The sequence below is a fragment of the Enhydrobacter aerosaccus genome, assembly GCF_900167455.1.
Lineage (GTDB): Bacteria > Pseudomonadota > Alphaproteobacteria > Reyranellales > Reyranellaceae > Reyranella > Reyranella aerosaccus.
This window is the reverse complement of the sequence record NZ_FUWJ01000005.1, coordinates 1-55,248: the sequence shown is the minus strand read 5'-3', so window position 1 is coordinate 55,248 and position 55,248 is coordinate 1. Positions and strand designations below refer to the sequence as shown.

The 55,248-nt window shown below is 63.5% G+C and carries 55 protein-coding genes and 3 tRNA genes (1 of these 58 only partly in view); 33 read left to right on the top strand and 25 right to left on the bottom strand.

The annotated features are described in order from the left end of the window. A protein-coding gene (locus B5D62_RS18970; RefSeq protein ID WP_085935509.1) for a 2OG-Fe dioxygenase family protein crosses the window boundary here: on the bottom strand, positions 1-224 show its beginning. Its footprint begins 526 nt before the window's first position; 224 of the gene's 750 nt are visible here — the first part of the coding sequence; its start codon is at positions 222-224; its stop codon lies beyond the left edge, outside the window. A gap of 117 nt (positions 225-341) precedes the next feature. Between B5D62_RS18970 and B5D62_RS18965 the strand changes: the two genes are divergently transcribed. The 5 genes from B5D62_RS18965 to B5D62_RS18945 all read left to right on the top strand — a co-directional run bounded on the left by B5D62_RS18965 (position 342) and on the right by B5D62_RS18945 (position 4,070). After that, positions 342-1,271, top strand: a complete 930-nt coding sequence (locus B5D62_RS18965) for an ABC transporter substrate-binding protein (RefSeq protein WP_085935508.1) — start codon at positions 342-344, stop codon at positions 1,269-1,271. Continuing rightward, positions 1,271-2,032: an ABC transporter permease gene (locus B5D62_RS18960; RefSeq protein ID WP_085935507.1), complete on the top strand. Its 762-nt coding sequence runs from the start codon at positions 1,271-1,273 to the stop codon at positions 2,030-2,032. The genes B5D62_RS18965 and B5D62_RS18960 overlap by 1 nt, the downstream gene beginning before the upstream one ends. Further along, positions 2,029-2,790 (top strand): ABC transporter ATP-binding protein, encoded by a 762-nt coding sequence (locus tag B5D62_RS18955; RefSeq protein WP_085935506.1) that lies wholly within the window; start codon positions 2,029-2,031, stop codon positions 2,788-2,790. The genes B5D62_RS18960 and B5D62_RS18955 overlap by 4 nt, the downstream gene beginning before the upstream one ends. 22 nt (positions 2,791-2,812) lie before the next feature. Further along, positions 2,813-3,694 (top strand): alpha/beta fold hydrolase, encoded by an 882-nt coding sequence (locus B5D62_RS18950; RefSeq protein ID WP_085935505.1) that lies wholly within the window; start codon positions 2,813-2,815, stop codon positions 3,692-3,694. A 127-nt stretch (positions 3,695-3,821) separates the two neighbouring features. Next, positions 3,822-4,070: a hypothetical protein gene (locus B5D62_RS18945; protein ID WP_085935504.1), complete on the top strand. Its 249-nt coding sequence runs from the start codon at positions 3,822-3,824 to the stop codon at positions 4,068-4,070. 69 nt (positions 4,071-4,139) lie between these two features. Here B5D62_RS18945 and B5D62_RS18940 read toward each other — a convergent pair whose 3' ends face one another. The 10 genes from B5D62_RS18940 to B5D62_RS18895 form a co-directional block, all read right to left on the bottom strand. After that, entirely contained in the window at positions 4,140-5,129 is a 990-nt protein-coding gene (locus B5D62_RS18940) for an ABC transporter substrate-binding protein (protein ID WP_085935503.1), read from the bottom strand. 404 nt (positions 5,130-5,533) lie between these two features. Further along, positions 5,534-6,292, bottom strand: a complete 759-nt coding sequence (locus B5D62_RS18935; RefSeq protein WP_085935502.1) for an SDR family oxidoreductase — start codon at positions 6,290-6,292, stop codon at positions 5,534-5,536. Beyond that, a complete protein-coding gene (locus B5D62_RS18930) occupies positions 6,279-7,118 on the bottom strand; it encodes an SDR family oxidoreductase (protein WP_231714868.1) in 840 nt (279 codons plus the stop codon). The genes B5D62_RS18935 and B5D62_RS18930 overlap by 14 nt, the downstream gene beginning before the upstream one ends. 39 nt (positions 7,119-7,157) lie before the next feature. Next, a complete protein-coding gene (locus B5D62_RS18925; protein WP_085935501.1) occupies positions 7,158-8,357 on the bottom strand; it encodes an ABC transporter substrate-binding protein in 1,200 nt (399 codons plus the stop codon). A 186-nt stretch (positions 8,358-8,543) separates the two neighbouring features. Further along, the gene (locus tag B5D62_RS18920; protein ID WP_218191148.1) at positions 8,544-9,749 is read right to left on the bottom strand and encodes an ABC transporter substrate-binding protein; all 1,206 of its coding nucleotides are present in this window, start codon (positions 9,747-9,749) and stop codon (positions 8,544-8,546) included. 30 nt (positions 9,750-9,779) lie between these two features. Beyond that, positions 9,780-11,624, bottom strand: a complete 1,845-nt coding sequence (locus B5D62_RS18915) for an AMP-dependent synthetase/ligase (protein WP_085935500.1) — start codon at positions 11,622-11,624, stop codon at positions 9,780-9,782. A 19-nt stretch (positions 11,625-11,643) separates the two neighbouring features. Further along, the gene (locus tag B5D62_RS18910; protein WP_085935499.1) at positions 11,644-12,420 is read right to left on the bottom strand and encodes an ABC transporter ATP-binding protein; all 777 of its coding nucleotides are present in this window, start codon (positions 12,418-12,420) and stop codon (positions 11,644-11,646) included. Positions 12,421-12,426: 6 nt separating this feature from the next. After that, positions 12,427-13,185, bottom strand: coding sequence for an ABC transporter ATP-binding protein (locus tag B5D62_RS18905; protein WP_085935498.1), 759 nt, complete (start codon positions 13,183-13,185; stop codon positions 12,427-12,429). Beyond that, positions 13,182-14,333: a branched-chain amino acid ABC transporter permease gene (locus B5D62_RS18900; RefSeq protein WP_085935497.1), complete on the bottom strand. Its 1,152-nt coding sequence runs from the start codon at positions 14,331-14,333 to the stop codon at positions 13,182-13,184. The genes B5D62_RS18905 and B5D62_RS18900 overlap by 4 nt, the downstream gene beginning before the upstream one ends. Before the next feature lie 4 nt (positions 14,334-14,337). Next, complete coding sequence (locus tag B5D62_RS18895; RefSeq protein WP_085935496.1) at positions 14,338-15,213, bottom strand: branched-chain amino acid ABC transporter permease; 876 nt, start codon at positions 15,211-15,213, stop codon at positions 14,338-14,340. Positions 15,214-15,378: 165 nt separating this feature from the next. Between B5D62_RS18895 and B5D62_RS18890 the strand changes: the two genes are divergently transcribed. From B5D62_RS18890 to B5D62_RS18860, 7 genes are all read left to right on the top strand, one after another. Continuing rightward, entirely contained in the window at positions 15,379-16,548 is a 1,170-nt protein-coding gene (locus tag B5D62_RS18890; protein ID WP_085935495.1) for an acyl-CoA dehydrogenase family protein, read from the top strand. A gap of 390 nt (positions 16,549-16,938) precedes the next feature. Then, the gene (locus B5D62_RS18885) at positions 16,939-17,442 is read left to right on the top strand and encodes a PaaI family thioesterase (protein ID WP_085935494.1); all 504 of its coding nucleotides are present in this window, start codon (positions 16,939-16,941) and stop codon (positions 17,440-17,442) included. Then, positions 17,439-17,900, top strand: a complete 462-nt coding sequence (locus tag B5D62_RS18880) for a PaaI family thioesterase (protein WP_085935493.1) — start codon at positions 17,439-17,441, stop codon at positions 17,898-17,900. The genes B5D62_RS18885 and B5D62_RS18880 overlap by 4 nt, the downstream gene beginning before the upstream one ends. A gap of 214 nt (positions 17,901-18,114) precedes the next feature. Then, positions 18,115-18,843: a transglutaminase-like domain-containing protein gene (locus B5D62_RS18875; RefSeq protein WP_085935492.1), complete on the top strand. Its 729-nt coding sequence runs from the start codon at positions 18,115-18,117 to the stop codon at positions 18,841-18,843. Next, the gene (locus tag B5D62_RS18870) at positions 18,840-20,054 is read left to right on the top strand and encodes a multidrug effflux MFS transporter (protein ID WP_085935491.1); all 1,215 of its coding nucleotides are present in this window, start codon (positions 18,840-18,842) and stop codon (positions 20,052-20,054) included. Before B5D62_RS18875 ends, B5D62_RS18870 begins: the two co-directional genes overlap by 4 nt. Before the next feature lie 20 nt (positions 20,055-20,074). After that, complete coding sequence (locus tag B5D62_RS18865; protein WP_139373966.1) at positions 20,075-20,998, top strand: SDR family NAD(P)-dependent oxidoreductase; 924 nt, start codon at positions 20,075-20,077, stop codon at positions 20,996-20,998. A 70-nt stretch (positions 20,999-21,068) separates the two neighbouring features. Next, the gene (locus B5D62_RS18860; RefSeq protein WP_085935490.1) at positions 21,069-22,226 is read left to right on the top strand and encodes a M20 family metallopeptidase; all 1,158 of its coding nucleotides are present in this window, start codon (positions 21,069-21,071) and stop codon (positions 22,224-22,226) included. Positions 22,227-22,304: 78 nt separating this feature from the next. Here the strand turns inward: B5D62_RS18860 and B5D62_RS18855 are convergent, their stop codons facing one another. Both B5D62_RS18855 and B5D62_RS18850 read right to left on the bottom strand, forming a co-directional pair. After that, positions 22,305-22,916, bottom strand: coding sequence for an NAD(P)-dependent oxidoreductase (locus B5D62_RS18855; RefSeq protein ID WP_085935489.1), 612 nt, complete (start codon positions 22,914-22,916; stop codon positions 22,305-22,307). Further along, positions 22,913-23,812: an alpha/beta fold hydrolase gene (locus B5D62_RS18850; RefSeq protein ID WP_085935488.1), complete on the bottom strand. Its 900-nt coding sequence runs from the start codon at positions 23,810-23,812 to the stop codon at positions 22,913-22,915. The genes B5D62_RS18855 and B5D62_RS18850 overlap by 4 nt, the downstream gene beginning before the upstream one ends. 82 nt (positions 23,813-23,894) lie before the next feature. Here B5D62_RS18850 and B5D62_RS18845 point away from each other — a divergent pair, with 82 nt between their 5' ends. After that, positions 23,895-24,866 (top strand): fatty acid desaturase family protein, encoded by a 972-nt coding sequence (locus B5D62_RS18845; protein WP_218191146.1) that lies wholly within the window; start codon positions 23,895-23,897, stop codon positions 24,864-24,866. A gap of 74 nt (positions 24,867-24,940) precedes the next feature. Here the strand turns inward: B5D62_RS18845 and B5D62_RS18840 are convergent, their stop codons facing one another. The 3 genes from B5D62_RS18840 to B5D62_RS18830 all read right to left on the bottom strand — a co-directional run bounded on the left by B5D62_RS18840 (position 24,941) and on the right by B5D62_RS18830 (position 27,502). Then, on the bottom strand, positions 24,941-25,501 hold the full coding sequence (locus B5D62_RS18840; protein WP_085935487.1) for a hypothetical protein: 561 nt from the start codon (positions 25,499-25,501) through the stop codon (positions 24,941-24,943). A 97-nt stretch (positions 25,502-25,598) separates the two neighbouring features. Continuing rightward, positions 25,599-26,900 (bottom strand): aspartate aminotransferase family protein, encoded by a 1,302-nt coding sequence (locus B5D62_RS18835; protein WP_085935486.1) that lies wholly within the window; start codon positions 26,898-26,900, stop codon positions 25,599-25,601. Further along, entirely contained in the window at positions 26,897-27,502 is a 606-nt protein-coding gene (locus B5D62_RS18830) for a 2-hydroxychromene-2-carboxylate isomerase (protein ID WP_085935485.1), read from the bottom strand. The genes B5D62_RS18835 and B5D62_RS18830 overlap by 4 nt, the downstream gene beginning before the upstream one ends. Before the next feature lie 62 nt (positions 27,503-27,564). Between B5D62_RS18830 and B5D62_RS18825 the strand changes: the two genes are divergently transcribed. The 4 genes from B5D62_RS18825 to B5D62_RS18810 all read left to right on the top strand — a co-directional run bounded on the left by B5D62_RS18825 (position 27,565) and on the right by B5D62_RS18810 (position 31,398). Beyond that, positions 27,565-28,359, top strand: a complete 795-nt coding sequence (locus B5D62_RS18825; RefSeq protein WP_085935484.1) for a glutamine amidotransferase-related protein — start codon at positions 27,565-27,567, stop codon at positions 28,357-28,359. A gap of 73 nt (positions 28,360-28,432) precedes the next feature. Next, positions 28,433-29,392 carry an SPFH domain-containing protein gene (locus B5D62_RS18820; RefSeq protein ID WP_085935483.1) on the top strand — a complete coding sequence of 320 codons (960 nt, stop codon included), beginning with the start codon at positions 28,433-28,435 and terminating at the stop codon, positions 29,390-29,392. Between the two features lie 6 nt (positions 29,393-29,398). After that, positions 29,399-29,833: an NfeD family protein gene (locus tag B5D62_RS18815; protein WP_085935482.1), complete on the top strand. Its 435-nt coding sequence runs from the start codon at positions 29,399-29,401 to the stop codon at positions 29,831-29,833. 347 nt (positions 29,834-30,180) lie between these two features. Beyond that, the gene (locus B5D62_RS18810; protein ID WP_085935481.1) at positions 30,181-31,398 is read left to right on the top strand and encodes an MFS transporter; all 1,218 of its coding nucleotides are present in this window, start codon (positions 30,181-30,183) and stop codon (positions 31,396-31,398) included. 12 nt (positions 31,399-31,410) lie between these two features. Here the strand turns inward: B5D62_RS18810 and B5D62_RS18805 are convergent, their stop codons facing one another. Next, the gene (locus B5D62_RS18805; protein ID WP_085935480.1) at positions 31,411-31,788 is read right to left on the bottom strand and encodes a rhodanese-like domain-containing protein; all 378 of its coding nucleotides are present in this window, start codon (positions 31,786-31,788) and stop codon (positions 31,411-31,413) included. Positions 31,789-31,881: 93 nt separating this feature from the next. Continuing rightward, positions 31,882-32,820, bottom strand: coding sequence for an acetamidase/formamidase family protein (locus B5D62_RS18800; protein WP_085935479.1), 939 nt, complete (start codon positions 32,818-32,820; stop codon positions 31,882-31,884). A 100-nt stretch (positions 32,821-32,920) separates the two neighbouring features. On the opposite strand from B5D62_RS18800, the gene B5D62_RS18795 reads away from it, so the two are divergent. Both B5D62_RS18795 and B5D62_RS18790 read left to right on the top strand, forming a co-directional pair. Beyond that, the gene (locus tag B5D62_RS18795; RefSeq protein WP_085935478.1) at positions 32,921-33,595 is read left to right on the top strand and encodes a hypothetical protein; all 675 of its coding nucleotides are present in this window, start codon (positions 32,921-32,923) and stop codon (positions 33,593-33,595) included. Continuing rightward, on the top strand, positions 33,592-34,458 hold the full coding sequence (locus B5D62_RS18790) for a 23S rRNA (adenine(2030)-N(6))-methyltransferase RlmJ (protein ID WP_085935477.1): 867 nt from the start codon (positions 33,592-33,594) through the stop codon (positions 34,456-34,458). Before B5D62_RS18795 ends, B5D62_RS18790 begins: the two co-directional genes overlap by 4 nt. On the opposite strand, the gene B5D62_RS18785 is transcribed toward B5D62_RS18790, so the two are convergent. Further along, entirely contained in the window at positions 34,400-35,638 is a 1,239-nt protein-coding gene (locus tag B5D62_RS18785; RefSeq protein WP_139373965.1) for an MFS transporter, read from the bottom strand. The genes B5D62_RS18790 and B5D62_RS18785 overlap by 59 nt on opposite strands. Further along, positions 35,635-36,456, bottom strand: a complete 822-nt coding sequence (locus tag B5D62_RS18780; RefSeq protein WP_139373964.1) for a polyphosphate kinase 2 family protein — start codon at positions 36,454-36,456, stop codon at positions 35,635-35,637. Before B5D62_RS18780 ends, B5D62_RS18785 begins: the two co-directional genes overlap by 4 nt. A gap of 250 nt (positions 36,457-36,706) precedes the next feature. Between B5D62_RS18780 and B5D62_RS18775 the strand changes: the two genes are divergently transcribed. From B5D62_RS18775 to B5D62_RS18760, 4 genes are read left to right on the top strand one after another with little or no spacing between them, the layout of a single operon-like run. Next, a complete protein-coding gene (locus B5D62_RS18775; protein ID WP_170921018.1) occupies positions 36,707-37,681 on the top strand; it encodes an MlaE family ABC transporter permease in 975 nt (324 codons plus the stop codon). Beyond that, a complete protein-coding gene (locus B5D62_RS18770; protein ID WP_085935475.1) occupies positions 37,681-38,502 on the top strand; it encodes an ABC transporter ATP-binding protein in 822 nt (273 codons plus the stop codon). The genes B5D62_RS18775 and B5D62_RS18770 overlap by 1 nt, the downstream gene beginning before the upstream one ends. After that, the gene (locus B5D62_RS18765; protein ID WP_170921017.1) at positions 38,492-39,526 is read left to right on the top strand and encodes an MlaD family protein; all 1,035 of its coding nucleotides are present in this window, start codon (positions 38,492-38,494) and stop codon (positions 39,524-39,526) included. Before B5D62_RS18770 ends, B5D62_RS18765 begins: the two co-directional genes overlap by 11 nt. Further along, positions 39,523-40,257 (top strand): ABC-type transport auxiliary lipoprotein family protein, encoded by a 735-nt coding sequence (locus B5D62_RS18760; protein WP_085935473.1) that lies wholly within the window; start codon positions 39,523-39,525, stop codon positions 40,255-40,257. The genes B5D62_RS18765 and B5D62_RS18760 overlap by 4 nt, the downstream gene beginning before the upstream one ends. Before the next feature lie 18 nt (positions 40,258-40,275). Here the strand turns inward: B5D62_RS18760 and B5D62_RS18755 are convergent, their stop codons facing one another. Beyond that, positions 40,276-41,340 carry a phosphotransferase gene (locus B5D62_RS18755; RefSeq protein WP_085935472.1) on the bottom strand — a complete coding sequence of 355 codons (1,065 nt, stop codon included), beginning with the start codon at positions 41,338-41,340 and terminating at the stop codon, positions 40,276-40,278. Positions 41,341-41,485: 145 nt separating this feature from the next. On the opposite strand from B5D62_RS18755, the gene B5D62_RS18750 reads away from it, so the two are divergent. Then, on the top strand, positions 41,486-42,418 hold the full coding sequence (locus tag B5D62_RS18750; RefSeq protein ID WP_085935471.1) for a tellurite resistance TerB family protein: 933 nt from the start codon (positions 41,486-41,488) through the stop codon (positions 42,416-42,418). A gap of 54 nt (positions 42,419-42,472) precedes the next feature. Here B5D62_RS18750 and B5D62_RS18745 read toward each other — a convergent pair whose 3' ends face one another. Continuing rightward, positions 42,473-44,032 carry a fatty acid--CoA ligase gene (locus tag B5D62_RS18745; protein WP_085935470.1) on the bottom strand — a complete coding sequence of 520 codons (1,560 nt, stop codon included), beginning with the start codon at positions 44,030-44,032 and terminating at the stop codon, positions 42,473-42,475. Between the two features lie 111 nt (positions 44,033-44,143). On the opposite strand from B5D62_RS18745, the gene B5D62_RS18740 reads away from it, so the two are divergent. Further along, positions 44,144-45,115 carry a UDP-glucuronic acid decarboxylase family protein gene (locus tag B5D62_RS18740; protein WP_085935469.1) on the top strand — a complete coding sequence of 324 codons (972 nt, stop codon included), beginning with the start codon at positions 44,144-44,146 and terminating at the stop codon, positions 45,113-45,115. Positions 45,116-45,160: 45 nt separating this feature from the next. On the opposite strand, the gene B5D62_RS18735 is transcribed toward B5D62_RS18740, so the two are convergent. Beyond that, on the bottom strand, positions 45,161-46,183 hold the full coding sequence (locus tag B5D62_RS18735) for an NAD-dependent epimerase/dehydratase family protein (RefSeq protein ID WP_085935468.1): 1,023 nt from the start codon (positions 46,181-46,183) through the stop codon (positions 45,161-45,163). 301 nt (positions 46,184-46,484) lie between these two features. Here B5D62_RS18735 and B5D62_RS18730 point away from each other — a divergent pair, with 301 nt between their 5' ends. From B5D62_RS18730 to B5D62_RS18710, 5 genes are all read left to right on the top strand, one after another. Then, a complete protein-coding gene (locus B5D62_RS18730; protein WP_085935467.1) occupies positions 46,485-48,239 on the top strand; it encodes a carbamoyltransferase family protein in 1,755 nt (584 codons plus the stop codon). Beyond that, positions 48,236-48,697, top strand: a complete 462-nt coding sequence (locus B5D62_RS18725; RefSeq protein WP_085935466.1) for a (2Fe-2S)-binding protein — start codon at positions 48,236-48,238, stop codon at positions 48,695-48,697. The genes B5D62_RS18730 and B5D62_RS18725 overlap by 4 nt, the downstream gene beginning before the upstream one ends. A gap of 227 nt (positions 48,698-48,924) precedes the next feature. Further along, a complete protein-coding gene (locus tag B5D62_RS18720; protein ID WP_231714879.1) occupies positions 48,925-50,934 on the top strand; it encodes a xanthine dehydrogenase family protein molybdopterin-binding subunit in 2,010 nt (669 codons plus the stop codon). A 38-nt stretch (positions 50,935-50,972) separates the two neighbouring features. Further along, positions 50,973-51,968, top strand: a complete 996-nt coding sequence (gene galE, locus B5D62_RS18715) for a UDP-glucose 4-epimerase GalE (RefSeq protein ID WP_085935464.1) — start codon at positions 50,973-50,975, stop codon at positions 51,966-51,968. Positions 51,969-51,976: 8 nt separating this feature from the next. After that, complete coding sequence (locus tag B5D62_RS18710; protein ID WP_085935463.1) at positions 51,977-52,774, top strand: glycosyltransferase family 2 protein; 798 nt, start codon at positions 51,977-51,979, stop codon at positions 52,772-52,774. Here the strand turns inward: B5D62_RS18710 and B5D62_RS18705 are convergent. Together B5D62_RS18705 and rlmB are read right to left on the bottom strand one after the other, a co-directional pair. Continuing rightward, positions 52,762-52,836, bottom strand: a tRNA-Thr gene (locus tag B5D62_RS18705). The genes B5D62_RS18710 and B5D62_RS18705 overlap by 13 nt on opposite strands. Before the next feature lie 37 nt (positions 52,837-52,873). Beyond that, a complete protein-coding gene (gene rlmB, locus B5D62_RS18700) occupies positions 52,874-53,644 on the bottom strand; it encodes a 23S rRNA (guanosine(2251)-2'-O)-methyltransferase RlmB (RefSeq protein WP_085935462.1) in 771 nt (256 codons plus the stop codon). A gap of 147 nt (positions 53,645-53,791) precedes the next feature. On the opposite strand from rlmB, the gene B5D62_RS18695 reads away from it, so the two are divergent. The 3 genes from B5D62_RS18695 to tuf form a co-directional block, all read left to right on the top strand. After that, positions 53,792-53,878 (top strand) — tRNA-Tyr (locus B5D62_RS18695). A gap of 36 nt (positions 53,879-53,914) precedes the next feature. Beyond that, a tRNA-Gly gene (locus B5D62_RS18690) sits at positions 53,915-53,988 on the top strand. 70 nt (positions 53,989-54,058) lie between these two features. Continuing rightward, positions 54,059-55,248, top strand: a 1,190-nt coding sequence (gene tuf, locus B5D62_RS18685) for an elongation factor Tu (protein ID WP_085935461.1), incomplete at its 3' end; no start/stop codon positions are given.

Below are 55,248 nucleotides of genomic sequence, written 5' to 3'. Positions count from 1 at the left end.
GCGAAGACCCCGAAGCGGCGCCGACGATAGCGGCCGCCATCGCCCATGTAGGTGTCGAGGCCGAGGTCGTTCCAGCTGTCGGCGAAGGCCGCCCAGTCGGCCAAGGTGCCAAAGCGCCCCAGCGCGGCGCGCATGTCCGAGGCCTCGACGAAGGCATAGCCGGCGCGGGCCAGCGCGTTGCGAATGCCTGTGGCGTTTTGCAGTCCGGTACCGATCTCGCTCATGAAACCCACCCTAGCACCACCGTGCCCAATTCGGCAGGCGGTGCGCATGAAGCTTTCTAGGGATTGGCGCGCGCCTTGCATTCAATCAACGCCGAGCCTCCTGGGGAGATACATCGCATGTTACGCCGCCGTTTGATCGTCGCCGCCGCTGCTTCTTTGGCGGCACCCGCCATCGTTTCGCGCAGTTCGCTTGGGCAGAATCTGCGCAAGGTGAAGATGGGGACTGCCTTCACCACCACGACCAATGCCGCCTTCCTGATGCCGGACCTCCTGAAGCCGGAGGGCATCGATCTCGAACTGGTGATGTTCCCGTCGCTGGTGCAGCGCATGCAGGCTGTCGCCTCGGGCGACGTCGATATCGGCAATGGCGGACTCTCAGCCACCATGCAGGTCGCCACCAAGGGCTTCCCGATGCAGGTCCTGGCCAATGGCTGCGACGGCGGCTGGATGGTGTTGGCCCAACCCTCGATCTCGAGCTTCAAGGATCTGGTCGGCAAGAAGATCGCGGTGCAGAACGGTTCGATCGGTCTCGTCTCGCTCAACTGGAAGCTCAAGCAAGAAGGGGTCTTCGGCAAGGTCGACCTCGCCTTCATGGACAACCAGGACCAGCCGGTGCCCTTGATGCGCGGGGACGTCGCCGCGATCTGCTGTTTCGAGCCCTATGCCGCGCTGGCCGAGATCAACGGCTGGGGCAAGCGGCTGTGGGTGCCGTACGATTCCCCGATGGGCAAGACCAACCTCGGCTTCGTCGCCTCGGAGAAATTCACCAAGGCCGACCCCGACCTGACCAAGAAGATGGTTCAGGCGCATGTGAAGGCGACGCAGAAGATGGCGTCGGATCCCTCGATCGCCATCGAGACGACGATCAAGCAGTTCAAGATGACCAAGGAGGTGGCCGAGCTTTCGACCAAGAACCTGTTCTTCAGCGCCGAGTCGGGTGCCCCGTTCGTCAACGGCCTGAAGGCGCTGGCCAAAATGATGGTCGACGACAAGATGCTCGACAAGGAGCCCGACTGGGGCAGCTTCCTCAACCTCGGCTACGTCTGATGCAGTTGCGTCGTGCGCTGGGGCTCATGCCCCTGGCGCTGCTTCTCATCGCCTGGGAAGTCGCCGTTCAGTTGAAGGTGTATCCCCCGGTCCTGCTGCCGTCGCCGGAGAAGGTGGCGCTGGTGTTCGTCAACGATACCGCGACGGTGCTGGACCATGCCTTGTCCAGCGTCGGCCGCGTGCTCGTCGGCATCGGCCTGTCGTTCCTGGTCGCGGTCCCGCTCGGTCTCATGATCGGCCGCTACCGCCTGCTCGACATGCTGACGGACTGGTCGATCCAGATCTTCCGGTCGGTGCCGCCGATTTCCCTGATCCCGCTGGCGATCCTGTTCCTCGGTATCGGGGACAAGCCGGCGATCGCGTTGATCTTCCTGTCCGGCCTGTGGCCGCTCTTGATCAACACCATCTTCGGCGTGCGCGGCATCGAGCGGACGCTGATCAAGGTGGCGCGGGCGGCGCGAGCCGGCGAGTTCCTGGTGATGAAGGACATCATCCTTCCGGCCTCGCTGCCGGCCATCTTCACGGGCCTGCGGCTCGCGGTCGGAGCCGGCTGGCTGACCGTGGTCACGGCCGAGATGATCGCCGTCAAGTCGGGGCTAGGCTACATGATCCTCAATGCCCAGCTTACCTTCCGGTCCGATCTCATCTTCGCCGGCATCATCGTGATCGGTGCCATCGGCCTGCTGGCCGATCAACTGGTGCGCCTGGCGCGCAGTCGTGCTTGCCGCTGGCAGGAGGGCCTGACGGCCACCAACGAATGAACCGATTCATCGAATGCGTGAATGTCGGGAAGATCTACCCGGGCAAGACCGGCCAGGTGGAAGCCCTGCGCGGCATCAACTTCCTGTGCGACGAAGGCAGTTTTGTCTGCCTGCTCGGACGTTCGGGCTGCGGCAAGTCCACCCTGCTGCAATTGCTGGCTGGACTCGAAAGGCCGAGCTCGGGACAGATCGCCGTTGCCGGCCGTGAGCTGGACGGGCCGTCACCCGACGCTGCCATCGTCTTCCAGGATCATGGGCTCTTCCCCTGGATGACGGTGCAGAAGAACGTCGAGTTCAACATGAAGGCGCGGGGCGTGGCCGCCGGCGAACGGCGCGAGCGGGCACGCGGCTTCATCGAGATGACCGGCCTGACCGGCTTCGGCGATCGCTATCCGCACGAGCTGTCGGGAGGTATGCGGCAGCGCGTCGGCATCGCCCGTGCGCTGACGACCAATCCCAAGGCGCTGCTGATGGACGAGCCGTTCGGCGCGCTCGATGCCCAGACCCGCGGACGGTTGCAAGACGAACTGCTCCAGATCTGGGAGAAGCAGCGCACGACGGTGCTGTTCGTCACCCACTCGATCGACGAGGCGCTGCTGCTGGCTGACCGCATCCTCGTCTTCACGCCGCGGCCGGGCAAGATCGCGGCCGACGTCAGGGTGGACCTGCCCCGCCCGAGGACGCAACAATCGGCCGAGTTCACGGCGCTGGCGCGCGAACTGCGCGGACTGATCGGCGCCGAGCGCGATTTCGACTGAAGCAACCGGTCCGGGGGAAACGATGCCGTACGCAACGACGGATGATGGCGTGAAGCTCTATTACGAAGAGGTGGGGACAGGCGCGCCCATCATCTTCGTCCATGAATTCGCCGCCGATCATCGTTCGTGGGAAATGCAGATGCGCCATTTCGGCCAGCGCTATCGCTGCATCACCTACGGGGCGCGCGGCTATCCGCCCTCGGACGTACCCGAGAAGCCGGAGAGCTATTCGCAGAACCGTGCGACAGATGACATCCTCGCGGTCCTGGATCATCTCAAGATCGACAAGGCGCATGTGGTCGGCCTGTCGATGGGCGGCTTCGCCAGCCTCCATTTCGGCTTCCGGCATCCAACGCGAGCCCGCTCGCTGGTCGTGGCCGGCGTCGGCTACGGCGCCGAGAAGGACCAGCAGGCGCGCTTCAAGGCCGAGGTCGAGGTGGTGGCAAAGGCGTTGCTGACGGAGGGGATGCCGGCCTTTGCCGAGAAGTACGCCTATGGGCCGACGCGGGTGCAGTTCGAGAACAAGGATCCGCGCGGCTTCGCCGAATTCAAGAAGGCGCTGGGCGAGCACTCGGCGTTGGGATCGGCGAATACGCAGATCGGCTGCCAGGGCCAGAGGCCCTCGCTCTACGATCTGATCGGGCCGATGCGCGGCCTGACCGTGCCGACGCTGATCCTGACCGGGGACGAGGACTGGCCCTGTCTGGCGCCGGCATTGCTGATGAAGCGCGAGATCCCAAGTGCGGCGCTGTCGGTGATGCCGAACTGCGGCCACACCATCAATCTCGAGGACCCCGATCAGTTCAACCGCATCGTCGGCGACTTCATCGGCCAGGTCGAGGCGGGTCGGTGGCCCAAGCGCGATCCGCGCGCCGTCAGCGCCTCGATCACCGGCATGAGGTAGCCAAGAACCACCAAGCCCTCGGCCCGGCTTCTGCTGGAGTTGGACTAAATTGCAGGTAGCGTGCTTGATCCGAACGGGCATCTGCGTACACTCCCTTTTGCAAGATCCATAAGGGAGGAGACGAGACATGTTCCGACGTATCCTGATTGTAGTTGGCACTGCTGCGTTGCTTTCCCCGAGTGCCTTCGCCCAGTCGAGCGATGTCGACTATTGCAACAAGCTCAGCCAGGCCTATCGCGCGTCGATTGCGCCCAACACCACGCCGGCGGCCGCGGTCCCGGAAGCGATGTCGAAGTGCGCGACCGATCCCAAGGGATCGATCCCGGTCCTCGAACAGGCGCTGAAGGACGGCAAGGTCGCTCTGCCGAGCCGCTGATCCAGACCGCGGGTTGCCGCGGCGGTTGTTCCTTGGCGGTCGGAGACCGCCAAGGCGACCGGCTGGCCCTTACTCGATCACCTCGTCGGCATGCAGCAGGACGGCATTGGGAAGGGTGATGCCGAGTGCCTTGGCCGTACGCTGGTTGACGATCATCTCGAATTTCGTCGGCCGCTCCACCGGAAGGTCGGCCGGCTTCTGGCCGCGCAGAACCTTGCCTGCCATGGTGCCGGTCTGCCGGAAGGTCTCGAGCAGATCGGGACCATAGGAGAGTAGCCCGCCGGCGCGTGCGATCTCCGAGAACAGCGTGACGGTCGGAAGGCGATGGTCGAGCGCAAGATCGGCTATCAGCTTCGGCTCGGTCCCGAACAGCGGCGAGGCAAGCACGATGACGGCGTCCGGCTTGTGGCCGGCGGCAATCTCGAAAGCGTGTCGAAGTTCGGCGATGGCGCGCACGTCGACAACGTCCAGCCTGACCCGGAGCAGGCGTGCCGCCGCCGTAACGGCATCCAACTGCGTCGGGGCTGTTGCCGGATCGCGCATCACCACCACCTTGGTCAGGTTGGGCAGCGCTTCCTTGAGGATCTCGAGCCACTTGGTGCCGAAGTCCGGGAAATCGGAAAAGACCCCGGTGATGTTGCCGCCGGGACGGGCAAGGCTGGCGACGAAGCCGCTGGCGACCGGATCGCTTTCGAGATCGTTGGCGACGATCGGGATGGTCGTGGTGGCGGATTTCGCGGTCCGCACGCCGGCCGGGCTGATCGGAACGATGACGTCGACCTTGCGAGCGACCAGGTCCGCCGCAAGTCCGGGAAGCTTGCCCGGGTCGCCTTGTGACGAATGGTCGATGATCTCCACTTGGTCGATGCCGTAACCCATGGCCTCCAGGCCCAGGCGCAGCGCCTTTATCCGCGACACTGCGACTGCGCTCACACCGGGATAGAGAAAGCCGATTCGGGCCGGTTTGGCGGGTTGCTGTGCTTGGGCTGTGAGGGGCAGGGCGAGCGCCGTTCCGCCGAGCGCAGAAATGAAATGCCGTCGTCCGACGCCTGCTACCATTCCCCCGTCTCCCCGTGTCCCCGTACGCCCCGTCGCGTCGGACAATGGCACGATAACGAGCGGCGGCCTATGTGCGTGTACCCGTCGAACAGGCTCAGGATCTTGACTGATGTTGCGATATACGCAATATTATCGCAATGAGATTGTCGCCGCACCCTTCCGTCCCGGGCGTCCCTGCATTCCAGAATTCCCGAAACTGGCCGCAAGTCCTTGAGATTGATCGATTTCGGGAATTCGGGAACGCATGCGGCGGCGACAAGGACTCGCGCCGGAGAACATCGGACGACGAGAGCGGCGGCTTGGCCGACGGGTGCGCGTGCCGGAATCCTAGGTCCTGCACGGCAAGGCAAGCAGCAGACCTGCGCCCCTCGTCCCGTTTAATTTCCGTTTATTTAACGGGAACGCTAGGCGGTCAGGCCGCCGTCGCAAATGAATTCCGAGCCCGTGGAGAAGCTCGACTCATCGGACAACAGGAACAGGATCATGTTGGCAACCTCGTCGGGCCGGCCGAGGCGGCCGAGCGGATGAAGTTCCTCCAGGACCTGTCGGCCGCTGCGATTGCCATCGCCCTGAGCGAGGCGGGGCGCGATCATCGGTGTCTCGATGTAGCCCGGGTGCACCGAGTTGCAGCGGATGTTGTATTTCATCTGCGCGCAGTGAAGGGCCACGTGCTTGGTCAGCAGGCGCACCGCTCCCTTGCTGGCGCAATAGGCCAAGGCATAGGAGGCGCCGCGCAGGCCCAGCACCGACGAGATATTGACGATGGAGCCGCCGCCCGACTCTTTCATTGCCGCGATGGCAGCCTTGCAGCCGAGAAAGGTGCCGAGGGCGTTGACGTCGTTGACGCGCCGGTAGTCTTCCAGCGAACAGGTCTCGATGTCGGTGCGCGTCCCAATGCCGGCCGAGTTCAACAACCCGTGCAGGGCGCCGAATTTCTCGACCGTGGCCGTCACGGCTGCCTGCCAGGAAGATTCCTGTGTCACGTCTAGAGGAGTGAAGAGTGCCGCCTCTCCGAGTTCCGCGGCCAGGGCTCGACCTGTTGTCTCGTCGCGGTCGGCCAGCACGGCCTTGCCGCCTTCGTTCACGACCAGGCGCGCCGTTGCGGCGCCGATACCCGAAGCCCCGCCGCTCAGCAGGACCACCTTGTTCTCAAGACGCGCCAAGGGCAGCCCTCCTCATCAGGCCGGCGGTGATGCCGCCATCGGCCACGAACTCGGCGCCGGTGACGAAGCTCGACCGATCGGAGGCCAGGAACAGCACGACCTCACCCAGCTCCGTCGGCTCGGCCATGCGGCCGATCGGATGACGGGCGCCGATGAAAGCCTTGCCCTGCTCGTGGCCGACCGTCTGCCACAGCGGATTGAAGATCGCCGTGTCGACACCGCCGGGATGCACCGAATTGCAGCGGATGTCGTAGCCCTTTTCGGCGCAGTAGAGCGCCACGCTCTTCGTCAGCAGCCGTACCGCTCCTTTGCTGGCGGTGTAGGCGATCGGTCCGGCCGAGCCGATCAGGCCAGCGATAGAGGAGATGTTGACGATCGACCCCTTCACGGCCGGCTTGCGTGATCCGGTGCGCTTCATGGCCTCCACGGCATGTCTGCAGCCCAGGAACACGCCGTCGGAGTTGATGGCCTGGATACGCTGCCATTCCTCGACAGTCGTCGTTTCGACATTGCCCGGGCTGCCGCTGATGCCGGCATTGTTCACCATGATGTCCAGCCGGCCCTCGCGGTCGAGGACGTCCGTGAACAGCGCCTGCCAGGAGGACTCGGAGGTGACGTCGTGAGCCACGAAGCGGCCGGCGCCGTCCTTGGCCTCGTTGATGTCGGCCACGATCACCGTGGCACCGGCTGCCTGCAGCAGCTTCGCGGTCGCGGCGCCGATTCCGGAGGCGCCGCCGGTGACGATCGCCACCCGGTCGGAAAGTTCGCTCATCTCGGCGGCGACCATAGCCGGAGCGCGGCCATAGCCAAAGAAAAACCCGGACATTGCTGCCCGGGTTCTCTCTTTTTGCAGTCTTACCTGCTGCTAGAAGCTCAACCCTTCCTTGATCACCACCCAGCGGCCGTTCTGGACCTGCTGAACCTGGGTGATGGTATTGGCGAGATGGTTGGTCTTGGAGAACTTCGACGGCGGCGAATTGAAGATGTCGTTGAACGGATCGCCCGACTCGAAGGCGGCCAGCATCTTCTGGCCGGTGAGATCCTTGCCCGCGAGCTTGGCGAAGTGGGCGAAGGTCATGATGCTATTGTAGCCGATCACCGACTGCGTGTTGGCGTCGGTGCCGAACATCTTCTTGTAGGCCTCGACCCAGTCCTTGACCTTGCCTTTGGCGGTGTCGGCGTAGGGCGTCTCGAAGGCGCCGGCGGCGTAGAGTCCTTCGACCGTATCCTTGCCGAGACTGATGGTGTCGGGAATGTTGGTCGGGGTGGCACCGAGGAAGGTGACGGTCCAGCCGAGCTTCTTGGCCTCGGTCATGGCGCCGATCGTCTCGCGCAGGATGGTGCCCAGCACGACCAGGTCGCAGCCGTCGGACTTCATCTTGGCCACTTGGGCGCTGAAGTCGGAGGCGCCGCGCTTGTAGGTGGTGATCGAGGCCGGCTTCAGGTGTTCCGCCTCGAGCTGGCTGGTGAAGCCCTCATAGACGTTCTTGCCGTATTCGTCGTCCTGATACATCAGGCAAGGCTTCTGCGGGTGCTTGAAGTTGACCATGTACTTCAGCGCCGCTCGCGTGCTCTCGACATAGGGCAGCAGGTTGCTGAACTTCAGCCGTTCCTGCGGCTTCTTCGGATCCATCTTGTAGGTGAACTCGGCCGCCGTCAGGGGAAAGAGCTGGAACACGCCGGCATCGAAAAGAATGTCCTGCGAGGCGATGACGGGTGCCGAGCCCATGCCGCCGACCACCGCGAACACCTTGTCCTTCTCGACGAGCTTCTGGGTCGCGAGCACCGCCTTCTTGGGGTCGTAGGCGCTGTCCTCGATGACCAGCCGCAGCTTGCGGCCATTGATGCCGCCCTGCGCGTTGATCTCCTCGACCGCGAGCTTCATGCCGTTGGAGACCGGAACGCCCCAGGTCTTGATCGGGCCGCTGAGATCCTGGTGCGTGCCGAGCACAATCTCGTTCGGCAGGATCCCCTGGTCGGTCACCTTGACCTCCTGCGCGAAGGTGGGTGCCGCTGCCGCGACGCAGGCGAGCCAACAGGCGGCCGCGAGTGCCTTGTCCTTCATGATGTTGTTTCCTCCACTGTCGCGCCTTCTGTTTCCGCCGGTCGGCGCGGGGCCGACGGTGCCGCTTTGCGGCTTGCGGCGATTATCGCTTCTTCACAGCGGAAGGAAATGGGCAAACGGAGGGTGCGCTGCAATAAAAAGCCCGGCGAATTTCTCCGCCGGGCCATCGATACCGATATCGGCCGGTCAGTTCTTCAGGTCGCTCTTCAGGACGACCCAGCGGCCGTTCTTGACCTGCTGCAGCAGGTAGACGTTGGCGGAGAGGTGATCGGTCTTGGAGAACTTCGCCGGTGGCATGCCGAAGATGTCCTTGAACACGTCGCCCGACTCCATGGCGGCCAGGAACTTCGCGCCGGTGAGATCCTTGCCGGCGAGCTTGGCATAGTGGGCGAACATCATGACCTCGTCATAGCCCAGGGCCGACTGGGTATTGGGCTCCATCTTGTAGGTCTTGTAGTAGGCCTCGGCCCAATCCTTCGCCTTGCCGGTAGCGGTGTCGCGATAGGGGATCTCCATGCCGCCCACGGCATAGAATCCCTCGGCAACCTCCTTGCCGAGTTCCGGTACCTCGACGACGTTGGCGGCCGTGCTGCCGAAGAAGATGGGTGCGAAGCCGATCTTCTTGGCCTCGGACATGGCACCGACCGTCTCGCGCACGATCGTTCCCAGCACGACGAAGTCGCAGCCGTCGGCCTTCATCTTGGCGACCTGGGAGGAAAAGTCGGAAGCGCCGCGCTTGTAGCTCGTCACCGCGGCGGGGGTAAGCTTCACGTCGGCCACCGCCTGGTTGAAGCCATCGAGCACGTTCTTACCGAACTCGTCATCCTGGTACATGATGCAGGGCTTCTTGAGGCCCTTGTCCTGCATCAGGTAGCGGGCGCCGGCTCGCACGCTCTCGGTGTAAGGCGGCACGTTGTTGAATTTCAGCCGCTCCTGCGGCTTCTTCGGATCCATCTGGTAGGTGAAGGCCGCCGAGGTCACGGGAAAGAGCTGCGGCACGCCGGCGTCGAGCAGGATGTCCTGCGCGGCCAGCACGGTCGGCGAGCCCATCGGCGCCAGCATGGCGAAGATCTTGTCCTTCTCGACCAGCTTCTGGGAGGCAAGCACCGCCCGCTTGGGATCGTAGCCCGAGTCCTCGACGATCAGCTTGATCTTGCGGCCGTTGATGCCGCCGGCGGCATTGATCTCCTCGACGGCGAGCTTCATGCCGTTGGTGACCGGCACGCCCCACGACTTGATCGGGCCGCTGAGATCCTGGTGGGTGCCGAGCACGATCTCGGTCGGCGTGACGCCCTGATTGGTGACCTTGGGTTCGTCGGCGAGCGCGGGCAGGGCGACGAGGGCGAGCGCGGCAGCGGACAGCGACGACGCGATACTGAACGGGTTACGCAACTGTTTCCTCCTTGGTTTATGGCACAGCCGTCACGCGGCCTGGGCGCGGTACATGGCATCGATCTCGGCCTTGTACTTGGCGTTCACGAAGCTGCGTTTGAGCTTCATGGTCGGTGTCAGCTCCTCATCCTCGGGCGTGAGCTGTTGCTCGATCAGGTAGAAGCGCTTGACGGTCTCGACGCGGGCGAAGTTGGCATTGACCCGCTCGATCTCCGACCAGATCAGGTCCTGCACTTCCTTGGCGCGGCACAGGCTGGCGTAGTTGGTGAACGGCACGTTGCGGTCCTGGGCATATTTCTCGACCGTCTCGCGGTCGATCATCACCAGGCAGGTCAGGTAGGGCCGACGGTCGCCGATCACGACCGCATCGCTGATATAGGGCGAGAACTTGAGCTGGTTCTCGATCTCCGACGGGGTGATGTTCTTGCCGCCCGCCGTGATGATGATGTCCTTCATCCGGTCGGTGATCTTCACGTAACCTTCGTTGTCGATCAGGCCGACATCGCCGGTGTGAAGCCAGCCCTGCGGATCGACGGTCTCCGCGGTCTTCTCCGGCTGGTTGAGGTAGCCCATGAAGACGAAGTCGCCCTTGATCAGGATCTCGCCCAACGGCGAGATCTTCACCTCGCCGTAGGGCACCGACTTGCCGACGGTGCCGAGCTTGATGCCGTCGGCGGGCATGGCCGTCGCCAGGCCGCAATTCTCGGTCTGGCCGTAGACCTCGTACATGTTGAGGCCGAGCGCCAAGTACCAACGGATCAGCTCCGGCGCGATCGGCGCTGCGCCGGTGAACAGCCATCGGCAGCGGTCGAGCCCGATCATCTTGCGGATGTTGCGCAGCACCAGCCAGTAGGCGGCCTGGAAGGCGAGCTTCTGCGAGGCGCTGGGCGAACGGCCCTCGATGCGAGCCTCGGCGACAGCGAAGCCGGCCTGGATGGCCCGACGATAGGCCCATTGCTGGAACGGCGTTGCATCCTTCAGGGCCAGCGTGATGCCGGAATAGAACTTCTCCCATACACGCGGCACGGCGCCGAACAGGGTCGGCTGCACCTCGCGGATATTGTCCGGCACCGTCTCCGGGCTTTCGGCGAAATTGCTGCAGCAGCCGGTGGCGATCGAGTAGTAGCTGCCGGCGACCCGCTCCGCGACATGGCAGAGCGGCAGGAACGCCAGTCGCTCGTCGCCCTCGTACCAGGACAACGACAGCTCCGGATGCATGCAGTTCTTCATCTGGTAGACGACGTTGCGATGGCTGTGCATCGCGCCCTTGGGCGGACCGGTTGTGCCGGAAGTGTAGACGAGGATGGCGAGATCGTCCGGGCCGCGGCTGTCGACCAGTTCCTCGAACAGCCCCTCCCGGCCCTTGGCGTATTCGCGGCCCCGGTCCATGAAGGCTTGCAGCGATACGACCATGGGATCGCGGAAGGTCGACAGTCCTTCCATGTCGAACACGACGATCTGGCGCAAGGTAGGGCAGCGGTCGCGCACTTCGAGCGCCTTGTCGAGCTGTTCGTCGTCCTCGACGAACAGCACCACGGTGCGCGAATCGTTGATCAGGTATTCGACCTGCTTGGCCGAGTCGGTGGGATAGATGCCCGACGAGACGCCGCCGGCACAGAGGATGCCGAAGTCGGCGTAGTTCCACTCCGGTACTGTGTTGGCCAGCACCGAGGCGACGTCGCCGGGCCGAAGACCGATGGCATGCAGCGCGTAGGTGATTGCCCGGGATCGTTCGAGCCAGTCGTTCCAGGAGATCGCGTTCCAGATGCCGTACAGCTTCTCGCGCATGGCCGGCCTGTCGCCGCGCGTCTTGCAGGAGAGGACGAAGCTCTTGGGCAGGGTCTCCGCTACCGTCAGCGTCGCCAGTCGCGCCATGGGTCCTCCGATCGTCCTCTCATCGCCACGTCTTTTTGCGCTTCCAGCGGCGCTCGCCGCGGGCGCTCTCTTCCTTGGCGCCGAGGTAGAATTCCTGGATGTCCTTGCTGTCCATGAGGCGCTCGCAGGTATCGTCCATCACCACGCGGCCAACCTCGAGCACGTAACCGTAATGGGCCGTCTCCAGCGCCATGCGGGCATTCTGCTCCACCAGCAGGATCGACACGCCCTGCTCGGCATTGACGCGGCGGATGATGGCGAAGATTTCCTTCACCAGCAGCGGCGACAGGCCGAGCGACGGCTCGTCGAGCAGCAGGAGCTTGGGGCGGTTCATCAGCGCGCGGCTGATGGCCAGCATCTGCTGCTCGCCACCCGACAGCGAGCCGGCGGGCTGGTCGATGCGCTCCCGCAGGCGGGGGAAATAGCCGAACACGCGTTCGAGGTCGTGCGCCACGCCGTCCCGGTCGTGGCGCAGGAAGGCGCCCATCTGCAGGTTCTCGCGCACCGACAGGAATGGAAACACCTCGCGCCCTTCGGGCACGTGACTGAGGCCGAGCCGCACGATCTTGTCCGCATCCATGCGCTGGATGGGCTTGCCCTCGAACTCGACCGTACCCTTCTGCGGATCGAGCACGCCGGAGATTGTCTTGAGGATGGTCGTCTTGCCGGCGCCGTTGGCGCCCAGCACGGTGACGATGCGGCCGCGCTCCACCGCGAGGCTGACCCCGCGGATGGCCATGATCGGGCCGTAGTAGCTCTCGATGTTGCTGACGCGGAGGATGGTGTCTGCGCTCATGGGACCTCAGGCACCGAGATAGGCCGCAATGACGTCGGGATGCGCCTGCACCTCGGCCGGCGTGCCGGTCGCCAGCACCTTGCCGTAGTTCAGCGCCAGCACGCGATCGGAGACGCGGTTCACCAGCGACATGTCGTGCTCGACCATCAGCACCGTGATGCCGAGCTCGGTCTTGATGTCGCGGATCCAGTAGGACATGTCGTCGGTCTCCTCGACATTGAGGCCGGAGGAGGGTTCGTCGAGCAGGATCAGCTTCGGTTCGGAGCAGAGCGCACGGGCGAGCTCGATGACCTTGCGCACCCCGTAGGGGAGGCCGGCGATGACCTTGTCGCGATAGGCCTGCAGGTCGAGGAACTCGATGACCTCCTCGACCTTGCGCCGGTGCGCCTTCTCGGCACGCCGTACGCCGGGCAGGAACAGCATCTCCGACAGGAGGTTCGTCGTCGTATGGCAATGACGGCCGACCAGCAGGTTAGCCAGCATGGTCGCATTCTCGAACAGCTCGATGTTCTGGAAGGTCCGGGCGATGCCGAGCCTGGCGATGCGATGCGCCGGCACCTGGGTGATATCCTGGCCCTCGAACACCAGCTTGCCGGAGGTCGAGTCGTAGAGCCGCGAGATCAGGTTGAAGATCGAGGTCTTGCCGGCGCCGTTGGGGCCGATGATGGTGAAGACCTCGCCTTGGGCGATGTCGAAGCTGACATTGTCGACCGCCTTGAGGCCGCCGAACTGCAGCGAGATGCCTTCGACGGAGAAGAAGCTCATCGGTTGCGCTCCGACTTCACGTAGGTCTTCTGCCGCTTGAATGTCGCCTTCTTGTAGAGGGGGAAGAGTTCGAAGAAGAGCTTCACCTTGAGCCAGCGGCCATAGAGGCCGTAGGGCTCGAACAGGATGAACAGCATGATGATCAGGCCGTAGATCGCCCCCTTGAGGCCCGCCGCGGAGCCGACTCGCGAGGCGACATCCTGGATCCCGGACGCCGTTTCCGCCGTGGCGCCCAGGGTGGTTCCGAGCGCCGCCAGCATGCCGGGAACGTCATCCTTCAGCCAGGTCAGGAACGGATCGACCATGACGATGAAGATGGCGCCGAATACCGCGCCGTGCAGGCCGAAAGCGCCGCCGATGATGATCACCATGATGAACTCGATCGAGAGCTGCAGGGTGAACATCTCGGGCGAGATGAAGGTCATCTTGTGCGCGAACAGCACGCCGGCCAGGCCGGTGATGGCGGCGCTGATGGCGAAGGACTTCACCTTGTAGCTGGCGAGATCGATGCCCATGCTGCGGCTCGCCGTCTCGCTGTCCCGGATGGCGATGAAGGCGCGGCCGGTCGGCGAGCGCAGCAGGTTCAGGGTCATCAGGATGACCAGCACGAGCACCGCAAGGCAGAGATAGTAAAATTGCGGATCGTCGCGCGGCAGCGGCATGCCGAACAGCTCGGCCGTCTTCACCCGCATGCCCTCGTTGCCGTTGGTCACATACTCCCAGCGCGCCATCACCTCCTCGACAATGAAGGCGAAGGCGATGGTGGCGATCACCAGGTAGATGCCCTGCAGCCTGAGCGCCGGGAAGCCGACCAGCGCCCCGACGGCGCCGGCGATGATGGCGGCGAGCGGGAAGTAGACGATGAAGGGAACGCCGTTCTTCTGCAGGAAGGCGGCGGTATAGGCGCCGATGGCGAGGAAGGCGGCGTGGCCCAGCGAGGCCTGGCCGGTGAAGCCGGTCAGGATCATCAGGGCGACGCCGACGATGGCATAGATGAAGACGAAGACGATCTGGCTCTGCAGATAGGTGTCGAGCACGAATGGGACGGCAATCAGCGCCGCGAGCAGCAGCCCGTACGACCACCAGTAGCCGGCGTGCTTGAGGATGCGGATGTCCTGGTCGTAATCGGTCTTGAAGATGAACCGCATGTGCTCAGACCTTCTTGCGGATGCGGGGCCCGAGCAGACCCTGGGGCCGGATCAGCAGCACGGCGAGCAGCACGATGTAAGGGGTCACGTCTTTCCAGCCTTGGGGGAGATAGAAGCCGGCGAGCGTCTCGATCACGCCGATGATGAGCCCACCGACCAGGGCACCGGGGATCGAGCCGAAGCCGCCCAGCACCGCCGCCGGAAACGCCTTGAGCCCCAGCGCCAGGCCGACATTCGAATGGATGAAGGTGATCGGCGCCAGCAGCACGCCGGCGCAGGCGGCGACTGCGGCGCTGATGGCCCAGATCATCGACACCACCCGCTTCACGGGAATGCCCATGTAGTAGGCGGCCAGCATGTTCTCCGAGGTCGCTCGCATCGCCGTGCCCAGGCGAGTGTGGTTGAAGAAGAGGTAGAGCACGCCGCACAGGATCACCGTGGCGACGATGACCGACAGCTTGTCGTAGGCGAGAACCAGATCGCCGATCTTGAGCACTCCGGTGGAGAAGGGGGTCTCGATCTTGAGGTCGTCGGTGCCCCAGATCATGCCGGCGACCGAGCGCAGGAAATAGCCCAACCCGATGGTCGCCATGACGATCGAGAATTGCGGATAGCCCAGGATCGGCCGCACCAGCAGCCGCTCGGCCCCCATGCCGAACAGGGCCATGGCGGCGACGGCGAGAAGGAAGCCCAGCCAGTAGTTCAGTCCGAGAAGGGCGATGAAGGTGAAGACGAAGAAGCCGCCCAGCATCATCAGGTCGCCCTGGGCGAAATTGACGACCTCTGTCGCCTTGTAGATGAGGACGAAGCCGAGGGCGATCAGCCCATAGACGCAGCCCAGCGCAATCCCGCTCACCAACTGCTGGATGAAATCGAGCATTCCTTCCCTGACTCCGGTTGTTCCGGGGTCGCGCGCCGTCTGAGTTCTTTTGCCGATCGTGCGCGCGGCGTGCTCATTAAGACGGGCCGTTCATCGCCAAGTCAATGGATTTTCAGCAAGGCGTCGGTAGTGTTTGCGATTGTCGGAGCGCAGGAAGGAAAATCGATGTCGTTTGTCGAGCCGATCGTGTCGGCGCCGCCGCACTCGCCATTTTACACAGCGGAGCACGAAGCCTTCCGCGCCACCGTGCGTCGCTTCGTCGATCGCGAGATCATGCCGTACGTGGATCAGTGGGACGAGGCCGAGGAGTTCCCGCGCGAACTCTACAGGAAAGCATCTGCCGCCGGCCTGATGCAGCTCGGCTTCCCGGAGGAATATGGCGGCGTGCCAACCGATCCCTTCTTCGGGATCATCAAGGCCGAGGAGATGGCCCGGCACGGCAGCGGCGGCCTCAATGCCAGCCTGAACAGTCACACCATTGGCGCGCCACCGATTGCCGCCCTGGGCCCGGAATGGATGAAGCGCAAACTGTTGCCGGAGCTCCTGTTGGGCGAGAAGATCAGTGCGCTTGCTATCACCGAGCCGAGTGGCGGCTCCGACGTCGCCAACCTCAAGACCACGGCGCGGCGCGAGGGCGATCATTACGTCGTCAACGGCTCCAAGATGTTCATCACGTCCGGCGTGCGGGCGGACTACTTCACCGTCGCGGTCCGGACCGGCGGGCCGGGAGCGGCTGGCGTGTCGCTGCTGCTGATCGAGCGCGAGCGCCCGGGCTTTTCGCGCACCAAGCTCAAGAAGATGGGCTGGTGGGCGTCCGATACCGCACAGCTCTTCTTCGACGATGTTCGCGTGCCGGTCGACAACCTGATCGGTCCGGAGAACAAGGGCTTCATCGGCATCATGCTCAACTTCAACCAGGAGCGGTTGGGCATGTCGGCAGGCGCCTACGGCTATGCCAAGCTGTGCCTCGATGAGTCGATCGCCTATGCGCGCGAGCGCCATACCTTTGGCAAGCCGCTGATCGCCAACCAGGTGGTGCGCCATCGTCTGGTCGACATGGCCATGCGCATCAATGCGGTGAAGTCGACGCTCGACCTCTTGGCCTGGCGCGTCGGGCAGGGCGAGAAACCAGTGGCGGAGATCTGCATGCTTAAGAACCTCGCCACCTCGACGATGGAATTCTGCGCCAACGAGGCAATGCAGATTTTCGGCGGCGCCGGCTATTTGCGCGGCGCGAAGGTCGAACGAATCTATCGCGAGACCAAGGTGATGTCGATCGGCGGCGGCTCGGTCGAGATCATGAAGGACCTCGCCGCCCGGCAGATGGGGCTATAGGCGGGGTGGTCCTGGGCCACGTCCCGCGCGAGACGCGGCTTGGTTCGCCTTCTTCATCTCATCCTGAGGAGCGCGAAGCGCGTCTCGAAGGATGGCGCGAGGGCGGTGTTTGAATCCACCCTTCGAGACACATCGCTTCGCGCTGTTCCTCAGGGTGAGGAGGGGACAGGCCAACATGGTTCGCACGGAGGGGTAGCTGCCCTGTCACGACACGACTTCCTGATGAGGGGCGCGGTGCAAGTCTCGATTTGGCGCGGAGTAACCTGCGGGCTTTGATGAGTGCACGCCCGGTCTCTGCCGCGGCACGCAATGTGCGTCACATCGTCGGTGTCATGCCGGTCCGACCGAGGATATTGATTTCCGTGGTCCGGATGACGATAGGAGTAGCGTATGCCCAAGTCACTCACGACCCCCGACGAGCGCATCGCGCTCTTCCAGACCCTGTTTTCCGACGCCATTCCGCATAACAAGGCGCTGGGCCTCAAAGTCCTCGCGGTGGCGCGGGGGCTGGCGTCGATGCAACTCGACTGGCGCGAGGAACTTGTCGGCAATCCGGAGACCGGGGTTCTGGCCGGTGGGCCGCTGACGGCGATGCTCGACGGCTGCTGCGGCATGGCGGTCGCGACCATGCTGAAGGAGCCGATGCCGTTCGCCACGCTCGATCTTCGCATCGACTACGCAAAGCCCGCCGTGCCGGGCAAGCCGGTGATTGCCGAAGCGGAATGCTATCGCATCACGCGGTCGGTGGCGTTCACGCGAGCCTTCGCCCACCAGGGCGATCCCAAGGATCCGGTGGCGGCAGCGGCCGGCACCTTCATGCTGGGCACCAAGGGCAAGGTCACACGCGCCCAGGCGATCGCCAAGGAAGTACTGGGCAAGGAGACGGCGAAATGAGCCGCGGCCTGATGAAGCGCCTGGCCGAAGCGCGCAAGCATCGCGACGTCAGCCAGCTTGCCGACGCGATCCCCTACGCACGCTGGATGCAGATCGCCCCGGAGAGCGGCACCGGGGAACTGCTCACTCGCATGCGCTATCACGAGGCGCTTATCGGCAACACGTTCCTGCCGGCCATCCATGGCGGGACACTGGGGGCGCTGCTCGAGATGGCGGCGATCTTCCATCTCCTGTGGGAGACGGAAGCCGAGACGGTGCCGAAGATCGTCAACATCACCGTCGACTATCTGCGCTCCGCCCGTCCGCTCGATGTCATCGCCTCGGCCAAGGTGACCAAACAGGGCCGGCGCATGGTCAATGTCTTCGCCGAGGCCTGGCAGGACGATCGCTCCAAGCCGGTGGCGACGGCGCAGGCGCATTTCCTCGTCACCTCGGAGGACGAGCCGTCGGCCCTGTGATGGCGGCCCAGTGACGGCAACCCAGTGACGGCGGCCCTCCGACGCGGCGGCCCATCGCGTGGCGGCCCATCGCGCGGCGGCCCGTCGACCCTGCGGCCGGTACGGACGATCGTACCGCCGCCCGTGGCCGCGATGCGGGATGAGTACCGTGCGCATGGGTGGCTTGCATGTCGAGGTGCATGGACTTTGTGTTTCCTTCAAGTAAACACAGGCGATGGACTACGATTCCCTGAGGGGCGAGCACGATAGTGTCGTGCGGGATGGCGTCGCGTTCGAGGCCTATCGGCGGCCGGGCGACCTGATTGATTCCGGCCACCCCCAGATCGTCTCGTACGCGACGGAGATCGCCGGCGCGGGCAGCGATCGCGACAAGGCGTTACGACTCTATTACGCGGTGCGCGACGGCGTGCGCTACGACCCCTACAACACGCCGATGAAGCGCGAGGCCTATCGCGCCAGCACGACGCTGGCGGCAGGGCACGGATATTGCGTCAACAAGGCCGGGTTGATGGCCGCACTGTGCCGCGCTTCGGGCATTCCGGCGCGCGTCGGCTACGCCGATGTGCGCAACCATATGACGACCAAGAGGCTGGCCGAGTTGATGGGAAGCGACGTGTTCTATTACCACGGCTACACCGATGTGTGGCTCGAGGGGCGGTGGGTGAAGGCGACGCCGGCCTTCAATAAGGAACTGACGGACCGATTCGGATTGAAGCCGCTCGATTGGGATGCCGCGTCGGACTCGATCTATCATCCTTTCGACCTGAGCGGGCGGCGGCATATGGAATATCTCGCCTATCGCGGCGTGTTCGCCGATATTCCGTTCGACGAGATCAGGGGCGCCTTCCGGCATTACTATCCGCGGATGGCGCGGCAGCAGGAAGAGATGGCGCTCGGCGGCGACTTCGGCGCCGAGGGTGCAGCGGAGGCCGCGCGCTCTTGAGGATTGTTCCGCGCTCGGCCGCTTATGCGGCCCTTCTGGTTGCGCTTGGCAGTTTCGGCCCGCTTACCATGAGCATCTATTCACCGGTCATGCCGGCGGTTGGCCACGACCTGCAGGCGTCGCCCGAGAGTGTGAAACTCACACTCACGACCTTCATGCTGGGCTTTGCCGTGGGCCAGCTGTTCTACGGTCCGTTGAGCGATCGCTATGGCCGGCGACCCGTCCTCATGGGCGGCCTGCTGTTCTTCACGGTCACGACCTTCGGCTGCTCGCTCGCGCCGACCATCGGCGGGCTGATCGGTCTGCGGTTGCTGCAGGGGCTTGGCGCTGCCTCGGGAACGGTGCTTGGCCGGGCGCTGACGCGCGATGCCTACACCTTCCAGGAAATGCCGCTGATCATGAGCTGGATCGCGCTCGGCATGAACATCGCGCCGACCATCTCGCCCAGCCTGGGTGGGTTCCTGGGCGAGGCGTTCGGCTGGTACGCGACCTTCTGGGTGGTCGGAGGCTTCAGCGCCATCCTGCTGGTCGTCGTCGCTGTCGGGCTTGGTGAGACCAACAAGTTCAGGAGCGACAGTATCGCTCTCGGTAGATTGCTCGGCGGCTCGGGCACCATGCTGCGGGACCCACGGTTCCTGGGATATGTGCTGACCCTGGGCTTCGCCTTCGCCATCAATTTCGGCATGTTGGCGGGAGCGCCCTTCATCCTGCAGGACCGTCTCGGTTTTTCGCCCCGCGAGTTCGGCCTGATCGTGCTGCTGAATGTTGCGGGCTATGCGTCGGGCAACTTTGCCAACAACCGGCTCGTCGGGCGTGTGTCCTCCGAACGCCTTCTGGCCTGGGCCGGCTGGTTCCACATAGCGGCCCTGGCCGTGATGGCCATCCTGTCCCTGTCCGGCATCCTCGAATGGTGGGCGATCACGGGCCCCTACATGGTTCTGAGTTTCGGCTCTGGCATGATCTCGCCCAACAGCAGCGCCGGTGCCGTTGGGCTCTATCCCAAGCTCGCCGGTACAGCTTCTTCATGGGTCGGACTTGCCCAGATGGGCATGGGCGCGCTGGGCACCATCGTGGTCGCCCTGCTGACCTCGCTCGGCAGTCGGTACGTGGCGATGCCACTCGTGATCGGGCTGATGCCGTTTGCCGTCGCGACCGTATTGAGCGCGCGCTTGTTGCGCCGTAGATCGCCGGTCGCCAATGTGGATCCGTGAACGAACATAGGGAGAAGAGAATGCCCAACATGCTGAAGGACAAGGTCGTACTGATCACCGGCGCCGGCGGCGGCATTGGCCGTGAGATGGCACTGCTGGCGGCCAAAGAGGGTGCCAGCGTCGTGGTCAACGATCTGGGCGGCGCCGTCGATGGCGAAGGCTCGGGCAGCGCCACGCCGGCGCAGAAGGTTTGTGACGAGATCGCCGCGGCCGGCGGCAAGGCCGTGCCCAATGCGGACAGTGTCACCGATCCGGCCGGCGCCGAGCGCATGATCAAGACGGCAGTCGAGAACTTCGGCAAGATCGATGGCGTGATCAACAATGCGGGCATCCTGCGTGACCGCATCTTCCATCGCATGAGCCACATGGACTGGAAGATGGTGATCGACGTGCATCTCAACGGTGCATTCAATGTGAGCCGCGCCGCCGCCAACCATTTCAAGGAGCAGAAGTCGGGTGCCTTCGTGCACTTCACCTCGACCTCCGGTCTGGTCGGCAACTTCGGGCAGGCCAATTATTCGGCAGCCAAGATGGGCATCATCGGCCTGTCGCGCTCGATCGCGCTCGACATGGCGGCGTTCAATGTGCGCTCCAACTGCATCTCACCCTTCGCCTGGACGCGCATGATCGGCACCATTCCCGCCGATACCGATGCGCAGAAGGCGCGCCTCGAACGCTCGAAGCGGATGACGCCGGCCAAGGTCGCGCCGATGGCGGTGTTCCTGCTGTCGGATGCGGCGCACGAGGCCGGCATCACCTCGCAGATCTTCGGCGTGCGCATGAACGAGATCATGCTGTTCAACGCCAACCGCCCGGTGCGCTCCGTGCACAATTCCGAGGGCTGGACGCTGGAAGCGATTGCCGAGCAGGCAGTGCCGTCGATGAAGCCGTTCTTCACCGACCTCAAGCGCTCGCCCGAGTATTTCACCTGGGATCCGATCTGATCGGAGCAACAGTCAAACCGGGAGGCGGTCGCCACGCCGCTTCCCGGAGTCGTTTTGGGAGTACCTATCGATGACCGACAGCCGCAAGAACGAACCGAAAATCGATGCCGACGAGATCCTGGGCGGGATCGTCGAATGGGTTTCGATCGAGAGCCCCAGCCATGACGGCAAGGCGGTCAACAAGGTCGTCGACCATGTGGAAGGCCAGTTCCGCGATCTGGGACTGAAGATCGACCGGACGCCCGGCATCGACGGCTTCGGCGACATTCTCGAATGCCGGACCCCGACGGAATGGAGTCAGGGTGATGGCAAGGGCATCCTGGTCGTGGCTCATCTCGACACCGTTCATCCCATCGGCATGATCGAGAAGGAGCTGAAAATCCGGCGTGAGGGCGACAGCATCTACGGGCCCGGCATCTACGACATGAAGGCGGGCGGCTACATCGCCTACTACGCGCTGCGGCACTTGGTGCGGCAGGGCAAGAAGACTAGGCTGCCGGTGACGTTCCTGTTCATCCCCGAGGAGGAGGTCGGCAGCCCGACCTCGCGCACCCGCATCGAGGAAGCAGCGCGCGGTCACAAATACGCGCTGGTGATGGAGCCGGGACGCGACGGCGACAAGGTCGTGACGTCGCGCAAGGGCGTTGGACGCTTCACGCTAACCGTGAAGGGCCGAGCGAGCCATGCCGGCGTCCGTCACGAGGACGGACGCAGTGCGATCCTCGAGATGGCGCGCCAGATCCTGCGCATCGAAGCCAAGACGGATTACGCGCGCGGCATCACCTGCAACGTCGGGCTGGTGAAGGGCGGTACGGGCGTGAACGTCGTGTCGGCCGAATGCACCGCCGACGTCGATCTGCGCGTGCCCAGCCCGGAACTGGCGGAAGAGATGACGCACTGGTTCCTCAACCTCGAACCGATCGGCAAGGATGTTGAACTCATTGTGGAGGGCGGCATGAACCGGCCGCCCTACCAGAAGGATGCGGGCATCACCGACCTGTTCGGCAAGGCGCAGGCGATCTACCGCGAGATCGGCAAGGAACTGAACGATGTGCCGCTCACCGGCGGCGGCAGCGACGGCAACTTCACCGCCGCGCTGGGGATCCCGACGCTCGACGGGCTGGGCGCCGACGGCAAGGGCGCGCACGCCGCCAACGAGCAGATCTACTATTCGTCCCTGGTGCCACGGACCTATCTCTGCTCGCGGCTGCTGGAGACGCTGGAATAGGGCGGAAGGCGGCAAGTGGCTGGAGAGATTCGGCCTCGGCCCGATCCCTCCGTCGCTCGCGCGGCTGTGAATTCCGGACTAGTAGGCGGCGGTGAAGCGCTTGCGGATGTGACGCGGATTTTCAATCTCGTCGAGAATGGCGATCGCGAAATCCTCGCGGCTGATACGGCTCTCTCCCTTGTCATCCTCGATCAGATGGTCGAGGCCCAGCCTGAATTGGCCTGTCCGTTCGCCGGGCTGGATCGACGCAGCCGGCGAGATCGCCGTCCAGTCGAGGTCGTCGGCCTTGCGGATGACGTCGAAGGCCAAGGCGGCTGGCTTCGATGTCGGCGGCTGGATGCCTTTCTCGGCCATGTGCTCGAAATGCGTACGGCCATCCTTGCGCAGCAGGCTGCCGGCTCCGATCACGAACAGGCAGCGCTTTATCCCCGACCGGCGGATCGCCTCGAGTACCGCGCCGATGTCGTTCTCGTTCCATTTGACCGAGACGATGGCGGCGTCATGTCCTGCGAAGACCTTCGCCGCGTGGCCGACATCGCCGATGTCCATGGCCTCGACAGTCATCCCGGCGCGAGCCGGAAGCCTCGAGGGGGTGCGCGTCGTGGCCGTAACCTGGTGGCCGCGCTGCAGCGCTTCCTCCACGATCCGGCTGCCAATGGCGCCGGTGGCGCCCACCACAACGAGGTTCAAGGCTGGGTCCTCTTCAGCAGATCGCGGACGGCCGCCACCGTATCCGCCGGCGCTTCCTGCGGGACGTTATGGCCGATGTCGGGAAGCAGGCGGCGCTCGTAGCCGCCTGTGAACCTCGGCGCATGATGGTCGGTCCGCGGGACCGGTCCCACACCATCGGCCTCGCCATGGAGGTTGATCGTCGGAACCTGGATGGGAGGCTGTTGCGCGAGCCTTGTCTCGATATCGGCCACGGCCGGATCGCCAGGCGCATAGCCATAGCGGTGGCGGTAAGACTGGATCACGACGTCGACGAAGTCGGGATTGTCGAATGACAACGCGCTTCGCTCGAAAGTGGCCTCGTCGAACCGCCAGTTCGGCGACCACAGCTGCCAAAGAAGCTTGCAGATGTCGCGGCGATTTTCAGTCAGGCCGGCGCGGCCGCGTTCGGTATGGAAGTAGTACTGGTACCAGAGGCGGTGCTCGTGCGCCGCCGAGGCCGGCTTCGACGACGCGGCAATGTCTTGGATGTTGTAGCCGGTGCAGGTCACCAGAGCTCGTACCCGATCGGGCCACAGGGCTGCGACGATGCAGGCGGCGCGGCCGCCCCAGTCGTAGCCCATCAAGGTCGCTCGCTTGATGTCGAGCTTGTTCATGAGCTGCAGCAGGTCGTGGCCCAGCGCTGCCTGCTCGCCGGAGCGTGGCGTGCCGGATGAGAGGAAGCGCGTCGGGCCGTAGCCACGCAGGTAGGGGACGATAACGCGACAACCGTCGGCGGCGAGGGGCGGCGCAACCTGATCGAAACAACGGGGATCATACGGGAAGCCATGCAGCAGAATTACGGGCAGGCCCTCTGCGGGCCCATGGGCCTCGCAGGCAATGTCGAGCTGGTCCGTGCGGACGATCAGGGAATCCATGCGGCAAGCTTAGCGAAGCGGCGTTGCGTTGACAGCCCTGATTGCTGCCCTCACGCTCCTCGGTCAGGAGGAAACACAGTCAGTGCCGATCAAGGTCAGCGAGCTTCTTGCGCTGGACGTGGTGCAGCGTCTGCGCGCCAAGTCGAACGTCATGGGGGCGCTTCTGGTCCTGCACGCCTGGGCTTTGATCCTGGGCAGCATGGCGCTGTTCGCTTGGTGGCCCAGTCCTTTTACCTTCTTGCTGGCCGTGATGGTGATTGGCTGCCGTCAGCTTGGTCTTGCGATCCTCATGCACGATGCGGCGCACGGGCTGCTGTTCGCCAATCGCCGTATGAATGATTGGGTCGGTTCGCGGCTCTGTGCCTTTCCCGTCTTCACCAGCCTCGATCTTTATCGGCCCTACCACCTGAAGCATCATCGCTTCACCCAGCAGGCCGACGATCCCGACCTTGGCCTATCTGCGCCATTTCCCATCAGCGGACAGAGCCTGCGACGCAAGATCGTCCGCGATCTGTCGGGTCAGACCGCCTATCAGCGTCGCGGCGAGCAGATCCGACGCGCCTTGGGCAACCGCGAGCTGTCGACAGCCCGGAGGCTCGCCAATCTATGGCGGGCCGAACGCGGGCCCTTCGTCGTCAACCTGCTGCTGCTCGGTGGGCTGTCCCTGGCCGGATACTGGTGGCTCTATCCCGTGCTCTGGCTGTTGCCGTTGGCGACCTGGTACCAGCTCGTCAGCCGCATCCGGAACATCGCCGAGCATGCGGTCGTGCCCGACAACGACGATCCCTTGCGCAATACCCGAACGACGCTGATCAATCCGCTGGAGCGCCTGTTCATCGCGCCCTACTGGGTGAACTATCACCTCGAACATCATCTCTTCATGTTCGTGCCGTGTTGGCGGCTGCCGCAGGCGCATCGCGCCATGGTCGCGGCTGGCTGGCGCGAGCAGATGGAAGTCCAGCGCGGCTACCGGTCCGTCCTCCAGCGCGCAGCTGCCCGGCAGCACGGCGATGACCGGGGTGAGGGGCCACGGCCGTCCGTGCAGCATATCTGAGGGTATGGCCTCGTCGTAACCGGAAGCGAAAAAGGCGGCCCGTCAGGACCGCCTTTCGACTGGGAAGTCTGTAATCACTTCGCCGGGCAGGGATGGATATTCATCTCCGGGCCGAGATCATACGGCGGCGGCGCGTCGCTCAGGGTCTTCACCTTCGGGTCGAGCGACCATTCCAGGGCGCGCAGGCTGCGCGAGCAGAATTCCTTGTCCACCGGCGCGCGCTGCGCCATGCGGTTGGAGAACTCGGTGACCAGCACGTCGACGTTGAAGCGCTTGCGCCGCGAAACGTCCGTAAGTGATCGGGCATTGTTACTCAAATCGGCGCTGAACTTGTTGACGAAGTTTCCGTACAGCGAGTCGAAGGCGCGCGTGCCATTCGGGTTCTGGCACTGCAGCGTTGCCACCACGAGCTCCTGCTGGAGCATGCGCGCACGAACAATCGCGAGATCCGCATCGGTGTAGCAAATGGCCTGCAGGCCCTTGCTGGCGGGCGGCGGAGCCGTGCTGGCCGCCTGATAGTCCGGAGCCGGCGGCTTTTTCGCCGGAGCGGCGGTATCCGCGCCCCCAAGCGTGCAGGCGCCCAGCGCCAGGCCGCCTGCTACCAGAACTGCCACCTGCTTAACCTTGCTGATCATCCACACACTCCCAACACATTGGCCGGAACGGGTCAGCGGGTACAACAGTTAGCAGGCCGTTTCAAACGCAAATACCGCACAGGGGGAAAAGTCCCCGTTACCGGAGAGCCCTGGTCAAGGCTTTGTCAAAAATCTCGAGGCCAAGGTCGATCTCCCCACTCTCGATCGTGAGCGGCGGCGCAATGCGGAAAATGCCGAAGCCGCCCCTGACAACGCTCGTCATCATGCCCAGGGAGAGGCACTCCTGGGCGACACGCTGGGCCAGTTCCGGGTCTGGCGCCCGGCTGCGCCGGTCCTTGACGATGTCGACGCCGAGAAGGAGGCCCCGGCCCCGCACATCGCCGATGCATTCGTGACGCTGTTGCAGCGCGAAAAGACCCGACTTGAGCTGCTGGCCCAATTCGGCGGCGCGGCTCGTGAGGCGCTCGCGCAGGATAATGTCGATGACTTTCAACCCGACGGCGGCGGGCAGGGGATCGGAGGCATGGGTCGTATAGAAGAGGTAACCGCGCTCGGCGGCCACGTCCTCGATCTCCGGCGTCGTCAGCATCGCTGCCAAGGGCAGACCGGCGCCCAGCGTCTTCGACAAGGTGAGATAGTCGGGGACGACTCCATCGCGTTCGCACGCGAATAGGTTCCCGGTTCGGCCGAGACCGGTCTGGGCCTCGTCGAAGATAAGCTGCATCCTGCGAGCGCGGCACTCGGCGGCCAGGGCGGCCATATAGCCCTCCGGCGGCTCGAGGACGCCGCCTGAGCTCAGAATGGGTTCCACGATGCAGGCGGCCAGGGCCCCGGTGGATTGCCGGTCGATCAGGTCGAACCCGAAGGCAAGCTCGCTCTTCCAGTCGTAGGTGCCGCGCTCGTCGATGAAGCGCGAGCGGTAAGTGTCGGGCGCCGGCAGGACGAGAGCGCCGGGAAGGGCGGGGCCATAGCCGCGCCGGCTCGAGGAGTAGGTAGCGGATGCCGCGCCCCCCGTCACGCCGTGCCAGGATCGACTCATGGCCACGATCTCGTGTCGGCCGGTCACCAGCTTGGCCATGCGCAACGCCGCTTCGTTCGACTCTCCGCCGGTGGAGACCAGCAACACGCGGTCGAGGTGACCCGGTGAGATCTCGGCGAGGAGGGCGGCGAGATCGACGACCGGGCGCGACAGGATCGACGAGTAGAGATGGTCCAGCTCGCCCAGGGAGCGTCTGGCTACTTCGACAATCTCGGGGTGACTGTGGCCGAGAATGGCGCTCATCTGGCCGGAGGTGAAATCCAGAATGCGCCGGCCGTCGGCGTCGGTGAACCAGTTCCCCGCTGCGCGCTCCGCGATCAGCGGCGCGAAGCTGCCGCCGTAGCGGACCAGATGCGCCCGGGCCTTGGCCCAGAATTGGGGATCCTGATTCCGGCTCATGTCGCTTCCAGTGCCGCCCGCACCAGCGGCAGTCGGTCGTTGCCGAAGAACATCGACGATCCGACGAACAGGGTCGGGCTACCGAAGCCGCCGCGTGCGATCAACTCGTCGGTATTGGATCGAAGGCGGTCCTTGCAGGATTGGCTTTCCACGGCAGCAAAGAAACGCTGCCGCTCCAAACCAGCCTGGGTGGCGATATCGGCCAGCACCTCTTCCTTGGAGAGATCGCGATCCGCGCCCCAGTAGGCCTCGAATGCTGCCTTGGCGTAAGGCACCAGCTTGCCTTCATCGAGGGCAAGAAAGGCGCCGCGCATGCACTTGACGCTGTTGACCGGGAAGACGCGGGGCGGAAACACGATACTCAGCCCGTAGAGCCGAGCCCAGTCGCCGAGGTCTTTCAGCATATAGGCCTGCTTCAGCGGATTGGGCTTGGCTCGCGATTCGTAGACGCTTTGATTGACGGTATTGAACACACCGCCGACCAGGATTGGCTTCCACGCAATTTCCGCGAGGAGTTCGGCCGCCAGGGGCTGGATGGCGTGAAAAGCGAGATAGGTCCATGGGGAGGAGCAGTCGAAGTAGAAATCGATTTGGCGCGCCATTTCGTCCCTTTGCCGCTGGTTGGCCTTGTCGTTGCCACAAGCCGAGCGTACTTTTCAAATCCATGACGGTACCGGCTGACAAGCCCAAAAAGATTGCCATCGTGGTCCATCGGGAACATTCCCGGCCCGGTCGGGTCGGCGCCCTCCTCGAGAAGCGCGGCTACGAACTCCATCGCCTCTGCCCAAATCTCGGCTGCCGGCTGCCGGAAGACATGTCGGATTATGCCGGCGTGGTGATCTTCGGCGGACCGATGTCGGCCAACGACTGCGGCACCCTGGCCGGTATCAAGTGCGAACTCGAGTGGATCCCCAAAGTCGTCGAGGCAGGTGTGCCCTTTCTCGGCCTATGTCTCGGGGCCCAGCTCCTGACGCGGGCGGCCGGCGGCCGCGTGGCGCCACATCCGCAAGGCCTGGTCGAGATCGGTTATGTCGATATCCATCCGACCGAGACCGGCCGCGCATGGTTCCGCGCGCCGATGAAGGTCTATCAATGGCACCGCGAGGGCATGACATTGCCGGCGTGCTGTGAGGTTCTGGCGACCAACGACCGGTATCCCGTCCAGGCGTTTCGTCATGGTCCGAATGCCTTCGGCTTTCAGTTCCATCCGGAAGTGACGCTGGAGATGAAGCGAATCTGGACGCTGAGCGCCGCCGAGCGGTTGAAGATGCCGGGGGCACAGCAGAGGGGTGTGCATCTCTCCATGCATCCCCTGTACGACCCGCCGCTCGATCGCTGGATCAACGGCTTCCTCGACCGGTGGCTTGCCACCGATCAGCGGGGCGCCAAGCCTATCGCCGCCAACGATATGTCGGCCGAAGAGCCGATCGAGGCCGCCTTCCGGCTCGCCGCCGAATAACCGATCGCCCGACACGACCGCCATGGCTCGCGGCTGGCAGCTAGGCTAGGGTCCCGCCAGCAGGAGGGCGGGCATGGGCGCTTTGATCTTCGTCGTGGCGTTTGTCGTCGTGGCGGTTGTGCTGGTCTTTGCCGGCGTGAAGACGGTGGGCCAGGGCACCAACTGGACGATCGAACGCTTCGGCCGGTACACGCGGACCCTGCCGCCCGGCCTGCATCTCATCGTGCCGTTCATCGATACGGTGGGCCGCAAGATGAACATGCAGGAGAATGTCCTCGACATTCCGGCCCAGAAGGTCATCACCAAGGACAATGCCACGGTGCAGGTCGATGCGGTCGCGTTCTACCAGGTCATTGACGCCGCACGTGCAGCGTACGAGGTCCAGAACCTCCATCTTGCCATCACCAATTTGGCGTTGACCAACATCAGGAGCGTGATGGGTAACATGGCGCTCGACGAGGTCCTGTCCAAGCGCAACGAGATCAACAACACACTGCTCGCGGTCATCGATCAGGCGACCAATCCCTGGGGCATCAAGGTGCTGCGGATCGAGCTCAAGGATATCGCGCCGCCCGACGACATCGTAGTGGCCATGGGCCGCCAGATGAAAGCCGAGCGCGAAAAGCGCGCCGCGATCCTCGAAGCCGAGGGCGTGCGCGAATCGAGCATCCAGCGGGCTCAGGGCGAGAAGCAGTCGGCCATCCTGATCGCCGAAGGTCGGCGGGAAGCGGCCTTCCGCGAGGCCGAAGCGCGGGAACGTCTGGCCGAGGCCGAGGCGAAGGCCACTGCATCGGTGGCGCAGGCCATTGCCGGCAATGGCGCCCAGGCGATCAACTATTTCCTCGGCACCAAGTACGTCGAGGCACTGGCCAAGATGGGTGCATCCAACAATGCCAAGATGTTCTTTCTGCCGGTCGAGGCGGCGGGCGTGATGGCTTCCCTTGCCGGTATTGCCGAACTGGCCAAGGAAGCCCAAGCGAGGGCGGCCGAGAGTGCGGCCCGCCCCCGCGGCTCGGTGCCGCCCTCCGGCTGAGCGACCATGACGATCGAATTCTGGTATTGGTGGGCCTTGGCGGCCGTGCTTCTCGTGTTCGAGATGTTGCTGCCGGGCGTGGTCTTTCTCTTCCTGGCCATTGGTGCCGGCGGCGCCGGTCTGCTGCTTCTTGTTGCGTCGGGCGCCGGCCTCGAACTGCAACTCTTCGTTTTTGCCGTGCTGTCGGTTGCTTCGGCAGTCCTCCTGCGGCGGTCGCTGCGGCGACTTCAGGGCCGTTCTGACGAGCCCCATATCAATGCGCGCGGCGCGGCCCTCATCGGGAAAACCTTCTTCCTCGATCAGCCGATTCTCGGCGGTCGAGGCCGCGCCACCTTGGCCGATGGAAGCTGGATCGTCGTCGGCCCCGACATGGCGGCCGGATCCAGGGTTCGTGTCGTCGGGATCAACGGCACCGAACTCAAGGTAGAGCCGGCGCCGTGACCTTTTGCCTGTAATGCGGATTTCGACCTAACCAGCCTTGCTAGTCGGCCGGAACGACCACGGTCGGTGGCGGCGGAGGAGGCGTTGCGACGACGGCAGTCGGTGCCGGCTGCGGATGTTCGACGACAGTCCGTTCGGAGCGGACGGTACAGGCAGCCGCGAAGCCACAGATAATCAAAGCCATAGCGGCGGTTTTTCTCATCGGTGTCTCCTGTGAAGCTCGGTTACCTCAACGGCCAAGGACCTCCGCGGTTGCGGCAAGGTGCGCCCGCCCTGCAGACAGGCTTGCCATATAGTTAACCGACAGGTTAACTTATCACCTGCAAGGAGATTGAAGGAGATGACGCATGAGGTTCTCCTATGGCTGGGTAGTTGTCGGCGCGGGCGCGCTGATGGGGTGCGTCGCTATCGGCGCCTTGTTCTCGCTGGCGGTGTTCCTGCAGCCGATGACGGAAGCGACAGGGTGGTCACGCACTGGCGTATCGAGCGCGATGACGCTCGATTTCCTGACCATGGGTGTTGCCGCATTCGGATGGGGCGCTCTCACCGATCGTTTCGGACCGCGCATCGTTGTGCTGTCGGGAGCGGTGCTGCTGGGGCTCGGACTGGTGATAGCCAGCCGTGCGACCAGCCTGCTCGAGTTCCAACTGGTCTATGGCATCATTGTCGGGGCGGCCGCTGGCGCCATCTTTGCGCCGATGATTGCCACGGTCACCGGCTGGTTCGAGAAGCATCGCAGCCTCGCGGTGTCGCTCGTGTCGGCCGGGATGGGCGTCGCACCGATGACGATCTCGCCCTTCGCGCGCTGGCTCATCTCGGCCTATGACTGGCGCACGGCACAGATCGTGATCGGCGTCTTCGCCTGGCTGCTCCTCGTGCCTACCGCGATGCTCGTGCGGCGGCCACCCTCGCTTTCGGGAGAGGGGGCAATGCAAGCCGGTGCAGCAGGCTCCGGCAAATCCGACATGACGGTCCGGCAAGCGTTGCGCTCGCCTCAGTTCATCGTTCTGGCGCTGACCTTCTTCTGCTGCTGCGCCACTCACTCCGGGCCGATCTTCCACACCGTGAGCTATGCCATTGCCTGCGGTCTGGCGCCGATGGCGGCGGTGACGATCTACAGTGCCGAAGGTCTTGCCGGCCTTGTCGGTCGCATCGTGTTCGGATTGGCGGGCGACAGGTTTGGCGCGAAGCCGGTCGTGGTCGCGGGACTTCTGATCCAGGCCCTGGCGGCGGGCGGCTACTTCTTCACCCGCCAGCTCGATGAGTTCTATACCGTCGCCGTCGTCTTCGGGATGGCCTACGGCGGAGTGATGCCGCTCTATGCCGTGATTGCGCGCGAATATTTTCCCATGCGCATCATGGGCACCGTGTTTGGCGCAGCGGCCATGATTTCAAGCCTGGGAATGGCGCTGGGGCCTGCCGTGGGCGGCTGGATCTATGACAGCTACGGCAGCTACGGTTGGCTCTATATCGGATCCTTCGGGATCGGTCTGGGGGCGGCGGCGATTGCCTTGACCTTCCCGCCGCTGCCCTCCCGCTCCCGGCCATCGCTCCAGCCGGCTTGAGAAATGCGACAGTCAGGCCTTCTCGACCTGACCGCCGGCGTCGACCCAGGCCTTGAAGCCACCGAGATTGCGGACGTTGGCGTACCCCATGTCCTTCAGGGTCTTGCCGACAAGAGCAGCGCGACCGCCGGAGGCGCAATAAGTGACAATTCTCTTGGCGCGATCGAACGCGGCATCGTGCAACGGAGAGGCTGGGTCGGCGCGGAACTCGACCAGGCCCCGGGGAATGGCAAGAGCGCCGGGAACCTTGCCGGATGCCGCCACTTCTCCGGGCTCGCGAACATCGAGAAACACCACATCCGAACGACCGATCAGCCCCTTCGCCTCGTCCGGACTGATTGCCGGCACGGCAGCATTCGCTTCCGCGACCATCGCCTGAACTGTCTTCATCGACTGCCTCCCGTTAACTGCCGCCGCAATATGGGGCGGCAGGTCCATCATTGGCAGAATGCGGGATATTTCAAGCGACGGCGGTCGGTCTGATCATCCGCCGATGAGCGCCTTCTCCATCATGCAGTGCACGCCCTTGTTGCCGTCGACGGTCTGGGTGATGTGCAGGTCGCCCTTCAGGCTGCAGAGCATGTAGGCGTCCTCGGGCTTCAGGCCCGTCTTGGCCGTGATCAGGCGGATCATGTCGCGCAGCGCTTCCTTGGCGGCGTCGTCGAGATCGGTGTCGAAGCCGTGCGTGATCCAGTGCGTGGCCGTTTCCGCGCGCGGATTATTGAGCTTCATGTCCTTGCGGACGGTGAAGCGGAAGGTACCGCTCAAGCTGGTCTCGAGGGCGGTGAGATTGACCTCGCCGTCGCCTTGCACACCATGACCATCCCCGGTCGAGAAGAGGGCTCCAGGTGCGAAGACCGGGAAGTAGACTGTCGTCCCGACATTGAAGTGCTTGTTGTCGATGTTGCCGCCAAAGGCGCGCGGCTCGACCGAACTGCACTGGCCCCATTCCGGCGGCGGGGCGACGCCCATGATGCCAAAGAAGGGCTTGAGCTCGATCTCGGTGCCCCAGGGCATGGTGCAGACGCCGCGGTTCGAATCGATCGGAATGTGCGTGAGACGGTAGAACTGGAAATCTTCGGGCAGTGTCCCCATCAACGGCCGCTGCACGTTCCAGCCCCAATTGGTGCGGAATTTAATGTCGAGTACCTCGACGGCCAGGACATCGCCGCGCTCGGCACCTTCGACGTGAACCGGGCCCGTCAGGATATGGCGCCCCAGATGCGGCTTCAGCTTGCCTAGGATCTCGCGATGTTCCGGCAGCACGTTCATCGGCGGTTGCGGCAGGATCTCCGCGGCACCGGAAACGCAATGAATGGTGGCGATATCGCCGGACTTGAGGCTGAGCGACGGCTTGAGCTGGCTGTCGAAATAGCCCCAGTGGCAGGTCTCGGGCGAGGAATGAAGCTCGTGCGTGGCCATGACGGTCCCCCTTCTTTCGCTCCGGTTTGAAGCACGATCCATGCCCCGCAACCATCTGAATCTGACAGACATGGGGCGCTGCGGCTAAACTGGCCGGGACATGCGTCGTTCGTTCGCCTTTCTGCTGGCCGCCGGCATCATTCTTTCCGCGCGATGCGGCTTCGCCCAAACGTTGGTCGCGCCTGACGAAATCGTGATCTACGTCCATTCGGCCGTAACGAACGCGGACTTCGTCGAAGGACTCGTCTGCGAACTCGGCCGCGTACTCGTTCCCAAGGTGCGTGCGGCGGAGATCGACATGCGTTTCACACAGGCAGATCTCGCCACTCCCAGCCAGCTCCGAGTAGAGACCGTCGGTCCCGCCTTCGACCAGGCCACGGCGGCGGATCGTGGCAATGCCTTTCGATATCTGATCTTGCCCTACGACCTGAAGGCGACCGGCTTGAATTACGTCTTCTCCAATACCTTCCTGGACGGAACGGGCGTCGGTGTCGTGTCGATCATCCGCTTGATGCCGCGTGATGCCGGTTTGTCGCGCAAACGGGTTTCCGATGTTACCGGCGATCGGCTCTACAAGCTGATGCTGAAATCGATCGCCGTATTGGCAGGGTTGAGGACGGATGGCTGCATCATGAAATTCCCACGGACCTTGCAGGAGCTCGATGACAAGGCTGCGGAGTTCTGCCCGCCCGATCGCGCTGCCCTGGTGGCGGCCGGTCTTCTCAAGGACAGGCCCTTCGGCGCCTGCAACACTGTCGCCATGGCGGCCCGATGAACTATCGCCACGGCTATCACGCCGGAAACTTCGCCGATGTCTTGAAGCACGTCGCGCTGGTCGAACTCGTTCGGCTTCTCACGGCCAAGGGCAAGAAGCTCTTTGTGCTCGACACGCATGCCGGCGCGGGGGGCTACGATCTGAGCGACGGCTTCGCGACGCGTACCGGCGAAGCCGAACTGGGCGTCCTTCGCCTCGAGACGGCAGCCCGGGCCGGAATGCCGGCTGCGGTCGCGCGCTATCTGGCTGCGGTCTCGGCCTATGATCGAAAGTTCGGGTCGTCCGGCCCTCGCCTCCGGCACTATCCCGGTTCGCCGCGGCTGATCCGGGCGGCTTTGCAGCCAGGCGATCGTCTTGTCGCTTGTGAACTCCATCCCCAGGATGGCTTGGCGTTGAAGCGCGAGTTCGCCGGTGATCGTGCCGTCGAGATTCGCCAGGCCGATGGCTATCACGCCTTGAAGGCCCTATTGCCACCGCCGGAGCGGCGGGGACTGGTTCTGATCGATCCACCGTTCGAAGTGCCGGATGAATTCGAGCGCCTGCTTCGCGGGCTTCGACAGGGGCTGCGGCGCTTCGCGACGGGCTGTTATGCGATCTGGTATCCGATCAAGGATGACGCCGCGAAGGACTTCATCGCTGGGCTCACCGATCTCAAGTTGGTTACGCTCGAACTGAACCTCGGGCCTACGATCGAGTCGGGAAAGCTGTCGGCATGCGGACTGGCCGTCGTCAATCCGCCGTGGAAGTTCGAAGAGGCGATGCGGGAGGCTTTGCCCTGGATTGCTTCTCACCTCGGACCGGACGTCAGGCCGACGATTCGCGTTTGGCCAGCCACTTCGCCGGTTCCGGCGCCATCAGCATGATGGCAAAGGCGATGAAGCAGAGAAAGGCGCCGCCCAGGATCGCGCCTTTGTAAGAGCCGAAAAAATCATAGGCATAACCGGCAGCAGGCGAGCCGAAGAGGGCGCCAATACCCACGCCGCTGTAGAGGGCGCCGATGATCGCTCCCAAGGAGCGACCGCCGAAATAGTCCGCGGCCAGCGACGGCGCAATGGCGACGAACCCGCCATAAAAGGCGCCGAAAAGGAGCGAGAAAATCACCAGCATTGATGCGTTCGTGGAGAACGACCAGAAGATGGACATCGATCCCGCGCCCAACAGCATCGTGGCAAAGGAAAGCCGACGTCCGAGCCAGGGCGTGATCGCGGCGAACAGGAACCGGCCGACGGTGCTGCCGACGCCCAGCAAGGTGATCAGGATGACACCGAACCCCGTGCTCAAGCCAAGGTCTCGAGCGTAAGGCACGAGATGGACGAACGGAACGAACAGGCCAAACGACATCAGGAGCGCACTGGCATAGACCGCCCAGAACGGGCCGGTGCGGGCGGCATCAGACAAGACGATGCCCCCCGCTGGCCTATGTCTCATTCCCGCCGTCGGCGGATCGCCATCGGGAGCGAGGTCGTAGAGATGCGGATCGGGCCGCACCAGAAGGCCGGAGACGATGGCGCCGACGGCCGTTATACCGGCGAGGACGAGATAAGTCTGACGCCAGCCGATGAACGCGATCAATTCGTGTGCCAGTGGCGCGCCGATCAGGGTGCCGACGCCGATGCCGGCCACGGCGATGCCGCTCGCCGTGCCGCGGCGGCGGACGAACCAGCGCTGGACGGCTGCCACGCTCGGCACGTAGGAAAAGCCGACTCCGACGCCAACGCCAAGCCCGTAGCCGAGATAAACCTGCCACAGCGAGTGTGCCCCGGCCGCGGCCACGAGCCCCAGCGCGACGACCAGCAGCCCTCCAATGACAACGGGCCTCGGTCCAACTCGATCGCCGATCAAGCCGGCCGGCAAACCCAGGAAGAAGTAAAGAAAGGCCGAAATCGAGAAGACCAATGAGGTCTCGCCGCGCTGTGCCCCGAATTCTGCTTCAAGCGAACTGAAAAAAGCGGCGAACGAATAGACGATCGCGAATCCAGTCGACATGCAGAGGAAGGCGCCGGCCACGACCCACCAGCCGGCGAAAATGCGGGTTCGGGTCACTTCCTGTCCCGAGCCTTCCTCTTGTCGGCGGGCTTCCAGCCCCAGAGTTTGTAAGCCGCCTCGGCGATGCGGGGATCGAGCGTGTTCTCCGTGATCTTCACGCCTTGCCCGATAGCGTCGGCCACGATCGCGAGACAGGCGAGCCGCGCCTGCCGCTTGTTGTCGCTGGCGATGACATGCCACGGTGCGTAATCCGTATCGGTCTTGTCGAGCATGTCCTTGTAAGCTTCCAGATACTGCTTGCGTTTGGCGATGTTGCGGAAATCCTCGACACCCAACTTGTGTCTCTTATGGGGTTTGTCGAGCCGCTCGATCATGCGGTGTTTCTGTTCCTCCTCGCTGACATGAAAGAGGAGCTTGACGATACGCACGCCATCGTCAGTGAGTTGGCGTTCGAATTCGTTGATCTCGCGGTAGGCGCGTTTCCAGGCGGCCGGATCGCAAAGGCCCTCAATGCGTTCGACCAGCACACGACCATACCAGGTACGGTCGAAGATCGACCAGTTGCCAGGGGCCGGGAGCCTTTCCCAGAAGCGCCAAAGATAGTGGCGTCCCTGCTCGGTGGGAGTCGGCGCCCCGATGCGCCAGACATGGGTCGAACGCGGCTCCAGGCCGAAAATCAGCCGCTGGATCGCTCCTCCCTTGCCGGCCGCATCCCAACCGTCGATGCCGATGATGACCCGCCCACCCGTCCGCATGTGGTGGACCTGGAGGTCGAGGAGCCTGTTCTGGAGTTTCTTGAGCTTTCGTTCGTAGGTTTCCTCGTCGACCGGATGCTCGTTCATCTCCAGCCGGTCGAGGATCGGCCATTTGCCCATCTGCGCCTCCGGGCCGGATGGTGCCAGTGCATCGGCGGCGGCGCAATTCGCGTATGCCGATTGACAGCGCAACCGTGTGTCGTGACAAATCCTGTCTCCAATGGCTGGCGCCCATCCCACTTTTCGCTACGTCGACCGTGACGGCACGCCGGTCCTCGAAGCATCCGGCACCTGGACCGTGTTCAGCATTCGCACGCTCCGGCGGAGACGGAGGCAGGCATCCCCGGCCGGATCGACCCGCAAACCCCGTTTGATCGATCTCACCCACGTCGAGCGTCTGGATACAGCCGGTGTCCTGGAACTGCTGCAGCTTGCCGGTAACGAGAAGGATATCGAATTTCGGACCCGGGAACAGGGCCAGGCCGATCTGTTCCGTGTCGTGCAGACCAACATGGTGGCGACGCCGCCGGAGCCAAAGGTCAACTGGCTGACGCACTGGCTTGGCGAGGTCGGCCATAGCCTGGTCGACCTCTACCATCAGATCATCGCGCTGTGCGCGTTCTTCGGCGAGACGCTGGTCGTGCTGGCCGGGGCCTTCATGCAGCCCAGGCGATTTCGGCCCACCGCGGTGGTGGGACAGATGTACGAGGTGTGGATCAAGGCGCTCGCGATTGTTGCGGTGCTGTGCTTCCTGATCGGTGTCGTCATAGCCTATCAGGGCGTTCAGCAGCTGCGGCAGTTCGGGGCCGAGACCTTCACGGTCGAAGCGGTCGGAATCGGCATATTCCGGGAACTGGGCGTCCTGCTCACGGCAATCATTGTCGCCGGCCGTTCCGGCAGTGCCTTTACCGCCCAACTGGGAACGATGCAGGTCAATCAGGAGATCGATGCCATGCGCACGATCGGCCTCAATCCCATCGAGTGGCTGGTATTGCCGCGCATCTTTGCCCTGGTGATCTCCATGCCGCTGCTGGTGTTCTGGGGCGATATGGCCGGACTGCTGGGCGGTGCCGTCGCCTGCACGATCTATCTCGATTTCACCTTCGTGCAGTTCTTCGCGCGTTTGCGCGACACAGTGGGAATCTGGAGCTTCTATACTGGTATCATCAAGGCGCCCGTCTTCGGCATGATCATCGCGGCGATCGGCTGTTTCGAAGGCCTGCAGGTGCGCGGCAGCGCGGAGAGCGTGGGGCTGTTGACGACGCGGTCCGTGGTCGAATCCATCTTCTGCGTCATCGTTCTGGACGCGATCTTTTCCATCATCTTCCTGCTGGCAGGCGTGTGATGGCCGACGGTGGACAACTTGTCGACCATCGTAACGGACGGGAGGTGATCGTCAGGCTGCGCGACGTGCGCACGCAGTTTGGCGATCATGTCATCCACGACAAACTCGACTTCGACATGTTCCGGGGCGAGGTCGTCGGGCTGGTCGGCGGATCGGGCTCCGGCAAATCGGTTCTGCTTCGCACAATCATCGGCCTGAATCCGGCCCGCCATGGCCGGATCGAGGTTCTGGGAGTCGATCGCCGTGGCCTGCACGGCAAGGCCGAGCATGATTTTCATGCGCATACGGGAGTCCAGTTCCAGGACGGTGCCTTGTTTTCGTCTCTTACCGTGGCCGAGAACATCATGGTTCCCATTCGCGAGCATGCCGGTCTCGATGAGGAGGCCATGCGCTGCATTGCCGCGCTCAAGATCGCCCTCGTTGGTCTGCCGGCTGATACTGGCGAGAAGAAGCCATCCGAACTTTCCGGTGGCATGCGGAAAAGGGCCAGCCTTGCCCGCGCACTCGCGCTCGATCCGGAACTCCTCTTTCTCGATGAGCCGACCGCCGGCCTCGATCCGATCGGTGCCTCCCACTATGACGAACTGGTCAGGAGCCTGCAGCAGAGCCTCGGCCTCACAGTGTTGATGGTTACCCACGATCTTGACAGCCTGAATGCCATTTGCGACCGGGTCGCGGTCCTTCTCGACAAGCGCGTGGTAGCGGGTACGATGGACGAATTGCTGGCCTACGATCATCCCTGGGTCCGGGAATATTTCCATGGACCGCGCGGACGGGCGGCAGCCCGGCAGAAGGACAAAGCGTCGTCCGATGGAAAATAAATCGCCTTATGTGTTGATCGGCGCGGCGATGATCCTGTTCGTCGCGTCGCTGGTCGGCTTCGTGATCTGGAAATTGCGGGAGGGCGACCAGACCTCCTATGCCTACTACGTCATTCTCTTTTCGGGTGATGTCCAGGGCCTGACCATCGATTCACCGGTCTATTATCGCGGCCTCCGGGTTGGTCGTGTGCAGGACATCGAGCTGACATCGCGGCGCGACGTTCAGCGCAGCACCGGGCGGGAGCGTCTCAGCGAGAAGATCGAAGTCACGGTCGCGGTCGATTCCCACATCGATATCCGTGAACGGTCCTACGCAGTCTTCGAGAAGCCGTTCATCGCCGGCGCCGCCTACATCCAGATCGTGGGGCGTCTCGAATCGGACGAGATCAAGCCGAAGAAGAAGCTCGGCGAAAAGCCGTATCCCGAGATCCGCGAAGGTGCCTCCTTCCTTCAAGCCACCTCGACTACCGCGCAGGAACTCCTGTCCAAGGCGAGTGTGACCGTGGATCGGTTGAACGAGCTCCTGAGCGAGGACAACCTCACCGCCTTCAGCGATACCATGCGGAATATTTCGACCGTGACCGGTGGCATCGCCAAGCAGGATCCTGCGATCCAGTCGACATTGTCCGAGTTGCCGGTCGCAATCGCGGAGTTCCGCAACACCTTTACCAAGCTTGATCGATTGTCCGATACGCTTGGCCTCATGGCCATGGAGCTCGGCCCCCAGGACGAGGCGACCCGCAAGGCGCTGGCGGGCAAGGAGCGCGGTGAACTGGCGAAGACCATCAGCGAGGCCAAGGTCGCACTCGCCAACATCAACGGCGCGGCGAATCAGGTAAACAAGCTGCTGGCAGGAAGCCGCGGCCCGATACAGCAATTCTCCGAGACTGGATTGACGGAACTCTCGCTGGCAATCCGTGAGCTGCGCGAGCTGACGGCCAACCTCAACGTCATCGCCACCAAGCTGGAGCGCGATCCTGCCGGATTCGTATTCAGCGGCAAGCAGGGATACACGCCGAAATGAACTTGCGTTGGGCCATGGTGGCGATAGCAGCCGCCATGCTGCTTTCCGGTTGCCAGCTGATCCAGGCTGCTGAAGAGCCCACGGATCTGTATCAGGTCACTCCGAAGAGCACATTCGATCCGGATTTGCCGTCCGTCCGCTGGCAGCTGGCAGTGGAGGTACCGGCCGCCGCGGCCAACCTCAACACCGGGCGCATCGCGCTCGCCCAATCGCCGACGTCCTTCGACTACTATGCCAAGACGGCCTGGACGGACCGGGCGCCGCTGATGGTCCAGACCCGCATCGTCGACTCCTTCGAGAACACGCGAAAGATCCTGGCTGTAGCCCGTGAGTCGATCGGATTGCGGGCCAATTACGTCCTGCAGCCGGATCTGCGGAACTTCGAGGCGATGTACTTCTATGGCGGCACGCCGATCGTCCATGTGCGCATCGTTGCAAAGCTCGTGCAGATGCCGGAGCGCCAGATCATCGGCGAGGCCACTTTCGAGCGTTGTGTGCGGGCCCGTGCCGACAAGGTGCCGAAAATCGTCGAGGCCTTCGACCAGGCGCTCGGCAGCGTGATCAAGAGACTGGTGGCTTGGACGTTGCGGACGCCGCCGCCGAAAGCGCCGACCGAGTCGACCTATTACGATATCGACAAATATCGCAACCCCGCGAACATGGTGATAGACAGCGCCAATTGCCCGGTTGGCAATGACACCTCAATGGTGCCGCTCGCCGACGAATCCTGAGATCTTTCGCGCGCCCCGTCAGGCGCGCGCCTTCACCATCGACCAGCCGAGATCGGCCATTGCCTTGGCGCGGTTGCCGTACTTCGTGGCCGTCGTCGAGGACGCATTGCCGTCCAGCCCGCGCTTGTAAACGCCCTGCACGATCGCCGCGAGACGGAACAGGGAGAAGGCCAGGTAGAAATCCCAATGGTCGATGCCTGCCCGACCGGTGCGACGGGCATAGGCGGCAAGGTATTCCTGCTCGCTCGGAATGCCGAACGCTTTCAGATCCATGCCAGCGTAGCCGCCGGAGGCGCCGAAGCCTTCGCCGAAATGATACATCATGCAGTTGTAGCCGAGATCGGCCAACGGATGGCCAAGCGTGCTCAATTCCCAATCGAGCACCGCGATGATGCGCGGTTCGGTCGGATGGACGATCGTGTTGCCGAGCCGGTAGTCGCCGTGATTGATGCGCGTCTCGTCACCCGGGGGAATATTCGCCGGCAGCCATTTCTTCAGGAGCTCCATCGACTCGATGTGCTCCGTTTGGGAGAGGTCATACTGGCTTGACCAGCGGGCGATCTGGCGCGGGATATACTGGCCTTCGCGGCCATAATCGCCCAAGCCGACCGCGCGGTAGTCGACGTTGTGGATGCGAGCCAGCACGTCGTTCATCGAGTCGAAGATCTTTCCGCGATCGGCTGGCGAGACATCCGCCATCTTCACGTCGGCGAAGATGCGCCCCGGCAGGAACTCCATGATGTAGAACGCAGTCCCGATCACGCTGTCGTCCTGGCAAAGCGCGTAAGGCTTCGGCACCGGCACGTCGGTGTGGTCCGAGAGCGCCTTGATAACGCGGTATTCGCGATCGACCTGGTGAGCCGAGGGCAGAAGCTTTCCGGGGGGCTTCTTGCGCAGCACGTACATCCGCTCGCTGCCGTCCGTCAGATGGAACGTCGGATTGCTTTGGCCGCCTTCGAATTGGAGAACCCGAATCGGACCACGGAAGCCCTCGACGTTGTCGGTCATATATTCGGCCAGGCGGGCCTCATCGAACAGATGCGCTTCGCGCACTGGTGTAAGGTTCGGCGGCAACTGGGACATCGCTGTGACTTCTCTGTGGCGTTTCCTTAGGAGACGGCTTTTCTAACATCTCCCATCACATTTTCGAGGGATGTTTGTAGGGAGGTCGGCGTAGCGATTCTTAAGGTGGCACCTCGGTGCCGCCGAAACACGCCCAGAGGACCTCATGTCGAAACTTCGCCACATGCCTTACGCGGCGCTGACGGCGGGCAGTCTGCTCGTTGGTGGCGGTGCGTATGCGCAATCGATGTACGGCATCGATCAGCGCCAAGCCGAGCAGCAGCAATGGATTAGCCACGGTGTCAGCAACGGACAACTTACACCGGGCGAGACAGCCCGTCTGGAGCAGGGCCAACGTAGCATCAACCGAGCCCAGTCCTATGCCGAGGCGGACGGCCATGTCTCTCCGCAGGAGCGTCAGCGTATCGACGGCATGACCAACCATGAGGGCCGCGAGATCTACCGCGACACCCACAACGACAGGACGGCTTCCGGTGGTCGTGACGGTTGGGGGCGCGATGGCGGCGGGCATGATCGCGATGCCTGGCGCGGGCGCGACGGCGATCGAGGTCGCGAGGGGTGGGATCGACACGATGCCGATCGGCGCGACTGGAACCGCGACCGCGACGGCTGGGATCGTCGTCAGGCGGATGGCCGGGATTGGGGCCGTGACCACAATTGGAACGGCAATCACTACGGTTGGGACCAGAACAGTCAGCATGGCTGGAATGGCGGTCAGCCCGGACAGCCCACGCCGGGTTCACAGCATTCCTGGAACGGCAATCCCGGTCAGGGCGGATGGCAGCACGGCACCGGCTCGGGCTACCAGGGGAACACGCCTGGCAGCAACGGGTACGGCCAGGCTGGCGGCGGCTGGCAGCATAATGGCGGGGCTCCCGCTACCGGCGCCCCGGCGCCCACGGCCTCGACGCAACACGGCTGGAACAGCGGCCAGCCTCGAACCGTCAGCTATAACGGCGCGGGCTATAACGGAGCGACCTACAACGGCGCCGGTTATGCCGCCAACCGGTCCTACACCAGCGGCGGCTATAACGGCGGCAACTACGGTGCCGGCCATAGCTTCGGCGGACGGCGATAGCCTGGTTGAATGATAGAAGTCGGCGGCTTCGGATGAAGCCGCCGCTTGCGGATCTCAATTGACCTGCCGCGTCCTGTCACTCCAGTAAGCCTTACGCAGCTCCCGCTTGAGGATCTTGCCGGTCGGATTGCGCGGCAGCGCGTCGATGAAGTCGATGGACTTGGGGAGTTTGTAGCCGGCAATGCGTGATCGGGCCCAGTCGATGAGTTCGGCGGCCGTCACGACCGAGCCCGGTTTCGTCACCACCACCGCCTTGACGGCTTCGCCCCAGCGTTCATCGGGCACGCCGATCACGGCTACGTCTGCGACCGCGGGGTGACCGAACAGCGCACTCTCGACCTCGGCAGGATAGATGTTCTCGCCGCCCGAGACGATCATGTCCTTAACGCGGTCGTAGATGTAGAGATAGCCCTCGTCGTCGAGATAACCGGCATCGCCAGTCAGGAACCAGTCGCCTTTGACGGCGCGCGCGGTGGCATCCGGCAGCTTCCAGTAGCCACCCATGACTTGCGGCGAACGCACGGCGATTTCCCCGACCTCGCCCGGCGGGAGGTCGCGTCCATCGTCACCGATGATGCGCAGCTCCACTTCTTTCTGGGCATAGCCGCAGGAAAGAAGCTTCTTGGCATTGGAGGGATCATGGTCTTCCGTCGGCAGAAGCGTGATGGCGCCAGTCGTTTCGGTCAGTCCGTAGACCTGCTGGAAACCGCATCCGAAGACAGCCATGGCCTGCTTGAGCAGCTCTGCCGGAATGGGCGCAGCGCCGTAGACGATGAGCTGAAGACTCGACAGGTCGGTTTCCCGAACCTGCGGTGCCTGGAGCAGAAACAGGATCATGGCCGGAACGAAGAGGGCTACCTCGATGCGATGGCTCTGGATGATATCGAGGATCTGCGCCGGCACGAATTCGCGCACGACATAGTTCGTGGCGCCGGCGTAGAGACCAGCCATTCCCCAGCCCGCTCCGCCAATATGGAACATGGGGAGGCAGACGATGCTGCGTCTGCCGGGCTCGAGCTGCCAGCTCCGCGACCAATATCGGAACATGGAGGCGAAGTTCGAATTGGTGAGCTCGGCTCCCTTGGGGAGGCCCGTCGTACCGCTCGTATAGAACTGGACCGCAGTGTCGGAGGCTTTGGCTGGATGTTGTGGGTCGATGTTCGGATGGCGATCGCGCCAGCGCGCGAAGGGCTCCCATCCGGGGTGGACGCCCGACAGGGCCACGATCTCGCGGACGCTGCGGAGCTGGTCGCGGATCTCGTCGATGACCGGGAAGAACTCCTCTCCGACGAACAGGATCTCGGCATCGGCGTCATTGACGATGTGGAGCACTTCCGGTGCGGCCAACCTCCAGTTCACCGAAACCATGACCGCGCCGACTTTTGACACGCCGAACAGCAGGTCGAAGAAGAGATCGCTGCTCTTGTCCAGGTGCGCCACCCGGGACTGCGGCCGGATACCTTCAGCAATCAAGCCCTGCGCCACTCGATTTGAGGCTTGATGCAGATGGCCATAGGTCGTCGGTCGGCCGTCATGAACGAGAGCGACCGCCGCGCCTTGTCCAATCGCGTGCGTCCGCACGATGTCGGCAAGGCCGACCATCTGCATGCCCATGGTGCGCTACTCCCTATCCTGTCTTATGGCGTCTGGAGTGCGACGGATTGGGAGTGATTTCAAGAGTTTGATCGCCTAGTCTCGCCTTCGAGAAAGGTCTTCTGGGGTGTCATGGGCAAGCGAATACTGGTGACGGGCGGGGCGGGCTTTTTGGGCTCACATCTCTGCGAACGGCTGCTGCGGGCCGGGAACGACGTGCTGTGCGTCGACAACTACTTCACCGGCAGCAAGGACAATGTCGCTGCCTGTATGGACAACCCGCATTTCGAGCTGATGCGTCACGACGTGACCTTTCCGCTCTATGTCGAGGTCGACGAGATCTACAATCTCGCCTGTCCGGCTTCGCCCATCCACTATCAGCACGATCCGGTGCAGACGACGAAGACCAGCGTGCATGGCGCCATCAATATGCTCGGGCTCGCCAAGCGCGTGCGTGCCAAGATCTTCCAGGCCTCGACCAGCGAGGTCTATGGTGACCCGACCGTTCATCCGCAGGTCGAGAGTTATCGCGGCAACGTCAATCCGTTGGGACCGCGTGCCTGCTACGATGAAGGCAAGCGTTGCGCCGAGACCCTGTTCTTCGACTACTGGCGCCAGCACAAGCTGCGGATCAAGGTCGCCCGCATCTTCAACACCTACGGTCCCCGCATGCATCCGAACGATGGGCGCGTGGTCTCGAACTTCATCGTCCAGGCGCTGAGGGGCGAGGACATCACCATCTACGGCGACGGCATGCAGACCCGCGCCTTCTGCTATGTCGACGACCTGATCGAGGGATGGATCCGCCTGATGGACCATACGGCCGACGACTTCACCGGCCCGGTCAATCTGGGCAATCCAGTCGAAATGCCGGTCAAGCACCTCGCGGAAAAGGTCCTGAAGCTCGTGAACGGCAAATCGAAGCTGATCTTTCAACCTCTGCCGGTGGACGATCCCATGCAGCGTTGCCCGGATATCACCCTGGCGCGGGAGAAGCTTGGTTGGGAACCGAAGGTGGCCCTCGATGAAGGCCTGACGAAGACCATCGCCTATTTCGATGGTCTGCTGAAGAGCAACAAGGCTGTCAGCCGCGTCGGCCGCTAGGGCTGCTGCGGGCCTGCACCGACAGGCCCGCTCTTTATCTGGCCGTTACTGAGCGGCAACGGCCCGCGGCAGAGCATTCACCACCGAGGCCTTGCCGGAGGCGATTTCGTCGTAGATCCACTTGTAGGTCTTGGCCATGCCATCCTCGAGGCGGATCGACGGTGCCCAGTGCATCAGCTTCTTGATCAGCGTGTTGTCACTGTTGCGGCCGCGCACGCCCTTGGGCGCGTTGAGATTGTAGTGCCGCTTGAGCTTCACGCCGGCGATGTTCTCGACGATATCGACCAAGCGATTGATGCTGACCAGCTCGTCGCTGCCGATGTTCAGCGGCTCGATGATGTCGCTCTGGGCCAGCTTGATCGTGCCCTCGGTGCAGTCATCGATATACATGAAGGAGCGGGTCTGTTCGCCGTCACCCCAGATCTCGATCTCGTGCTTGCCGGAAAGCTTGGCCTGGATGACCTTGCGGCAGATCGCGGCCGGGGCCTTCTCGCGACCGCCGTCATAGGTGCCTTCCGGCCCATAGACGTTGTGATAGCGGGCGACGCGGGTGGCGATGCCGTAATCCTCGCGGAAATGACGGGCCATGCGCTCGCTGAAGAGCTTCTCCCAGCCGTAACCATCCTCCGGCAGCGCGGGATAGGCATCCTCTTCCTTGAGGGCAGTGACGTTGGCGTCGGTCTGCTTGTCGCCGTTGTAGACACACGCGGAGGACGAATAGAAGAACCGCTCGACACCGGCTTCCTTGGCGGCGACCAGCATGTGCGTGCTGACCAGCACCGACAGCATGCACTCCGCCTTGTGGGTTTCGATGAAGCCCATGCCGCCCATATCGGCGGCCAGGTTGTAGACCATGCGGGCGCCCTTGGCCGCGGCCCGGCACGGCTCGAGCAGGGCCAGATCGCCGACTTGGTTCTCAACGCCCGGGGTCTTTTGATACCACTCGTTGAGCGGCTTCACATCGACTGCGCGGATCTTGGTGTGGCCGCGTTGCTGGAGCACCCGAACCAGATGGCCACCGATGAATCCACCGGCGCCGGTGACGACCACAAGATCATCCTTGGACATAGACAAAGCCTTTCGATCGACGCGTGAGGGGCAAATTGCCTGAATTTTCAAAGACTTGCGACCAAGTCGCCAGCCGTCGCGGGGTCCCGGACGACCGGAACCTCTGCGCGGAGTGTCCGTTTGCGCGCGCAAAGCGCGGCCGTCAAGCTGTCCGACGTTCCGAAGGAGCCCGGTGCCTGTCATGGTCACAGAGTTGGCGCAAAAAATTGCAGTGATCTTCGAGGCTTAGAGTCGATCTTTATTGGCTCCGCCGCGGCGCCGCACTTGCGTTATTTTCACGGCGGGAGATAACTCAGCCGGGATGACCTACATTCTCGGACTGAACGCCTACCACGCCGATGCTGCGGCCTGCCTGGTCAAGGATGGGGAGCTGGTTGCCGCCGTCGAGGAAGAGCGGTTTCGACGCATCAAGCACTGGGGCGGATTTCCGAGCGAGTCGATCCGCTATTGCCTGGCCGAGGCCGGGATATCCTTGGCGGACGTGGCGCATGTGGCGGTCAATACCGACAACCGCGCGCACCGCTGGCGCAAGCTCGCTTTCATTCTCACGTCCGGCATAAGCCCCAGCTATGTGCTGAAGCGCCTTCAGGCGCGCCGCGAACGTACCGACATTGCCGGCAACCTGCGCGATCATCTGCCTGAGCAGGAATTCCGCGGCACCGTCCACGCCGTGGAGCATCATCTTTGCCACTTGGCGTCCGCGTTTCTGGTGTCGCCATTTCCTCGAGCCGTAGCGGTGTCGGTAGACGGATTCGGCGATTTCTCGTCCGCCGCCTGGGGCTTGGGCGAGGACAGCAGGCTAGCCGTCGACGGGGGTGTGTACTTTCCCCATTCGCTGGGCGTGTTCTACGAGGCCATGACCCAGTTCATCGGCTTCCCGCATTACGGTGACGAATACAAGGTGATGGGCCTTGCTCCCTATGGCGAGCCGCATTTTGTCGACCAGATGGGCGATCTGATTTACCTGAAAAACGACGGCACTTTCGAACTCAATCTCCGCTATTTCCGCCACGCTTCGGGCCAGGGGGCGAACTACGAGGTGAAGGACGGCATCCCATCAGGCGGACAGCTTTGGAATGAGCGCATAACCGGATTGCTCGGGCCAGCCCGCGATCCATCGGCGCCGCTCGAGGACCGTCACCGCGACATCGCCCGCTCCGCCCAGGCGACCTACGAGAAGGCCTTTTTCAATCTGCTGGGTGCCGTGCACAAGCGCTACGGGACGGACGCCGTGGTGCTGGCAGGCGGTTGCGCCTACAATTCCGTGGCCAACGGCAAGATCTTCGAACAATCGCCGTTCAAGAAAGTCTACATCCAATCGGCGGGCGGCGATGCCGGGGGATCGATCGGCGCGGCCTTCGCAACCTGGCACAAGGTCGAGGGCGACAAGGCACGCCGCCATTTCGTGATGGATCACGCCTATTGGGGGCCGTCGGCGACGCCCGCCCAGATCGCCGGCGCGATCGCGGCCCGCCAGTCCGACTTCGACGCCGAACATTGCACGATCGAGCAGATCGACGATGAAGCGGCACTGTGTGCGCGGACAGCGCAGGCGATTTCCGAAGGCAAGGTCATTGGATGGTTTCAAGGACGCCTGGAATGGGGACCGCGAGCGCTTGGCAATCGCTCGATCCTGGGCGACCCGCGTCGCAGTGACATGAAGGACATCCTCAATCTCAAGATCAAACGTCGCGAGTCCTTCCGGCCTTTCGCTCCCTCTATTTTGCGGGAGTCGGTGAAGGACTGGTTCGAGACCGACGACGACGTGCCTTTCATGATGCAGGTGTTCAAGATCCGGTCGGAGAAGCGCAAAGAAATCCCGGCCGTCACGCATGTCGACGGGAGCGGCCGATTGCAGACAGTCACGAGGTCAGCCAATCCACGCTATTGGGCATTGATTTCCGCGTTCCGGGAGCTCTCGGGCGTGCCGATCGTCCTCAACACCAGCTTCAACGAGAACGAGCCGGTGGTCTGCAAGCCTGAGGAAGCCATCGACTGTTTCCTGCGGACCAAGATGGACGTGCTCGTTCTGGGCGACACCTTCATCTCGCGATGATTGCGTTGGTCGTCAACGGCACGCGCCATGACGTCGACGTTCCGGCGGACAAGCCACTGCTTTGGGTCTTGCGGGAAGACCTGAACATCGTTGGACCCAAGTTCGGTTGTGGCGTCGCCGCGTGCGGCGCCTGCACCGTGCATGTCGACGGCCAGGCGGTGCGTTCCTGTTCCCTCCCGGTCGGCGAGGCGGCGGGCAAGGCCGTGACAACGATCGAAGGACTGGGCAACGGCCGACTGCACGCCGTGCAGCGGGCCTGGATCGAAGAGCAGGTACCCCAATGCGGTTACTGCCAGCCGGGCTTCATCATGGCGACTGCCGCGTTGCTTAGGGACAAGCCACGGCCGACCGACGCCGATATCGACGAGGCGCTGACCAATATCTGCCGCTGCGGCACCTACAGCGCCGTCCGCCGCGCGGTGCATCGGGCGGCAGCGATCATCGGAGGGGCGTCGTGAAACTCAGCCGGCGCAAGGCGATCATCGGCGGGATCGTCGGTGCTGGCTTTGTCGGCGCAGGCTGGTGGTTCGCTCAGGAGCAGGACCGGCTCGGGCATCGCGGTCTGTTCAATATCAAGCCGGGCCAGGCTGGTCTGAACGGTTGGGTCAAGATCGGCAGAGACGATTCGGTCGTCGTTGCCGTGCCACGGTCGGAAATGGGGCAGGGCGTTCAGACCGCGTTGGCCATGCTGGTCGCCGAAGAGATGGATGCCCGCTGGACGCAGATGCGCGTCGAGGACCCGCCGGACGATCCCGTCTATCGCAATGTCACCGTCCTGCTCGATGCGCTGCCATTCTCGCCGGAGCAACACGGCGCACTGGTCGATGGGGCGCATTGGGCCACGGACAAGGTCGCGGGTATCCTCGGAATATCGATGACGGGCGGTTCGACCTCCGTGCGGGACGCGTTCGTTCCGATGCGCCTGGCGGGGGCGGTGGCACGCGCCCTTCTTTTGCGCGCTGCAAGCCGGAAAGCGGCGATCGCCGTCGACGAATTGACTGTGTCGGAAGGAGAGGTCCGGCGGCGCGACGGCGATAGTGTCGCCCGTTTTGGCGAGCTGGTGGATTTCGTCGGCGACCTGGAGCCAGTGCCCGCGCCGGGCCTCAAGAACCCCGCGGATTTCCGCCTTCTCGGCAAGCCATTGCCGCGCATCGATGTACTGGACAAAGTTCAGGGCGCGGCGACATTCGGTATCGACGTTCGCCAACCGGGACAACTCTACGCAGCGATCCGCAATGCACCGACTTTCGGGGGCGCCGCCATTGCCTTCGATGTCAAAGGAGCGCTGCCGAAAGGCATCGAAAAGATCGTCATCGTTCCGGGTGGCATCGCTGCGATCGGCACGAGCTGGTGGCGGGCGAATAAATTCCTGGACGAGGGCATCGCCATAAAATGGCAATCTGGGCCGGCCCCGACGCTCGACAGCAAAGCGCTCTGGGCGGAGTACCAAGGCCTCCTGGAAACAGGATCTGTCGCGCTGAGGCGAACCCTCGGGATCGAAGCCAAACCAATGCAGAGCCAGGCGCTCGACGCCGTCTATCGTGCGCCCTACCTGGCACACGCAGCGATGGAGCCGGCAAACTGCACGGCGCGCGCCGACGGACAGAGAATCGAAATCTGGATGCCCAATCAGGCCCCGACACTCGTCCGGAAGGCGGCCGCGCAAATGGCCGGTGTCTCCACCTCCGATGTCACGGTCCACACGACCTTTCTCGGGGGTGGATTTGGCCGGCGGTTCGAGACCGACCTGGTTCGCCAGGCCGTCGTATGTGCCCTCGCGGTGCCAGGACGACCGGTACAGGTTCTGTGGTCTCGCGAGGAAGATATCCGCCACGATTACTACCGGCCGATGGCGCTCGCGCGCTGGCGAGCGGAGTTCGACATGTCGGGACCTGCACCGCGCCTCACTGCGGTGACGAAACGGCAGGTTGGCCAATCGTCGAGCGACGCTTTCACGACCCGCGCCTTTGGTCTGCCGGCGTCGGATCAACCGGAGGGCAACGCTGTAGAGAATCCGCCGTATGATTTTCCCTTCTATCGGCTGGAAGCCGTGGTCACGCAGGGCCCCGTGCCCGTCGGCTTTTGGCGGTCGGTCGGGCATTCCCACAGCACTTTTTTCGATGAGAGTTTCATCGACGAGGTGGCGCACGCCCTGAAGAAGGATCCTTTGGCTTTCCGCCGAGAGCTGCTCGCTGGCAAGCCACGCCACCTCAAGGTGCTGGAAACCGTGGCACGCGAAGCGAAATGGGGAACACCCTTGCCGGCCGGCAGCGGTCGCGGCATCGCGCTGCGGGCCTCCTTTGGATCGATCGTTGCGCAGGTCGCGGAGGTTGCGGTCGTGGGCCAGTCGCTCCGCGTCGAGCGCGTCACCTGCGCCGTGGACTGTGGTCTGGTGGTCAATCCGCAGATCGTGCGCATGCAAATGGAAAGCGGCATCATTTTCGGTCTTTCGGCGGCTCTCCATGGCGAGATCACGCTGTCGGACGGTGCAGTCGAGCAAGCGAACTTTCCGGATTACGAAGTCGTGCGCCTGGCCGATTCGCCCGTCATGGCAGTGCACATTGTCGACAGCGGTGCCGCCGAGCCCGGTGGCGTTGGTGAGCCCGGTATGCCGCCTATCGCTCCGGCCGTGGCAAATGCGATATTCGCTGCGACCGGAAAGAGACTGCGGAACCTACCGCTGCGGCTGGCGTAGCAGATGGCGTAAAATTCCAGGAAATGTCGGAGTCATATATGCGCGTGTTGGTCGCCGGTGGTGCTGGGTATATCGGATCGCACACATGCAAGGCACTTGCCGAGGCCGGACATACGCCGATCGTCTATGACAGTTTTCATACCGGTCACGACTGGGCGGTGAGATGGGGGCCGCTCGAGCATGGCGATATCAACGATGGAGCCGGCTTGTCAGCCGCCATCCGCAAGCATCGCCCGGAAGCCGTGATCAACTTTGCCGCCTTAGCCTATGTCGGTGAGTCGAATACAGAGCCTACGAAATACTACCGTAGCAATGTAGGGGGCATGATCACGCTCCTGGAGACGATGCGGGCGCACGATATCGGCACCATGGTCTTCTCGAGCAGCTGCGCAACCTATGGCGTGCCGGCTCATCTTCCGATTGTCGAGAGCACCCGACAGGATCCGATCAATCCCTATGGCCGCTCCAAGCGTATGGGAGAGGAAATCCTGAGGGACGCCTGTGCCGCGCATGGTCTGGCTGCAATTGCCTTGCGCTATTTCAATGCCGCTGGAGCCGATGCAGACGGCGACCTGGGAGAGGAGCACGATCCCGAAACCCATCTCATCCCGCTTGTCCTGCAGGCGGCATCCGGTGTTCGGTCCCACATTTCCATCTTCGGCACCGACTATGAGACGCAAGATGGCACTTGCGTTCGAGACTACGTGCATGTCGCGGATCTGGCGGCAGCTCACGTCGCGGCGTTGTCCGTCTGCCAGAAGGGCCAGTTTGGCGCCTACAACCTTGGCACTGGTCAAGGGGCCAGCATCAACCAGGTCATCGAACGGGCGCGAGAGATCACCGGACGGCCGATCAAAGCCGTCGCCGAAGGTCGCCGGCCAGGTGATCCCCCCGTTCTGGTTGCTGATGCCTCGCTCGCCAGGACAGCCTTGCAATGGACGCCGACGCAATCCGGCCTCGACAACGTGATCGAGACGGCGTGGCGCTGGATGAGCGATTATCGAGAGCGCAGAATCGAGGCGAAAGCCGGCTAAGATCAGGCATGGAATTCATCGACAACGTCACGCCGCTTCTCATCACCTACAATGAGATCGAGAACATCGAGCGCACCCTGGCGCCGCTCGGGTGGGCGCACCGTATCGTCGTGGTCGACAGCGGCAGTACGGACGGAACGCTGGATATCCTCAAGAAGGATTCGCGAATCGAAGTCTACTACCGACCGTTCGACAGCTTCGCCGAGCAGTGCAATTTCGGCTTATCGAAGATCACCAGCGAATGGGTCCTGTCGCTCGACGCCGACTACGAGCTCAGCGAGCCACTGGTTGCGGAGCTCCAGACCCTGTGGCCATCAGACGCCCATGGTGGCTTTCGCGCCCGATTCACCTACCGCATCTATGGTCGATCCTTGCGGGGATCGCTCTATCCGCCGCGCGTGGTGCTCTATCGCGTGAGCCGCGGACATTACGAGAACGAGGGCCACGGCCACCGGGTGAGGATTTCCGGCGAGGTATCCGACCTCAGGGCGCCGATCTATCACGACGACCGCAAGCCCTTGACGCGATGGTTGGGGTCACAACTGAAGTATGCGCAGCGGGAGGCGGTTCATCTGATCGAATCGCCAAGCGACCGGCTGACCATGGTCGAAAAAATCCGAAGGATGGGATGGCCCGCGCCCATTCTCGTCTTTTTCTACGTGCTGATCGCCAAGGGCGCGATACTCGACGGCATTGCCGGTTGGTTCTATGCCTTCCAGCGACTTTTTGCCGAGGTCCTGCTGGCGTTGGAACTGCTCGATCGCCGGTTGTCCCGAGCGCCTGCCAAAAAGGCTGGTGCCGGGTGAGGGATTTGAACCCCCGACCTTCGGTTTACAAAACCGCTGCACTACCGCTGTGCTAACCCGGCGTTCCGCGCCTCCTCCTACCAGCGTTCACACGCGAAGTCATGGGCGATGGAGCCCTTGACGTCGACAGGCCCATTCATAGGCCGCCACCGCTGCAGCATTGGAGACATTGAGGGCCGCAAGGGCAGCCGTGGTCGGGATCGTCACCAGCCGGTCGCACTTCTCAGCAGTGAGGCGCCGTAATCCTTCGCCCTCGGCGCCGAGGACGATGCCGACCCGTCCGCGGAGGTCGACCGTTCCAATCGGCGTGTCGCCGCGCTCGTCGAGGCCGTATAGCCAGAAGCCTGCCTCCTTGAGCTGGTCGAGCGTGCGGGCCAGATTGACGGCGCGCACGAGTGGCACCAGTTCGAGGGCGCCCGAGGCCGACTTTGCCAATACGCCGGTGTCGGCGGGGGCGTTTCTTTCAGTGACGACCAGACCGGCGACGCCGAAGGCAGCCGCTGATCGTAGGACGGCTCCGACATTGTGGGGATCGGTCACCTGGTCGAGGACGAGGACGAGCGCGTCCTCCCCGCAGCGCGCCAGGATATCCTCGAGTGCAGCTTCTTCCAGCGGGGCGACAAGCGCCGCCATGCCCTGGTGCACGGCGCCCGGCGGCAGCCGCTGCGCCAGTTCCTCCCGTGTTACGACTTGGACGCGATTGCCGAACTCAGCCGCATGGCGATCGGCTATATCCTTGGTTGCCAGTATTTTTTCGACCCTGCGATCCGGATTGGCGAGAGCCGCCAGGACAGGATGGCGTCCGTAGAGCCAGGTTGGCTGACGGCCAGCGCGGGCTGGCCGAGGGGGACGCGGAGGACGGTGGCGCATAGGCGACTTTTATGGCGACAGAGAAAACGGGGCAAATGGAGCGAGAAGAAGGAATTGGCCCTTGACGTAACTCATTGGATTTGCGAGCAACGCCCGCCCGTTACGGCGGGCCGAACAGGCTTATCTCGCGCTGCGTGCCGCAGGTTCGGAGGGGTGGCCGAGCGGTCAATGGCAGCAGACTGTAAATCTGCCGACTTCGCGTCTACGAAGGTTCGAATCCTTCCCCCTCCACCAACGGACTCCAGTGTGCGATAGCCCTGTTTCGAAGTTGCGGGTGTAGCTCAATGGTAGAGCTCCAGCCTTCCAAGCTGGCTATGCGGGTTCGATTCCCGTCACCCGCTCCAGTTTTTTAGGCTGGCCACTTTTCGAGGCCGGATTGTCGAAGACTGAAAGAATCACGAGGGTCGTGGCACCATGACGAAGGCGAAGTTTGAGCGGAACAAGCCGCACTGCAACATCGGCACGATTGGGCATGTGGACCATGGGAAGACGTCGCTGACGGCGGCGATCACGAAGGTGTTGGCGAAGACGGGCGGCGCGACGTTCACGGCCTACGACCAGATCGACAAGGCGCCTGAGGAGCGTGAGCGGGGGATCACGATCTCGACGGCGCACGTTGAGTACGAGACGACGAACCGTCACTACGCGCACGTGGATTGCCCGGGTCACGCGGACTACGTGAAGAACATGATCACGGGCGCGGCGCAGATGGACGGAGCGATCCTGGTGGTATCAGCGGCGGACGGTCCGATGCCGCAGACGCGGGAGCACATCCTGCTGGCGCGCCAGGTTGGCGTTCCGGCGCTGGTCGTGTTCATGAACAAGTGCGACATGGTGGACGATCCGGAGCTGTTGGACCTGGTCGAGCTTGAGGTTCGCGAGCTTCTGAAGAGCTACCAGTTCCCGGGCGACGACATTCCGGTGATCCGGGGTTCGGCGCTGATGGCGCTTGAGGACAAGAACCCGGAGTTGGGCGAGCAGGCGGTGCTGAAGCTGATGGCGGAGGTTGACCGCTACATTCCGCAGCCGACGCGCGACAAGGACAAGCCGTTCCTGATGCCGATCGAGGACGTGTTCTCGATCTCGGGCCGCGGCACGGTGGTGACGGGCCGCGTGGAGCGTGGCGTTGTGAAGGTTGGCGAGGAAGTCGAGATCGTCGGCCTGAAGGCGACGACGAAGACGACGGTGACGGGTGTGGAGATGTTCCGCAAGCTGCTGGACAGCGGCGAGGCGGGCGACAACATCGGGGCGCTGCTGCGCGGCGTTGGCCGTGAGGACGTGGAGCGCGGTCAGGTCCTGGCGAAGCCGGGCTCGATCACGCCGCACACGAACTTCGAGGCCGAGGCGTACATCCTGACGAAGGAAGAGGGCGGCCGTCACACGCCGTTCTTCACGAACTACCGTCCGCAGTTCTACTTCCGCACGACCGACGTGACGGGGGTGGTGACGCTGCCGGCGGGGACGGAGATGGTGATGCCGGGCGACAATGCCCGCATGGTGGTGGAGCTGATCCAGCCGATCGCCATGGACGAGGGCCTGCGCTTCGCCATCCGCGAGGGCGGACGCACCGTCGGCGCCGGCGTCGTAACCAAAATCGTCAAGTA

What these genes read in the sequence shown, in the direction of transcription:
- B5D62_RS18730 (WP_085935467.1), top strand. Translation starts at nt 46,485, where the DNA reads ATGACCTACATTCTCGGACTGAACGCCTACCACGCCGATGCTGCGGCC.
- B5D62_RS18755 (WP_085935472.1), bottom strand. Translation starts at nt 41,340, where the DNA reads ATGTCCCAGTTGCCGCCGAACCTTACACCAGTGCGCGAAGCGCATCTG.
- B5D62_RS18790 (WP_085935477.1), top strand. Translation starts at nt 33,592, where the DNA reads ATGAACTATCGCCACGGCTATCACGCCGGAAACTTCGCCGATGTCTTG.
- rlmB (WP_085935462.1), bottom strand. Translation starts at nt 53,644, where the DNA reads ATGCGCCACCGTCCTCCGCGTCCCCCTCGGCCAGCCCGCGCTGGCCGT.
- B5D62_RS18800 (WP_085935479.1), bottom strand. Translation starts at nt 32,820, where the DNA reads ATGGCCACGCACGAGCTTCATTCCTCGCCCGAGACCTGCCACTGGGGC.
- B5D62_RS18875 (WP_085935492.1), top strand. Translation starts at nt 18,115, where the DNA reads ATGGACTACGATTCCCTGAGGGGCGAGCACGATAGTGTCGTGCGGGAT.
- B5D62_RS18745 (WP_085935470.1), bottom strand. Translation starts at nt 44,032, where the DNA reads ATGGGCATGCAGATGGTCGGCCTTGCCGACATCGTGCGGACGCACGCG.
- B5D62_RS18880 (WP_085935493.1), top strand. Translation starts at nt 17,439, where the DNA reads ATGAGCCGCGGCCTGATGAAGCGCCTGGCCGAAGCGCGCAAGCATCGC.
- B5D62_RS18885 (WP_085935494.1), top strand. Translation starts at nt 16,939, where the DNA reads ATGCCCAAGTCACTCACGACCCCCGACGAGCGCATCGCGCTCTTCCAG.
- B5D62_RS18930 (WP_231714868.1), bottom strand. Translation starts at nt 7,118, where the DNA reads ATGTCCGGGTTTTTCTTTGGCTATGGCCGCGCTCCGGCTATGGTCGCC.
- B5D62_RS18890 (WP_085935495.1), top strand. Translation starts at nt 15,379, where the DNA reads ATGTCGTTTGTCGAGCCGATCGTGTCGGCGCCGCCGCACTCGCCATTT.
- B5D62_RS18805 (WP_085935480.1), bottom strand. Translation starts at nt 31,788, where the DNA reads ATGAAGACAGTTCAGGCGATGGTCGCGGAAGCGAATGCTGCCGTGCCG.
- B5D62_RS18850 (WP_085935488.1), bottom strand. Translation starts at nt 23,812, where the DNA reads ATGGATTCCCTGATCGTCCGCACGGACCAGCTCGACATTGCCTGCGAG.
- B5D62_RS18950 (WP_085935505.1), top strand. Translation starts at nt 2,813, where the DNA reads ATGCCGTACGCAACGACGGATGATGGCGTGAAGCTCTATTACGAAGAG.
- B5D62_RS18820 (WP_085935483.1), top strand. Translation starts at nt 28,433, where the DNA reads ATGGGCGCTTTGATCTTCGTCGTGGCGTTTGTCGTCGTGGCGGTTGTG.
- B5D62_RS18720 (WP_231714879.1), top strand. Translation starts at nt 48,925, where the DNA reads ATGCTGGTCGCCGAAGAGATGGATGCCCGCTGGACGCAGATGCGCGTC.
- B5D62_RS18840 (WP_085935487.1), bottom strand. Translation starts at nt 25,501, where the DNA reads ATGATCAGCAAGGTTAAGCAGGTGGCAGTTCTGGTAGCAGGCGGCCTG.
- B5D62_RS18860 (WP_085935490.1), top strand. Translation starts at nt 21,069, where the DNA reads ATGACCGACAGCCGCAAGAACGAACCGAAAATCGATGCCGACGAGATC.
- B5D62_RS18835 (WP_085935486.1), bottom strand. Translation starts at nt 26,900, where the DNA reads ATGAGCCGGAATCAGGATCCCCAATTCTGGGCCAAGGCCCGGGCGCAT.
- galE (WP_085935464.1), top strand. Translation starts at nt 50,973, where the DNA reads ATGCGCGTGTTGGTCGCCGGTGGTGCTGGGTATATCGGATCGCACACA.
- B5D62_RS18945 (WP_085935504.1), top strand. Translation starts at nt 3,822, where the DNA reads ATGTTCCGACGTATCCTGATTGTAGTTGGCACTGCTGCGTTGCTTTCC.
- B5D62_RS18795 (WP_085935478.1), top strand. Translation starts at nt 32,921, where the DNA reads ATGCGTCGTTCGTTCGCCTTTCTGCTGGCCGCCGGCATCATTCTTTCC.
- B5D62_RS18905 (WP_085935498.1), bottom strand. Translation starts at nt 13,185, where the DNA reads ATGAGCTTCTTCTCCGTCGAAGGCATCTCGCTGCAGTTCGGCGGCCTC.
- B5D62_RS18895 (WP_085935496.1), bottom strand. Translation starts at nt 15,213, where the DNA reads ATGCTCGATTTCATCCAGCAGTTGGTGAGCGGGATTGCGCTGGGCTGC.
- B5D62_RS18900 (WP_085935497.1), bottom strand. Translation starts at nt 14,333, where the DNA reads ATGCGGTTCATCTTCAAGACCGATTACGACCAGGACATCCGCATCCTC.
- B5D62_RS18865 (WP_139373966.1), top strand. Translation starts at nt 20,075, where the DNA reads ATGCCCAACATGCTGAAGGACAAGGTCGTACTGATCACCGGCGCCGGC.
- B5D62_RS18915 (WP_085935500.1), bottom strand. Translation starts at nt 11,624, where the DNA reads ATGGCGCGACTGGCGACGCTGACGGTAGCGGAGACCCTGCCCAAGAGC.
- B5D62_RS18825 (WP_085935484.1), top strand. Translation starts at nt 27,565, where the DNA reads ATGACGGTACCGGCTGACAAGCCCAAAAAGATTGCCATCGTGGTCCAT.
- B5D62_RS18750 (WP_085935471.1), top strand. Translation starts at nt 41,486, where the DNA reads ATGTCGAAACTTCGCCACATGCCTTACGCGGCGCTGACGGCGGGCAGT.
- B5D62_RS18815 (WP_085935482.1), top strand. Translation starts at nt 29,399, where the DNA reads ATGACGATCGAATTCTGGTATTGGTGGGCCTTGGCGGCCGTGCTTCTC.
- B5D62_RS18925 (WP_085935501.1), bottom strand. Translation starts at nt 8,357, where the DNA reads ATGAAGGACAAGGCACTCGCGGCCGCCTGTTGGCTCGCCTGCGTCGCG.
- B5D62_RS18760 (WP_085935473.1), top strand. Translation starts at nt 39,523, where the DNA reads ATGAACTTGCGTTGGGCCATGGTGGCGATAGCAGCCGCCATGCTGCTT.
- B5D62_RS18830 (WP_085935485.1), bottom strand. Translation starts at nt 27,502, where the DNA reads ATGGCGCGCCAAATCGATTTCTACTTCGACTGCTCCTCCCCATGGACC.
- B5D62_RS18710 (WP_085935463.1), top strand. Translation starts at nt 51,977, where the DNA reads ATGGAATTCATCGACAACGTCACGCCGCTTCTCATCACCTACAATGAG.
- B5D62_RS18955 (WP_085935506.1), top strand. Translation starts at nt 2,029, where the DNA reads ATGAACCGATTCATCGAATGCGTGAATGTCGGGAAGATCTACCCGGGC.
- B5D62_RS18910 (WP_085935499.1), bottom strand. Translation starts at nt 12,420, where the DNA reads ATGAGCGCAGACACCATCCTCCGCGTCAGCAACATCGAGAGCTACTAC.
- B5D62_RS18725 (WP_085935466.1), top strand. Translation starts at nt 48,236, where the DNA reads ATGATTGCGTTGGTCGTCAACGGCACGCGCCATGACGTCGACGTTCCG.
- B5D62_RS18735 (WP_085935468.1), bottom strand. Translation starts at nt 46,183, where the DNA reads ATGTCCAAGGATGATCTTGTGGTCGTCACCGGCGCCGGTGGATTCATC.
- B5D62_RS18770 (WP_085935475.1), top strand. Translation starts at nt 37,681, where the DNA reads ATGGCCGACGGTGGACAACTTGTCGACCATCGTAACGGACGGGAGGTG.
- B5D62_RS18960 (WP_085935507.1), top strand. Translation starts at nt 1,271, where the DNA reads ATGCAGTTGCGTCGTGCGCTGGGGCTCATGCCCCTGGCGCTGCTTCTC.
- B5D62_RS18940 (WP_085935503.1), bottom strand. Translation starts at nt 5,129, where the DNA reads ATGGTAGCAGGCGTCGGACGACGGCATTTCATTTCTGCGCTCGGCGGA.
- B5D62_RS18740 (WP_085935469.1), top strand. Translation starts at nt 44,144, where the DNA reads ATGGGCAAGCGAATACTGGTGACGGGCGGGGCGGGCTTTTTGGGCTCA.
- B5D62_RS18810 (WP_085935481.1), top strand. Translation starts at nt 30,181, where the DNA reads ATGAGGTTCTCCTATGGCTGGGTAGTTGTCGGCGCGGGCGCGCTGATG.
- B5D62_RS18780 (WP_139373964.1), bottom strand. Translation starts at nt 36,456, where the DNA reads ATGGGCAAATGGCCGATCCTCGACCGGCTGGAGATGAACGAGCATCCG.
- B5D62_RS18965 (WP_085935508.1), top strand. Translation starts at nt 342, where the DNA reads ATGTTACGCCGCCGTTTGATCGTCGCCGCCGCTGCTTCTTTGGCGGCA.
- B5D62_RS18765 (WP_170921017.1), top strand. Translation starts at nt 38,492, where the DNA reads ATGGAAAATAAATCGCCTTATGTGTTGATCGGCGCGGCGATGATCCTG.